Genomic DNA, 52,840 nt, shown 5'->3' with positions numbered 1-52,840 from the left:
CTGGAAGACTGGTCCAAAACCAAACGCGCACCCAAACACGCCGATTGGCTGCACGCAAAAGAACTCAAAAAATAAATCCCCGCTCCGGCAATACCCAGCCGGAGCAACCCAAATCCTAACCCAAATTATACGCGGCGGGGGCACCGAGGTCTCCCTCGCGGACTGGGCCTTGGAGTAACATAAAATCAAACAGGTGGCGCGACATTTGGGTCGCGCCATGTGCTGTTTCAGAACCCTATGAACACACCAATTTACCAACCATGTGCTAAAGTGTTCCAAGGCAAGAAACCGTACCCAAACCCGACCTGGTAACCCAATTCGCCAACATGCGGCGCATGAGGACAAATGCAGCAGTTTCTCAAGACCATCGGAATGCAACTCTCACCGATACGTCCATGGTTCGGATCAGTAACCAAAAGCACGGTGCGCGACGATGCGATGGCGGGGCTGACCAACGCCGCGATCGTGCTGCCACAGGGCGTTGCCTTTGCCATCATTGCTGGCTTGCCACCCGAATACGGATTGTTCACCGCAATGGTCGTGACGGTTGTTGCCGGGTTCTGGGGTTCGTCGATGATCATGGTGTCCGGCCCCACAACGGCGATTTCGGCTGTTCTGTTCGCAACTGTGTCCGAATTCGCTTCGCCGGGGACGGCGTTGTTTACCAGTTTGGCGGTCACACTCACATTCATGGTCGGGGTTCTGCAATTTGCAGCTGGCGCTTTGCGACTGGGTGGGCTGATTTCGTTCATCTCGCATTCGGTTCTGACCGGGTTCACCGCTGCTGCAGCATTGCTGATCTGTGCATCGCAACTGGGGGGCGCATTGGGGGTGGAAACCGAGCGCGGTGGCGGTGTCCTGGAACGCGTGCATCGCGTATGGGAGGTGCTGGACACGACCAACGGAACGGCAGTTCTGATTGCGGTCGTGACATTGGTCACCTTGCTCGTCACGGTGTGCGTCAACAAACGCCTGCCAGCCTATATCATCGCGCTGATCGCCGGCGCATTGGCCGGTTTGATCCTGAACGCACCGGAACAGGGCGTCGCCATGTTCAAACCGCTGACTTCGGTTTTGCCAACATTCGAAGCTCCGCAACTGGATTTTTCTGCTCTGCGAGACTTGCTGCCAGGGGCGGCTGCGGTGGCTTTTGTCGGACTGCTCGAGGCGATTTCCATCGGCAAAGGCTTCGCCATGCGCCGGGATGAGGAATACAATTCGAACCAGGAAATCATTGGCCAAGGGCTGGGTAATTTTATCGGCAGCTTCTTTTATTCCTATGCGGGTTCCGGGTCGTTTACGCGATCAGGGTTGAACGCCGACAGCGGGGCGAAAACGCCAATGTCGAGTCTGTTTGCAGCGGGTTTTCTGTTGATACTGCTGTTTATTGTGGCGCTGTTCGTGCATCTGGTTCCAGTGCCTGCGATGGCGGCGCTGATCATCTATGTCGCCTGGCGGCTTATCGACTTTTCCGAAATCCGCCATATCATCCGGGACAGCCGAAGCGAGACCCTGATCCTGGTCGCAACCTTTGCCACCGGCGTCCTGACCGAACTGGATTTTGCCATCCTTGTCGGCGTTCTGGTTTCACTTTCAGTTTTCCTGCACAAAAGCGCCAATCCTATCGTCTCGGTTGGCGCGCCGACGATGGTTGGGGGGCGGCGGGTGTTCAAGAACGCGATTGCCTATGACCTTGAACAATGTCCGCAGATTGCGTTCATTCGGCTTGACGGACCATTGTTCTTTGCCTCGGTCGAACATGTTTCGGCAGAAATCCAAAATCTCGAACAGTTGAATGGGCGCCATCGCACCAGGCTGATCAACCTGCGCGGCGTTGGTAAGATCGACTTGTCCGGCGCAGACTTTCTGATGAAGGAAATCCGAAAGTCGCGAGCGCAGGGGCAAGACACCTATTTGTTGGTGGCAAATCCAAAAATCATACGCCTGCTTGATCGGTATCACGTGCTTGAGGAATTGGGTGGCGACAATTCCCACCCCCACAAAGCCGAGGCGTTGGGCGCTGCCGTTGCTCAGGCCGATGATGATGTCTGTGCAGCATGCCAACTGCGGTTGTTCAACGAATGTGCGCTAAAGCCGGGGCAGGGCGGAAAAACAGACTGACACGCATGAAAACAGATCGAGATGCGAGGTGAAAATGAACTATTTATTGGCCATTTTGTTGCCACCGTTATCAATTTTGATCGCAGGTCGGCCCGTTGTGGCGGTCCTGACGTTCCTAATCTGGGTTCCGGCATTGGTTTTTTCGGGCGGTTTAACCCACCCGATGTTCATTTTGCTGGCGTGGTTTGTGATTTTCTCTGCGCGTGAAGACCGACGAGAGCGTCGCTATCGCAAGGATTGAAACGACAGTGCGCGAGAGGCGGAGATCCGAGACAGCCTGTCGTGGCAATCCATTCATTCGTCAGTTTCAAAAAAGTACTTCTCCCAGGAATTCCCTGGGAGAAGGAGGAGCGATGTAAACAAAATCATGTACATGAACACAACTTGAAAGAGAACAAATACTCTGATTTGTTTTCGCCCATGAATTTCGATCGGATTACTCGACAGGGCGAATGCTGTCGGCAACGCCTCGGTAATCAAAGAAATCCAGATGGCGGACGATCTGCCCGTCTTTGACATGTAGAACGGTCACACCATGACCGTTGAGTTCAATCTTGTCGCCCTCCAGACCGAAAAGGGCGGCAGCGCCTGTTCCGTGCACCCGAACGTGCAGAGTGACGTAATCGGCTGACTCGTAACTATCCGTAATTTCGTAGTTTTTGTGCAATTGAGCGGCGCTACCTTCCCAAAACTCCAGATAGTCGTCTTTGCCAGACAGGTATTGAGGCACGCCAAAGCCTTCCGGAGCGGTTGGATCTTCGAACACAATGTCAGGTGAAAGCATCTTGCGCACCGTATCAAAGTCGCTTTGATAAAGAGCATTGAAATAGGTTTCACCGAGCTCCTTTGGATCGGTCATGTTTGTCTCCTCGGCGAACGCCGCAGTCGTGGATAGCGAGAGTATGAGTAAGAGTCTCTTGAGCATGATATGATCTCCTCAAGATTGTATTGACAATTGATTGGCTCCGGTGTGCTGAAACTGTTTTTTCCGGCGCGCAATACGCGCAGGCCTAGCTTTTACCCCGGTCACCGTCAAGACAAACAAAGGCAGATCTGCGGATTGCCGCAGGGTGAATTCCCGCCGCCATAGGGCATCGTGATCAACGTGATGTTGGTTTGTTTTTGGTGATCGCTGCCGGTTTTGCGCGCGTCAGATCAAAGACTGCAATTTTCTGCGACATCCGGGAATCGAATCGTTAAGATTGAAACAAGAATCAGGGGATGCCGTTGAAGAGAGAACGAATTGAATCTGTAAGCCGTGCGCTGACCGTCATTCAGGTCCTGGCAGAAGAGGGGCGATCAAGCCTCAAGGACCTGAATGCCGGGACCGGTCTGTCCAACGCTGCGCTGATCCGTATCCTCAATACGCTCGAGGAACACGGGTGGGTTCGCCGTCTGTTGGCCGAGAGTAAATTCGAACTGACTTTTTGCTTTTCCAGCGTTGTGGGGGCAAAACCGCATGGGCACCCGCTGGCCGAGTTGGTGGCACCCTATTTGAAAGAGCTCGCAGAGCAGGTGCCGTGGCCCTCGGATATCGCGACCTGTACGAAGTTCGGTAAGATCAAAATCCTTGAATCGACCCGAACCCGGGTTCTGATGCCAATGAATGAACTCTACGGGCTTCAACCGTCGATGGCGCGATCGGCGATGGGGCTTGCCTATCTTGCCAGTTGTTCAGGGGACGAATGCGCAGCGCATGTCGAGAAAATCCTCAAGAACAATGACAAGCGTGATCGGTACTGGATCGAATCCGGACGCCTTGAAACCGAACTGCAGAAGACACGGGAACGAGGTTACGCCATGCGCGACTCGGATTACTGGGTCGGTTCGGATGGGCATGGCCCTGAAGCCATGGCAATCGGGATACCTATCGTCGATGGCGACAGGGTGTTTGCCAGCATGAACTTGGTCTGGTTGGCCAAAGTCTCGTCCGTTGAAGAGATCGCGGAAAAATATCTTCCAATGTTGAACGAAACAGCTCGCCAAATCGGTGCCGACATTGCCGCAGACAAACCGCTTGCCGACACATTCGATTTTTCGCGGCGATTGTCTGATGACAGCTTGATCTGACCCAATGAATTCATCGCAAAAGCACAGTCCAGTTCGGAGGGCGAACCACGTAGTTTATGAACAACGCAAGCAATGCAACACTGAAACAAGACGTTTTCTCACCGCTTTCTGCTTGCGGCGGGCTGGGGGAAACAAATGACGAGCGAACTGCCAATGTGCCGGATCAGAGAGTCTGAACTACCGGAGGTGACCATCGTGGCGAGCCACCGGACCGGCAATCGCGGAGGAACGATATGACGACGTTGAATGAAACCCATGACCCCAAGCGCCAGAGCTGGGTCGAAAGCGCCAATGATGCGAGCACGGATTTTCCCATCCAGAACCTGCCTTACGGTGTTTTTTCTGTTGGCGACGGTCCAAAACGGGTCGGGGTGGCTATCGGAGACCAGATCCTTGACCTGACCGCGCTGGAAGCGGCGGGACGGCTGACCCCGGGCGGGTCGGACAAGGTATTTGCCGATGGGGTTGTGAACCCTCTGATGGCGCTGCCGCAATCGGTTTGGTCGCAGACGCGGGCGGCAATTGGCGACTTGCTGGATGCCGAGGGCGGTGACCGGTCGTTGCCGCTGGTGGCACAGGCAGAGGCCGACATGCACCTGCCGGTCTTTGTGCGGTCCTACACCGACTTTTACGCCTCGAAAGAGCACGCAACCAATGTCGGAACCATGTTCCGTGACCCGAACAACGCACTGATGCCGAACTGGCTGCACATCCCGATCGGCTATAATGGCCGGGCCTCGACCGTCGTCGCTTCGGGTACCCCGATCCACCGACCCAACGGTCAGCTCAAGGGCCCGCAAGACGAGGTTCCACGCTTTGGCGCGTGCGAGAAGCTGGATATCGAGCTTGAGCTGGGTGCCATCGTGGGCACACCGAACCCGATGGGAACGCCCGTCAGCGCCGCCGAAGCCTACGACAATATCTTTGGCTACGTATTGATGAACGACTGGTCGGCCCGCGACATTCAGGTCTGGGAATACCAACCGCTGGGTCCGTTCCAGTCCAAGGCTTTCGGCACCTCGATCAGCCCCTGGCTGGTGACCCGCGAGGCGCTTGAACCGTTCCGGGTTTCCGCCCCCGAGCGGGTTCAGCCTCTGTTGCCTTATCTGGAAGAGAAGACGCCCAACAACTTCGATATCGAGATGGTCGTCGAACTGACGCCAGATGGGGGCAAGCCAGCGGTGATTAGCAAAACGAATTACAAGTACATGTATTATTCGTCAGCACTGCAGCTGGTGCATCACGCCTCGTCGGGATGCGCGATGTGCACCGGGGATTTGCTGGGATCGGGGACGATTTCGGGCCCGACGCAGGACAGCTTCGGCTCGATGCTTGAATTGACCTGGAATGGCCGCGACGCGCTGCCCGTCGATGGCGGCACCCGCACCTTCCTCGAGGATGGCGACAGCATCAACATCACCGGCTGGTGCGAAGGCGACTATCGGATCGGCTTTGGCAATTGCGAAGGCAAAATCCTGCCGGCGCCGGATTTCGGGGGCTGAAACGCGCCATTGCGGAGCGGCCAATCCACGGGGCCCGGCGTTTCGACCCGGGTCCTAATTCGAAGGAGAAGCGGCCGATTGCAATATCGGAGAGGACCTTAAGGAGCTTGCGACATGACGGCACCGCAGAAGGCGAAAACTTCAACAAAAACAACTTCATCCTCGGTCATAGGAGCGGCGCAATGACCATTATCTGTCAATGTGCCGTAATCCGTGAAGAGGAGATGGAGAAAGCCATCCGCACGCTTCTGGAAAAGAACCCCAAGGCACAGATCACGCAAAGCCGCCTGTTCAAGGAGATGGGCGTAAAGCCCGACTGCACGGATTGTGCGCCGCTTCTGAACCACAAAATCACCCATATCACGGCAGAGATCACGCTCAGCGGCATGCTGCGCGGCGATGAAATACCCAGGAGATTGAAGAAATGAAGGGCAATGAAAAGGTCATCGGTTATCTGAATCAGGCGCTCAAGCACGAGCTTACAGCGGTCAGCCAGTTCTGGCTGCACTACCGGTTGCTGGACGACTGGGGTTTCCAGAAAATGGGTGACAAGTGGAAGAAAGAGTCCATCGAAGAGATGGTCCATGCGGACGATCTGATTGAGCGGATCATATTCCTGGAAGGTCACCCCAACCTGCAGCACCTCAATCCGCTGCGCATCGGGGAAACTGTGCGTGAGGTTCTCGAGGCTGATCTCAAGATCGAATACGAGGCACGCGCGCTGTACAAAGAGGCCCGTGAGGTCTGCCGCGAAGAAGGCGATTTTGTCACCATGTCCCTGTTTGAAAAGCTGATGAGTGACGAAGAGGGGCACATCGACTTCATCGAAACACAGATGGATCTTTATGATCGTATTGGTGAGCAGAATTACGGCGCGCTGAACGCGCAGCCTGTCGATCAACTCGACTGAGAAGGGCCCTCCGGTGAGTGACGTAATATTATATGACTATTGGCGGTCATCGGCGAGCTATCGGGTTCGCATCGCCTTGAATCTTTTGGGCGTTTCCTACGAGGCGCAGCAGGTAAACCTTCTTGCTGGTGCACATCGCTCGGCGGCGTATCTGGCGCTCAATCCACAGGGGATTCTGCCGTCGTTGCAAATCGATGGCCAGGTGCTGACGCAGTCTTTGGCGATCATCGAGTATCTGCATGCTACGGTGCCGGGCTCGACCCTGCTGCCTGAGGACCCGTTGGAGCAGGCGCGGGTGCGGCAGTTGGCCTATGCCGTCGCGATGGAGATCCACCCGGTCTGCAACCTCCATGTTGCCAAACATGTGGTTGAGCTGACCCAGGGTGGTGACGCGGCGCGTGTGGAATGGATGCGCCATTTCATTCGCAAGGGTCTGGTGCCCCTGGATGCCTTGCTGGCGCAGAACCCGTCATCGTCCTTTTGTTATGGCAACGTGCCGACCATGGCCGATTGTTGCCTGATCCCGCAGCTTTATAACGCCGATCGCTGGGGCGTGGACTATTCCGACCTCGCCCATGTCAGCCGCGTCGCCGCGCTGGCCGAAGACATGCCGGCCTTCATCGCCGCACATCCCGATCAGATCGGACCGCCAGAGGACTAGAGGGGCCACAGGCACAACGACAACTATTCGCGTGATTAGCCCTTGGGAGAATGGCTAGGTCGAGAGTTTCAACGCTCGGTTCAGAGGCGAGCTTCTAAATCGGGAAATCTTCTACTCATTGAAAGAAGCACAAATCATCATTGAAAACTGGAGGAAGCACTACAACACCAAGAGACCACACAGCGCATTGGGTTACAATCTGCCCGTACCAGAGAACATTGTCCCGAGGGACCAGAGGCCAGTCATGCACTAACAACCAAACTGGACCAGTCAAATCGTGCCAACCAGTCTTTTTGAAAGCTTGCCCCGCAACCTGAGCGCCGTTCCGCCTGTCAACAGGATCGGCTAGTCTTCCGTGCTGCCCGCGAGTTCTGAGTAATATGCCGCCAGCACTTCAAAAGCTGGTTTCATGGTCGTTTTGTCGGCGGCGATCAGGCCTTTCCTATTGAATCCGCGCTGGTAGATGCCCTGACGCCGTTCGGTTCGGAAATCGTAAAGAATCCAAGGGGTCATGCCCTTTACATAGTCCAGTCCACGCAAGATCTCGATCTGTCGGCGATAGACTTCGGCCTGATAAGCGACGCTGAAAAGCCCCGTATTGGGTCCCGCGGTGTGATCGCCGTCGGCACCGGTTTCCGAGACGACCACGGGGCGGTCGGGATTGGAGTTCTTGCCGATTGTCTGCAGATCGCGAAAGTCCTGTTCGTACCAGCCGTAATACTCGTTGATCCCGATCACATCGATATGGGCCGCAAGCCGGTCTTCGATGGCCAGAGAGTGGTGGTTAATCAGACACGCGGCGGCGGTCAGGCGGCTTGGGTCTTCGGTTTTGGCGAGGTCGGCCAGACCTTTCATAAAGTCGAGCCGGGCGTCTGTATCCGGGTTTTCGTTGCCGACCGACCAGATAACGACGCTGGCCCTGTTCCTGTCGCGCTGGATAAGCTCCCGCAGTTGGTTTTCCGCATCACGCCGGGTCGCTGGGTTGGCAAAGTCTATGGCCCAGTAGACCGGTATCTCTTCCCAAAGCATAAGCCCGACCTCGTCCGCGATCCGGGCGGCGAGTTCGTGATGGGGATAGTGCGCCAGCCGCAGAAAGTTGCAGCCCAGTTCGCGTGCATGGCTAAATCGGCGACGGATGTCCGCTTCGTTGGTGACTTTGCCCGCGCGCTCGTCATCCTCGTGAACAGAGATACCACGCAGAAAGACGGGCTGACCGTTGAGAAAGATCTCTGCGCCGCGCCGTTCAATCCGGCGAAAGCCTACACGATCGCTGACGCGGTCTTCTCCGGCGGTCAGCGTGATGTCGTAAAGAACCGGCGTCTCGGGCGACCAGAGATCTGGTTGCGCTGGGATCGTTGCCTGGGCGGCACCGTCTGACACTTGCAGCGTTGCGTCGACCCCGAGGGCCGGGACCTTAAACGTGGCTTCTGTCGCAGGTCCATCAATTCTGGCGCTGACACAGATATTACTGCCTGAAAGACGGACAAATAGGTCCCGTATGACCGTTTGCGATGTCTCGAACAGCTCAACGTCACGATAGACCCCGCCATAGTTGAACCAGTCGGTATTCTTCATCGGCACACGGTCTGAGGTCCGAGTGTTGTTCACGCAAAGCATGACCCAGTTTGTGCCCGCCTCTAACGCAGCGGTCAGTTCGACGCAAAAAGGGGTCGAGCCGCCAGCGTGGTTGCCCAGAAACTTGCCGTTTAGAAAAACCTTGCAATCGTACTGAGCCGCGCCGATGCGCAAGAATAGCCGTCGACCGGGGGGCAGATGATAGTCAAAGGCGCGCGTGTACCAGGCCGAGCCTTCAAAAAAATACCAGCGGTCGCGCAGCATTTGCCAGCACGACGGCACAGGGACCGTTTCACCGTCGTAAGGGTCATAGTCCCAGGGTTCGGTGCGTTCTCCGGCGGACAACGGTGACAGGGCGAACCATTTCTGGCGCAACCCGGTATCGAGCAGATCGACACAAAAGTACCAGTCCCCATTCAGCGACTGCCCCTCACGCCCGCCGGTAAAGATCATGGTCTGGGCATTGAGGTTTTGGGGATCGAACGCCTTGCCGTAGCCTTCGTAGTGAAGCGACGCCAGCGCGTTTTCAGCAAGCTCTGACCTTTCAAGCATCGTGGGCCTCGATATATTTCCTCAGGCCGTCGGCAAGAGCCGCACCTTCCTTACCGTCGAGCACCTCATGTGCTGCAAGAACTGCAGTGATGAGATCGGGCGTCAGGTTGTTAAGCGGGGCCTTTGCGTCGCTAAGGGTCTTAAGCGCGGCTTCGGGCGGCATCGGTGCAAGCTTGGCGAGCCAGTCTGCCAAGGGATCGTGCAATGCGCGCTCGGCGCGGGTTTCGCGGCGGATGCGTTCCAGCCAGGCGGCAATCGCCATTACCAGCCCTGGAGCATTCCGTCCTGACCGGCGCGCGTCAAGAAGCGGTGCCACCAGTCGCTGTGGGATTTTCTGCGACGTGTCGCTGGCAATCTGAGACAGCGCATGATTGAGAGCCGGATTGTCGAACCGTTCGAGCAGAGCCTGCCAGTACGCCGCGAGAACAGCCGCCCCGAGAGACAGATGCGGGATCACCTCGTAGCGCGCGGTTCCATCGATCAAGCGCCGCAAAACCGGGTTAGCCACAGCATCGGCCACGTAACGATGACCCAGCATCGGTCCAAGCATCGCCAAGGTCGTGTGGGCGCCGTTGAGCAACCTGAGTTTCGCCTCTTCATATGGGGCAACATCGGCGACCCAATCGACCCCCGGTAGTGGCGGGCGTTCATCGGCGAAATTGTCCTCGATCACCCATTGAGAGAAGGGTTCGGTCACGACGGGCCATGCATCCTCCAGGCCGGTCAGGGCCGAAACTTCGACGCGGTCCTGTGCGGTCGTGGCGGGCGTGATCCGGTCCACCATGCAGCTTGGAAAGCGGACCGACTGGTCGAGGTATTGCCCGACCGCCCGACCTTTGGTCGCGGATCGCACAAGCATTTCGGTGACGCGACCATTATCGCTGAGATTGTCGCATGACAGGATCGTCAGCGGCCCTGCGCCCATCTCTGCCCGCCGCGCCAGCCCGGCAGAAATCGTGGCTGCAAGCGCGGGCGTATAGCCCTTTTCAGTCACGGTCAGCGTCAGCAAGCGGATACTCGGGTCGGCCAAGGCCGCAACCGCCGCGTCCGGGCCGACCTCGATCGACATTACCGCGCCGATCACCCGCGCTGAAATCCCCGCAGCGCCGCGTTCGGCCAATGTGTAGAGGAAATCTTGCGGGCCCAATCGATCAAGCGTGTCGGGGCTGCGCATGGATATCGCGCGAATGCCCCAGCTTGGATCCTTTGCCAAAGCCGTATCCACATAGGCGGCCTGATGCGCCCGGTGAAACGCGCCGATCCCAATATGCACGATCCCGGCTCTGATCCCTGCGCGGTCATAGCCCGGCGGGAGCCCGGGCCCAGCGTATCCAGAAAGTGCCGCGTCGGTCAGTCTCATGGCCGCAACGATGCTGCAATTGGCAACATCCTATCAACCGGAAGCGTTACCTGTTCCCCGGACCGATCCGATTGATAGATCGCTGCCACCAATTCGATCGAGGCAAGCCCCTCTGCAAGCGTCACTTCGCGCCCCTCACGCCCCTCCAACGTGTCTGCGATGGCCTCAAAAAGTCCCGCAAACCCTTCAGGGGCAGTCGGCGCATTGTTGACCACCTCGTCCACCCTTGATTGCACCGACGTGTCACGCGCGATGAACTGCCATTGATCCTGACCCGGCGTGTACGGCGCACAGCCGCTTTCCGCGGTAAGGTGGTCAAAGACAAGCCGCAGTCGCGTTGTGTCAGTAGCGGCGCCCAGCGTAATCGACGACGTGGCCACCGCGCCGTTCACCATTCGCAGCGAGATGGCGGCGCAATCTTCGGTTTCGATGGGATTGGCGCGGGTGGTCAGCATTGCGGAAACATCGGCCACCGGTCCGAAATGTTGGGTCAAAAGGTCATGGGCATGAATGGCATGACTGAGCACCGCACCGCCAAGTTCGCGTTCCCACGTGCCGCGCCACGGGTTGGCGTAGTAGTCACTGTCGCGGCTCCAGTGCGTTTCAATTGACGCCGCCAGAGGGCGCCCCAGCAACCCAGCCGCGCGCAGAGCGCGCAATTGATCGAACGCCCGACCGTACCTGTACTGAAACACCGGGAACACGCGTTGTTGCGATCTGTTTTCGGCCTCAACAAGACGATCAGCGTCGCTCAACGATCCGGCCAAGGGTTTTTCGACGATCACGTGCTTGCCTGCGTCGAGGGCGCGTATGGCTACGGGAACATGCATCGATGGCGGCAGGCAGATATCGACGATATCCACACCCGGATCGGCGAGAACGTCGTCAATGCCCGTCGTTGCGCGTGCACCAGTGGTCGCTGCGTATTTTTGGGCAAGCTGTTGATTGGTATCGCAAATCACCGCGATCCTGTACCGGTCGGTCAGCTGGGCATACCCACCGATATGCTCACCACCGATCCCGCAGCCAAGTATCGCGACGTTAAGCATTCGCAAGACCTCGAAGCCGCGTTGCTCTGGCCTGCGCCCTAAGCGCCAGCTCCATCACAGTGAAACAGTGGCTCTGCGGCATCGCGGTTTGCGTCCGGTTCCGTACGTCCTGGATCAGTCGGTCAAAATACGGCAAAGCCGCGCCGGATGCGTCGATATGTTCGCAGCGATCCCCATTGACGAGGATGACATGGTCCGTGCCTTCGCGCCCGGTGACGTCGACGTATTTTCTCAGTTCGATATACCCTTCGGTGCCTAGAATGGTCAGGCGTCCATCCCCCCAGGTTGGCAGCGCGTCTGGGGTGTACCAATCCACGCGGATATAGCCGCTGCCTTTGTCTGAACGCAGCAGGATCTCTCCGAAATCCTGCAGACCGGGATGGTCGGGATTTGCAAAGTTGCCGACGGCCGAAGCCACGACTTCGGCGTTGTCCGACCCGGTCAGATAAAGAAACTGATCGATCTGATGAGATCCGATATCGGTCAGAATCCCGCCATAGGCCGCGTCATCGAAAAACCAGTCCGGACGGGTCGGAAGGTTGAGGCGGTGCGGGCCAAGCCCGACCGTTTGCACGACGGTCCCGATTGCCCCTTCGGCGATCAATTCGGCCGCGCGCGTGACGGCCGGAACTTCGAAACGTTCGGAAAAGTCGACCGACCAGATGCGACCCGTTTCGGCCACACAGGCTCGCAATGCCGCCAGCTGGTCAAGGGTGGTACAGCCGGGTTTGTCGGTCATCACGTCTTTGCCGGCCTGCATGGACTTGATGGCCAGGTCGGCCCTTCGGGACGGGATATCCGCGATCAGGATCAGGTCGATTTCGGGATCATCCAGAAGCGTCCTGGTATCGGTAACGCGTGGGATGTCAGGAAACCGCTGCAAAAATCCGGCCAAGGGCTGAGGGTCACCTTCGGTATACCACCCCTTGCAGCTACATCCGCGGGCCTGCATTTGTCCCAGTTGCCCATATATGTGCCGGTGATCGATCCCGATCACGCCAAGCGTCAAACTCATGAGATTGTCTCCAGCTCAATGCGCTGCTGTGTGCGCGACGACTGTTCCAGGGCGGCGATCAACCGGTGAACCTCCAGCGCCATCGCGCCGGTAACACGCGGATCGCGACCCTGATCAATGGCATCAGAAAAATCCGCGATCAGCGATTGATGCCAGCTGAACGGGAACGCCATCGGATCGGTTCCGCCGCCAGTTCCCTCTGCTTCGTCGCCATAGGTCGTGACGCGACCATCGCGCCACTGAACTGTCAGAACACCCGATTTCAGCGTCGCCGAGGCGTGATCAAAATCGAACCGCAGGCTTTCGGCCTCACCGGGGAAGCTTGCGGTGCTGGCAAAGAGCTGGCCAACCGCCCCGCTGGCAAACTGCAAAAGGCCAACGGCAACGTCCTCGGCTTCCATTTCATGAAACGATGTGGTTGTGCAGATCGCATTAACCGCGGCGACAGGACCGGTCAAAGACAGCATCAGATCCAGTGTATGAATCGCCTGACTGATCAGGACGCCGCCACCGTCGCGGGCATAGCTGCCCCGGCCCGGCTCGTCGTAATACGCCTGATCACGCCACCAGGGCACCTCGGCCCGCACCACCCGAACCGCACCCAGGTCACCCGACCGGATCAGTCGATCAAGCGCCTCGGACGCAGCGCGAAATCTATGTTGGAAAACCACGCCAAGGCGCACGCCAGCGTCTTCGCAGGTTTGAACGATCGCCTGCGCCCGCTTCAGATCACGCTCCAGCGGTTTTTCGGACAAGACATGTTTTCCCGCGCGCGCGAATTGGGTGACGATATCCTGGCGCGCGTTGGGCGGCGTGATCAGAAGCAGCGCATCGACATCCGGGTCTTCGGCCAGTGACCCAAGATCAGAGACCGACCTAAACCCGTAGGTGTCGGAAAAGGATTGCCGGGCTGCGGGGCTGCGAGCATAGGCACCGATCACATCAATTCGATCGGACAGCGCCTGCAGCGCGAGGGCATGAGGTTTGGACGCCATACCAAGCCCAACGACCGCAAATCGGATCTTGTCGCTCATCCCGCGAACCCGTTTGCGAGCGTCTGACCGTTCCGGTCAAAGACATGCAGGTTGGTCCGGTCGATGCGGAGCGCGACCTCCTGACCTTCGGCAACGGACAACTGGCCTGGACGGTGCGCGGTGATCTGCGGCAGTCCTTCGGCATCGCAATACAGATAGGTTTCACCGCCCAGCTGTTCGGCCAGAGAGCAACTTGCCACCAAATCGGCCTCGTGGTTTTCGGTGACATCCAGATGTTCGGGCCGAATTCCAAAGGAACACGCGTCACCCGGCGCCAGCCCTTTGATCGGCGGCACCGCCATGGTGCATGGCCCGGACCGAAGGATCAAACCGCTCTCGTCCGCTACTGCGGTGGCGTCAAAGATATTCATCCGGGGCGAGCCGATGAACCCTGCCACAAAAACGTTCTGGGGTTTGTTGTAGAGATCAAGGGGTGTTCCGACCTGTTCGATCCGACCCGCCTGAAGCACCACGATTTTGTCCGCCAGCGTCATCGCTTCAACCTGGTCATGGGTGACGTAGATCATCGTGCCGCCGATGTCGGCATGAAGAGCCGCCAGTTCCTTGCGCATCGTTACGCGCAATTCGGCATCGAGATTTGAAAGCGGTTCGTCAAAGAGAAAAGCTTTGGGATCGCGCACAATGGCCCGTCCGATGGCCACCCGCTGACGCTGGCCGCCTGACAATGCCTTCGGTTTGCGATGCAGGTAATCCTGAAGCTGCAGCATCCGGGCGGCAGAATTCACACGTTCGTCGATTTCGGCACGTGGCAGTTTCGAATTCTCCAGCCCGAAGGCCATGTTCTTGTAGATCGACATGTGGGGATAGAGAGCGTAAGACTGAAACACCATGGCCAACCCCCGCTCCGACGCCGGGATCGAGTTGACTGTATCGCCATCGATGACCACCTCGCCGCTGGTGATGTCTTCCAGCCCCGCGATGATCCGAAGCAAGGTGGATTTGCCGCAGCCAGACGGCCCGACAAAGACGCAAAACTCGCCGGAATCAACCACCAGATCGATCCCGTGGATGACGTCGACCGAACCATAGGCCTTTTTCACCTCTGACAATCGTATTTCAGTCATCGTTTCCCTTTCAGTCCTATCGGCTGCGCATCGCCGCTGCATGTTTTGGATTGGCCCGCTGCATTCGAAGCGGCGGGTGGTCCTTGAGAATCTGACCGATATCGTCAAGCATCGCCTCTCGAATACGGGCGTATGACGCCTTTAGCCCGCCAGCCAGATGGGCCGAGTAAAGCGTGCCGTCGTTTGATCGCCACGGGCTGTTTTTCGGAACAGGTTCATGGGGAAAGACATCCACTACCGCGCGAAACGCACCGGACGCGGCAAGCTCAAGGAAGGCGTCGAACTCGACGATCTCGGCGCGCGAGGCCAGAACAACCGTTGCATCCTGGCGGATTGATGCCAGGCGCGATCGGGTCAGAAAACCTTCGTTCTCGGTCGTGACACCAGCCAGCAGGAACAGCACGTCCGATTGCGAAATTGCCTCTTCAAGGCCAACGGGTTCGACCCCTTCGGCCCGAAGATACCCGTCCGACAGCCAAGGATCGTAAACACTGAGCTGCACACCGAACGGACGCAGCAGAGGAACAAGCGCACGTCCGAGATTGCCATATCCTACCAGCGCGACTTCCGCACCAAAAAGCGATCTGGCACTCTGGTTGCCAGCGATGCCATATGCCTCTTGCCCGGACCGGAACAGCGCGTCGGCGTTTCCCAGACCCCGCAGCGAGACGATTGCCTGCGCCAGACAGTATTCGGCAACTGCGGGCGCCATTGCCGGAGCAGCAGACAGGACGTGAATGCCACGGGCCTGACAGGCCTCGTAATCGATATTGGGTTCCCAGTTGGCTTTGACGTTCAGGATCGCACGCAGGTTTGGGGCCCTGTCCAACCGGTCACGGTCTATCGCCGTCTGACCGATCAGGATCGTCATCCGGTCGAGGTTAGCCTCGACCAGATCGTCGGGCGCGCGCGATCCCCAATGGGTTACAACATCGCCCATCTGATCGAGCGCCGCAGCGCAATCGGGCGTATAAACCATCTCCTGAGTACGGGGGTACGGATCCATGAAGATCAGGGGGCGGCTCATTTCATCCCCGATGACGCGATGCCGGTCGTTATGAATTTCTGAAGGAACGCAAACACAAGCGTCACCGGGATCAGAGTGACCACGGTCATCGCGAGGATGTAATGCCACTGGACATCCAGCTCTCCCTGGAAGGCATTCAGACCAACCTGAAGCGTATAGACTTCAGACCGGTTCAGAACGATCAGCGGCCAGAGGAAATCGTTCCACCGCCACATGATCGAAAAGATGGCCAGTACCGCCATCGCGGGCATGGCAAGTGGCAGGACGACTTTCCAATAGATCGCCCATTCGCTGGCCTTATCCATTCGCGCCGCCTCAATCAGATCTCGGGGAATGGTCAGCATGTACTGACGCAACAGGAACACGCCGGTCGGGGTCGCAGCCCCGGGCAGGATAACGGCCCAAAGCGAGTTGATCATACCCATGGACGTGACGACCAGATAGACCGGCACCAGAATGACCGTGATCGGGATCATCAACGTGCCAATCACCAAGAGCATGATGGCGGCGCGTCCCCGGAATTCGTAGATGGCCAGCCCGTAGGCTGCCATCGAGTTGATCAAGAGTGTCACAAGCGTCGCCACGACCGTTACAACGACGGAATTATACAGGTACCGGGTGAAATCGAACCGCTCTAACGGATCGCGGTAGTTTTCCAGAGCCATGCGGAATTCGCGGACTTCGGTGCGCCGGTTGATTGGTACCTGGATCGTCTCGCCGGGGTTTTCAGGATCGACCATCTGGCTCATGATCCCGATCCTGCGTACCTGAGCCAGTTGCTTGACCGAGCCGTCCTCGAGCGTTGCTTCAAAAAGCGGTAACGGATCGTCATATCCTTCGACCTGAATTTCGATTTGCCCGAGGGGCAGGAAGGTCGGTGGAAACTCCAAGAGCGCGGAGGATGTTTTGAACGAAGACAAGACTAACCAGATAACCGGCCCAAACATCAACAGAACGCCAAATCCCAGGTACATGTAGGTGAAAACATCGGTCCAGTGCAGGCGCCCGTTGGTGCCGCGCGTAGCACCAAGCAGGCCCCTGATCGTACGCGAAGATGTGGCGGCGGCGTCAGACATCGTCTTTCCTCCGGGTCGCGGCCAACTGGGCCATGGTCAGAACAAAAAGCGCCACGCCAAGCACCACCGAGGCGGCAGAAGCGAGACCGAAGTTCTGCACCTGATTGGTGAAGCCGGTGTTGTAGATGTACTGGACGATGAACTGCGTGGCCGTGCCCGGCCCGCCACCGGTCAGCACGAAGACCTCGTCGAAAATCTGCACGCCCTTGATCAGCGCGAGCACGATCACGACCAGCATGTTGGGCCACAATAGCGGCAGGGTTATGCGCCAGAACACGCGCTCCTTGCTGGTTCCGTCCATCTCGGCGGCCTCATAGAGGTCAGGCGGGATTGCCTGCAGCCCGGCTAGAAGGATCAGCGTGTAAAACCCCATATGCGCCCAGATCGACACGAAGATCGCCCAGAACATCGACCACTCCGGACTGACAAAGAACAGGATCTTGTCGAGCCCGATCGAGACGAGAAAGGCGTTCAGAATTCCATCGCGCAACAGGATCCACTTCCAGATCAACGCCACGACCACCGGTGACAGAAGGACGGGGAAGAAGAAAACCGCGCGAAAGAACCCGCGCGCACGGATTTCGCGATTCAGGATCAGCGCGGTGATGAGTGAGAATAGGACCATGAAGGTCACCTGAAAGAAGATAAACACCAGCGTGTTGTAAATGCCCTTCCAGAACCGATCCTCGCGACAGGTCTGAGGATCGGTAAAGGCCTCGCAATCCAGCAGATAACCGTATTGTTCAGTGCCGATAAAGGGCCGGTCCGTCAGGTAGAGCTGCGTGCCCCCGGTCAGAGAATAGAAGAAGTTGATAAAAAGCGGCAAAATGACGAAGAGGCCAAAGAACACCAGGTTCGGCAACAGAAAGATCCAGGGCATCCGCTTGGTGCCGATACCCCGTTGGATCGCTGTAAATAGCGGGTCCAGCGCCCGGAACAACAATCGCACAGGTGCCCCCGCAAGACTGGCAATCCGGTCACCCGTGGTCTGATCGCTTTGTTGCGCCATCGAGGCTTCCCCCTTCGCGTGGTGCCCTGGCCCGCGCAGGCGGGCCGGGGCAGGTCCGGTGATTACTGGCGTTCTTTCTCGGCCAGTTCCTTGGTGACGTCGTCGGTCATCCGTTCGTACGCCTCGTCAAGCGTCAGTTCGCCGACGATCGCTTCGTTCAGACGGCTGATCAGCGCGTTGAACATGACACGGTTGTTGGCGTAGCCTTGCAGGTCAAAGGCCACAGGCGAAATCGCCGGAACGGCACCTGCAAAGGTTTCAAGAGCGTGCTGAGCGCGCGGGTCCTGGGTGTCAAACGACACGCCACCCTCGGCCAACCCGAGGTGTCCGGGGATGAACAAGGTCTTACCGTAGAATTCGGCAAGTTGTTCTTCCTGAGCGAGCCAATCCATCAGCTTGGCCACTTCCTCGGGGTGTTCGGTACCGGCCAGACCGACAAGTGCCGCTCCACCCGGCATGCCTGTGCAGGCTGCGGGTCCGCAAGGCGCGGGTACTGCCCACCAGTCGAACGCATCGCCGATGGTTTCGGCGAATTGCGGGATCTGCCACGAACCGGACATGTACATCACGACCTGTGCGTTGGCGAAATCTTCGTTCGCGCCAAGATAGGTGGAACCCGACACCGAGCCCCACAGCTCTTTGGACATGGTGCCATCCTGATGCCAGTCATAAAGCCGCTGGGCCATCGCCTTGAGCCCGTCATCAACGAGCGCGGGATTGCCTTCGGCGTCAAACATCTTGGCGCCCATCGCAATCGCCGGACCTGAAACGCGGTGGCCGGATCTGTCCCATGCCATGGGGATCGGAATTTCAAGCTTTTCGGCGACTTCGTTCACGGCGGTGGCATAGTCGTCCCACGTCGCACCATCGCCGGGCATCTCGACCCCGGCCTGCTCGAATAGCGTTTTGTTGACATAAGGACCGGTCACGGTGAGCTGGGTCATGAACCCGTTGATGGCGTCCCCGTCAGGGTCGAGCCACTTCAGGAACGGTCCGAAACTTGTCTGCCAATACTCGGTGTCACTGATGTAGGGCGTCATATCGAGATAGTATTGCGACAGACCGCCAAGGTCGGTGACACGCGCAAGATCCGGCCCCTCGCCAGCGGCAAGCTGTACCGGCAGGCTTTCGATGATCGCCTTATAGGGGACGACATCAAGAACCACCGAGATGTCGGGGTTTGCTTCCTCAAAGCGATCGAGAAGCCCTTGCATGACTTCGCCTTCGATGCCGTCGTTGTACCACGTCATGCGCAGTTCCGTCTGCGCAAACGCGGAACCCGCCGAAAATGCAAGCGCAAGTGCGCTTGTTCCCACAAGTCTCTTAAATGTGCCGGTCATAGTTTCCTCCCTTGAAAAGTTCGCTGTTTAAGCGCCCGGCAGGGCTGTCTTTCTCATTGTTCGAGCTCGAGAACCGAGGCCACATGGATAGCCATCGCTTTTGAGGCTCCGGCGACGTCACCCGCCCGAATGCAGTTGATGATGTCCAGATGCTCCTGAAACGCGCGTTGTGAGCGCATCGGTATGCCTGCCATCAGGGTATAGCGCTGACGGTCAACATGCCCTTTTACCGATTGCACCAGCTTCCACGATGTCGGCGTCCCCGCCAGTTCGGCAAGCTTTGCATGGAACGCTTCGTCATGCTGAAAAAAGGTAGCATAGTCATCCACATCGGCCGCAACCGCCTGAAGCGAGAGCAGACGCTCAATCGCGCTCAGATCAACGCTTTCTCTGGCCAGTTTTTCGACAACGGCACATTCAAGGGCCGAGCGGATGAAGACAGCCTCATTCAATTGCGCCACGTCGAGCTTGGCCACAAGCGTGCCGACCTGAGGGCGTACTGTCACCAACCCTTCGGTTGCCAGTTGCTGCAGCGCCGCCCGCAGAGGCGTGCGGCTGACATCGAATTCCTGCGCAAGTGCGGCTTCCGAGATGCGCTCGCCAGGCTGCAGAGTGTTGGCCACGATGCGGCGCCTGAGGATCTCGTAGAGCTGCTTCGGGATGGGTTGGGTCCGGTCCAGACCGTGATCGACAAGGCTCATGTTCATGCGACCTCCACCCCGAGACCGGCAATCACGCCACGCAGTTCGGCCAGCCCCTTAAGGCGTCCGACCGCCGGATACCCGGGTTGAGCGCCTGCGGTCAGATCACTTAGGATTTCTTGCCCATGATCGGGGCGCATTGGGATTTCCCAATCGCTGCGCCCCTCGCTCTGGCGACGGGCCTCTTCCTCGAGCAACACGCGAACGACGCCGACCATGTCTGTCTGTCCCGAAAGATGTTCGTCTTCAAAAAACGAACACGGGATGGTGTCGGTGTCGCGAGTGACGTTGCGCAGGTGCGCAAAGTGGATGCGCGGCGCAAACTGCCTGGCAATCTGGACGCAGTCGTTGTCGGGGCGCGCGCCAAGCGAACCCGTACAAAGCGTCATTCCGAACGCGGAATCCGGAACGGCGTTAAGCACGTGTGCATAGTCGTCGGCAGTAGACATTTCACGCGGCAAACCGAGCAGGCGAAATGGCGGGTCGTCTGGATGACAGCACAGGCGCACACCCAGCCGTTCTGCCGTCGGCACGACCTCGCTAAGAAAGTCGATATGATGTTGACGCAACCGATCTGCGCTCAGCCCGTCATATCGCCGCAGTGCGTCACGCAATTCATCGAGAGACCAGTGATCGGCCGAGCCGGGCAGACCGGCCCCTATGGTTTGTGTCAACTGCGCCTGTTCCGTGTCACTCATACAGGAAAAGCGCGCGCGCGCCGCGTCCAAAGTGGCATCGTCGTACTCGTCCTCAGCCCCCTTACGTTCAAGCACATAGAGATCGAAAGCAGCGAATGTCGACAGATCGAAGCGCATGGCGGTTCCGCCGTGGGACATCGGAGCCCGCAAATCGGTCCGCGTCCAATCGAGCACGGGCATGAAATTGTAGCAGATGACCTTGATACCCGCCTCCGCCAAAGCCTCAAGCGACGAACGATAGGCAGTGATGTGTTCGCGCATGTTGCCGGACTGGGATTTGATGTCTTCTGATACGGGCAGGCTTTCGACGACACTCCATTCCAGCGTGCCACCAGTTGCGACAGCAATCTCGTTTTGTCGCTGTCGGATGTCGTTGCTCTGCCAGGGTTGGCCGGTTGCGATATGGTGCAGGGCGGTAACAACATGTGTCGCGCCGGCCTGACGAATATCGCTCAGCCGCACTGTGTCCTTGGGTCCGAACCAACGCCAAGCCTGTTGCACATCTCCCCCCGACTCGTATACTTGTATACTAGTGTACCAATTTTGAGCCCTCGCGCAAATGCAATCTCTTTCCCGACCCGATTTGCAGCGACTTCTACGCTTGAGAACGCCAGAACCGCAAAGCTGGCGCATCGTGGACGAAAGCATGGACGACGGGCTTTGTCGGCGGGCCTACCGCCTGGGAGACACGCAGATCCCGGCGATCTCATTGTCACCCGTCGATATCGAGCCCGGTGCGCCCGGTTTGCTCTATTGCCACGCCCACGGAAACGCATATGCCATCGGCAAATCAGAAATTACCGATGGCCGGCCCGCGCTGCTTGAACCGCCACTCTCCAGAGATATCGCAGCTGCGGGCTGGACGGTTTTTTGTGCCGATATGCCCGGTTTCGGGGATCGTCAGGCCGAGGGCTCGGAAACGGCGCTTGCCAAAGCGGCATCCTGGCGTGGCAAGACCCTCATTGGGGAAATGGTGGCCGATCAGATGTTGGCGTTGGATGCGCTCTGGGATATCGCCCGACCTTCGTGTGTCGCGACGCTGGGACTCTCGATGGGGGGCACGCTGGCCTATCTGGTTGCGGCGCTTCGTGCCGATGTATTCGCCGCCCTGCACTTATGTGTCTTTTCCGATATCGCGCCCCTAATCGAAACGGGCGCACATGATCTGCACGGGCCGTATTTGACGATCCCAGGACTTCTTGACCACCACGACATGAGCGATATTGCGGCCCTCGTCGCGCCGCGACCCCAGTTCGTGGCCACCGGTGGGCAAGATCCGTTGACCCCGGACGAAGCCTATGATCCGGCGATCAAACGGCTTCGCGCCGCTTATGATGCGGTCCCCGAACGGCTTACGGTCCTTCGCGATCCGGCAGCGGGACATTACGAGACCCCGCAAGTTCGAAAGGCCGTTCTGGACTTTCTTGCAACGCAACGAGCCATGTCGATATGAGTTTTTTTGCCGAACCCGTTTTGACGACACGCGCCCGCGATCTCTTTGAAGCCGTGCGGGATTTGCCCATCGTCTCGCCTCACGGACATTGCGATCCGCGCTGGTGGGCCGAAGACGCCGCCTTTCCCGATCCGGCAGAGCTTTTGATCATTCCTGACCACTATGTCTTTCGGATGCTATATTCCCAAGGCGTACCACTGTCCGATCTTGGTATCGGGGTGCCGCCAGAAGACCGGAACGCGCGGGAGATCTTTCGCTGTTTTGCCCGGCATTGGCATTGCTTTCTGGGCACACCATCGCGGGAATGGATGGAATTTACGCTTTACCGGACACTGGGCGTAGATCGGGCGCTTTCACCTGACTCCGCAGACATCGTATTTGATCAGATTGCCGAGAGACTCGCGCAGCCGGAATTCAGGCCACGAGCACTGTTTGATCGCTTTGACATCGAAGTGCTTGCAACGACCGATCCCGCCAATGACCCGTTGTCGCATCACAAGGCGATCGCAGCCTCGGGGTGGAGTGGGCGAATTGTCCCGACCTTCCGACCGGACAGCTTACTGAACCCCGCGCGTCCCGAATTTCGGTCTGAAGTAGACAGGCTCGGAGAGCTGGCCGATCAAGACACAACGACCTATTCCGGCTATCTCGAAGCGATCCGCCTGCGTCGCGCCGCCTTTCGTGAACTTGGCGCGACGGCGACGGACCATGATGTGCCAGTGCTGGCAACCACTTGGCTCGCGCCAGATGAGATCGAGGCCCTGCATGCAAGGGCATCGAAAGAGGCACTGAACCCGGATGAGGCACTGGCATATTACGGGCACCTTCTTGTCGAAATGGCGCAGATGTCTGCCGAAGACGGAATGGTAATGCAACTGCATGTGGGTTCGCGCCGCAGCACGAACCGTCGCATTCTGGCAGAACATGGACCCGATATGGGGTCTGACATTCCGGTCGCGGTGAATTGGGTCGAAGGCATGGATGCCTTGCTGAACCGGGTCGGATACGATCCGGCATTGCGCGTCATCCTGTTCACTCTCGACGAAACCACCTATTCGCGCGAATTGGCCCCGATGGCGGGTCATTGGCCAAGCCTGCGGATCGGTCCACCATGGTGGTTCCACGACAGCGCGAAAGGCATCCAGCGCTTCTTTGACCAGGTCATTGAAACGGCCGGGTACTTCAATCTCGCCGGCTTCAACGACGACACTCGTGCCTTTTTGTCGATCCCGGCCCGGCACAACACTTGGCGGAGAGGCGTTTGTCTGCACTTGGCAGACCAGATTGAACGCGGCCGCCTGTCGAAACAGGACGCAGATAGGCTCGCGCCCTACCTTTGCCGCGATCAAGCGCTTGAGGCCTACCGGTTGGGATAAGCAATTCCGACGCACGGCTTTGTCGCGAATTTGTTGAGATGTTGAAACGATCCACCCGACAGGCATAGTCTACCACGACTTCAGAAAATAGCCGCTTGCTCTGAGAATCCGAGGACAGGACTCACATTGACCAAATCCGTTGCCGGGTCTCAACGAACGATATCCCATCGGGTGAATAGCAGCGTTCTGGCTGGCCGAACTGCTGACCTGATATAGAGTTGACCACGAAAATGAGAATAGAAAGTGAGCAAGATACTGGGGGTGCGATGTCGTCGATCCGGATTGTACATCGATGAAGCCGCGAAGCATTAAGTCCAGCAGGCAATGATCGGTGTCAGCAACCGCTGCACTCCCGCTGAAACAGCACGCGATACCGCAGGTATCGACAGTTGAGGAATTCGGACGCTCCAGAGTCCTGAGCGCCTTTTGGGTGGTGGCAAAGTGATACCCGGTATCGTCTTGACCGGTCTGGCTTCACTTTCTCAAGTGCGGGTATTCCGGATCGGTTCCCTTTCAATCCTCGTAGGTCAGCGGGCCGTCAAATTCGAAAACTATTATCCTGCGTCAAAACTTCGAGTCGCGCTAGCATTCGGCTCGTGATCATTATTTTTTTGAGGACTCAGATTTGCACTGAGGGCCGAGGTTGCCAGAATCGTAGACTTGGGTGATCCTTCAGAAGATTGATGGAGTGCAATATGTTTAGATATCTAGTATTAGCACTTGTTATTTGTTCAACTGCGGCCCTCTACGCTCAAGAGGCCTCCGATGTTTCTGCATCACAAGGCAACTCAGAGTCTTCGTTAGAATTATTTACTGACGCGGAATTGCAGACTCTCGTTGCACCGGTAGCTCTCTACCCTGACACATTGCTTATTCAGATTTTGGTGGCTGCCACCCAGCCTTTGGAAATTGTAAAGGCCGAGCGTTATCTACTCGACAATTCCGAACGCCAGCCGTCGGAGCTTGAACCCGAAATCGAGGCGATGGGCTGGGACCCCTCCGTCAGCGTGTTGGCAACGGCTTTCCCGGAAGTTGTCGGTCAGATGGCCACGCATATAGATTGGACTGAAACCGTCGGCACCGCGATGCTGGCGCAGTCGGATGACGTGATGGATGCGGTTCAGGTCATGCGCAATCACGCGATCGACACGGGGGCTCTTGTATCGGGGCCCGAGCAGACCGTTGAGGTCTCGGACGACGACACGATTGTTGTCGCGCCCACTGAAGCCGAAACCGTGTACGTCCCGCAATATAACCCAGCGACAGTTTACACCGGACCATCTACGGGAGACGTTGTCGGCGCGGCCTTACTGGCTTTCGGGACGGTGGCCTTGATCGATGAGATCTTTGACGACGACGATGATTGGTACGACTACTGGGGATGCAGAAATTGCGGTGGCTGGGGCGGTGGTCCGATTTATCGAAACCCGGATATCGACATTGACGTCGACGGCAACGTCAATATTGGCAATGAAATCGACCGGGGTGATCGTGCGGAAATTGAGTGGTCGCCCGATCCAGTCCGCCAGCAAGAAGCACGTGACAAAATCGCCGAGCATAAGAGCCATGAAGGTGGTCGCGGCGATTTGCCAGTCAATCGTCCCGAAGGGCGCACGGATCAACTGCGCGACAAGTTGAGCCGCGATAGCGGAGCCGCGGATATTAGCCGGGACCGTGCAGCGGCGGTGGCAGCGACCAGTGCCGGAGCAGGCGCACTGGCTGGCGGTGTATTGGCAAACCGTGGCAACGGGGACAAGTCTCTGCCGCAAGTAAACAGGGGCGATATCGACCGAGACAAAGCCGCAGCCAAGCAGAAGGCAGTTGATCGCACGAAACGTCCGGACGCGGCGAAACAGCCAGTGAAGAAGAAACCCCAGTCGGTCAAGAAACCTCAGGCAAAGAAGTCGGTCGCACAGCGGAAACCCTCTGCTTCCAAAGGCCAGGCGATGAAGAAAAAAGCCTCAGGTAACCGAGCTCAAAAGGCGTCCAAACGTGGACATGCCGCCAAAGGTAAGCGGAGACGATAAAATGCGTGAATCGATTTCTTCTGTTTTACTTTTGTCTTTGACGGCTGGTTCGGCGCTTGCGGATGGTGAACGTTTTGACACTCCGCAAGCGGCATTGGATGCTTTTGTCGAAGCGCTAAGGGCGGATGATCAAAAAAGGCTGATCGAGATTTTCGGACCTGAGGCCGAAGAGTTGATTGGTACCGGTGATCCAGACGAGGATCAGGAAAGACGGCGCGAAGTACTTGGTATGTATGCCGAAGGATATCGGTTTCAGCCCAATGATGACGGGGTTGTTTTGCTTCTGGGCGAAGATGGCTGGCCATTCCCGATCCCAATTCTGCGCGGCGATGAAGCGTGGCAATTTGATCTCGAAGCAGGGGTCAAAGAACTGTCTGCACGCGAGATTGGTCTAAATGAGTTGGAAGTAATCGACTTGCTTGAAGCATATGTCGACCTTCAGGCCGCGTTTCGCCTTGTAGATCACGATGGTGATGGGGTGATGGAGTTCGCACCGTCAATTATTGCCGACCCCGGCGCGCGCAATGGTTTGTTCTGGCCCGAGGGAAACAGCTTTGTCGGGGCCGCGCTGGCACGGGCGGCGGCGTCAGGCTGGAGCGATGGCGCAGACGATTACGAAGCCGAGCCGTTTCTTGGCTACTACTACACGATCTTGCAGGAACAGGGCCCGAACGCCCCAGGTGGAGCGTATTCGTACTTTATCGGCAATAACTTCGTGGGCGGACACGCGTTGCTGGCGGTCCCGTCGCGCTATGGCGAGACCGGGATCCATTCTTTCATTGTTGGCGAAAATGGTATCGTTTTTGAGGCAGACTTCGGCCCAGAGACGCTTGAGGTAACGGCCAATATAACCGCCTACGATCCGGGATCGGATTGGATACCGGTCCAGTAGCAAACCCAGGGTAAGCTGCTTTCCGCTGAGTTGCATTGATGAGTGGTCAACACTCCTTCAGCGGAGTCCAGAATTTTCCCGTGACTTGGAAAGAATTCTCCTAAATTCAGCGAAATTTTGTTCTTCTCCTCCGTCATTTGTGCAGCAAGGCTTCAGTTCGTTTGACGAATGGTTTCACTGGTCGTGCCGACCTCTGCATAGAATTGAAGCAAATTTGTTCGCGATCCCTGAAGCGGCAACAGTTGAGATTTCGCGAACGCCGTGAAAATCTTAAATGCGGATTGCAAATTCGGCATCTCAGAACCTAATTGAACGGAGTGAATAGGCCGATTACGAACCCACAGCTAAGAAACTGCAGTTCCGCTGAATGAAGCCATTCAAAAACCTGGACTTGATAGTTTGTTTTTGGAGGACGACCGAACCACATCGGGAAATTGTCCGCTACCTAGCCAAAAGACCGCAACTGTTCCGGCGCAGTTGGATCCTCCGAAATATCAATCAGCAAGAACAGTTACCAAGCGATCAACCAACGCCCGCTGCACAATCGCAAATCTCGGCGTGTTTGCGATTTCGTCCAGCGTCGCCACCCACAGCGGAACTTCTAATCTTGGGACGACGTCGCACGATCTTTGAAGTCGAGTATCCGCGTCTCCTAAAAATGATGGCAGGAATGTTTTTCCGATTCCCGAAGCGGCCATCTGCAGCAGCACCAAAAAGCTGTCTGCGCCGTTGGTCATGTCGTCATCGGCCACATTCTCTGCCAGCCATTTGGCAGGGAGCGAACTGTTTAGCGCCCCATCCAGTCGCATCCATTTGCGATCAGGGGAACCGTCGTCAAAGACGCCGAATGACAACGTGCCCGCCCGCTGTCCAATTAGCCCTTCGCCAAGCTTGATCGACGGGCGCACCGCAATATCCGCAGTTAGCCGGGACAAATCGTGGTGACTGTTGCCGCTCAGCAATGTCAATTTCAGGCCGGGGTACCGGTGCGAGATCTCGCTCAAAATAGGGGGGAGGACATTCTGACAAAGACTATCGGTGGATGTTATCCGGACCTGGCCCACAGGAGACCGATTTGCGCCCACAATCGCCCGCTCAACTGCAAGAACCGCATCTTCAACACTTTCCATAGCCGAAAAGATCGAACTCGCTTCGGGGAGAACAGAATATCCGGACGGGCTTTTCTGAAAGACCAGGCAGCCACTGCGCTTTTCGAATGCGGCAACCCTGCGCAGAACCGTCGCATGGGTGACCCCCAAAGCAGCAGCAGCCGCGTTTAGTGAACCGTATTTGCTTACGGCAAGCACGTATCTGATATCGTCCCAGTTATCCCTGTTCATAAATTAACAACAGAGGACCAATAACAAACAATTACAAGAAAATTCGTTCAAGCTAACATCCGATTATTGAACAGGGAGACACATCATGAAGAAGAAGTTCTCGATCTTCGCGGCAGGCCTATTGTCGATTGCCGCTATTGGCACAGCCATCGCACATGAAAGTGAAAACCCGGCTGTGAAAGCGCGCACCTCAATCATGCAACTCTATGCATTCAATCTTGGCACGCTTGGCGGCATGGCAAAAGGAGAGGTTGATTATGATGCGGAAGCAGCGACTCGGGCCGCAAATAATCTGGTCGTTCTGACGCAGATTGATCAATCAGCAATGTGGCCGGCTGGATCAGACAATGTGTCCGACCCGTCCTCTCGAGCGTTGCCCGCGATCTGGGAAAACTTCCCCGATGTAGGCGCCAAGGGACAGGCGATGGCGGATGCTGCCGTCGCGATGCAAGCAGCGGCGGGGCAAGATGTTGATGCCCTAAAGGCGGCGATGGGCGATCTGGGTGGAAGCTGCTCGGCATGTCACAAAGCGTACAGGGCACCGAAAGACTGATTAGGAGATAGCCGTGCGGCGGGTTTTCCTTCTCACGGCCGTGGCCGTATTTTTGGTCGGGTTGGTCGGATTGTTTCTGACCCGGCCGCAACGGTTTGATCAAGCGGAACTGGACGGGATCTCTCCTGATCTCGTTAGGGGTGAAACTGTTTTCTTTACAGCGGGATGTGCGTCTTGCCATTCGGCGCCGGACGCCGTTGATGAGGGTAAGCTCACCCTTGCAGGTGGTCGTCGGTTCGAAACAGACTTTGGCACATTCATCGCGCCCAATATTTCCAGCGATCCGGCTGTTGGTATCGGTTCCTGGTCCGCTTTGGACTTGGCCAATGCAATGATCCATGGGACCGGACCCAAAGGGCAGCACTATTACCCAGCGTTTCCGTATTCGTCCTACACCAACATGACGGCAGAGGACATTGTATCGCTTCACGCATATCTCGGCACACTTCCTGCGGCTGAGAACAAAAGCCAAGCGCATGAGGTCAGCTTCCCCTTCAGCATCAGACGAGCACTTGGGGGGTGGAAGCAATTGTTCTTTCAGCCAGGTTGGGTTGTCGAAGGTGACCTGAACGACCAACAAATCCAGGGCCGGTATTTGGTGGAGGCGCTGGGTCACTGTGCCGAATGCCACACGCCGCGAAATGCCTTGGGTGGCCTGCAACGCGAACTCTGGTTGACAGGCGCGCCAAACCCAAGCGGCAAAGGTCGCATTCCCGGGCTAACGCCAGACCAGCTTGACTGGTCCGAGGCTGACATTGCGGAGTATCTGAAATCAGGTTTCACACCGGATTATGACAGCGCCGGAGGTGAGATGGTCGAGGTTATCGAGAACACATCGCGGCTTACAGATGACGAGCGTTTGGCAATTGCGGCCTATTTGAAATCCGTCCCGGTTCCTTGAACCGATCGCCCCTGTGATTGTCTGGTGCCGTGCTGCGGACGGCACCAGACAAACACACGTAAGGCAGAGACGGCGGTTTTTGGTGCTAACGCATCAGTCTGTTTGATCCGGTATCGGCACGCCTAGCCCGACCTTGTGAGGGCGCATTACAACCGAAGTTCTAAATCGCCGAACGTTGGAATTGTCAAAGAACAAACGTTTGGTGAGGTCCTCGAAATCATCCATGTCCCGCGCGGTGCAGATCAAGCAGAAATCGGCGTCGCCCGTTATGTAGTAACACTGCTGAACCTTGGGTTCGGCCCGCACTTGTCTGGCGAAAGCATCGATTTGATCCTGGCGCTCGCGCTCCAGTTCAACCATGACGACAAAGCTCATCGCGACTCCAACCTTTTTGGGATCAACGATGGCAACCTCGCTCGCAATCGTCCCAGAGGATTTCAGCGCCTTGAGCCGCCTTTGAACGGACGCGACAGAGATACCTGTTTCAGCGGCCAGAGCCTCCAGCCCCATGCGCGCATCAACTTGTACGAGTTGCAGAAGTTTCTGATCAGCTGAATCGAGTTTATTGGTCAAAATAACGTCCTTAGTGAGAATTTTTCCCGAAAGATGGCAGAATTAGACCGATATGCATAGTCAGGGCCGGTTAAAGTCAATCCCATGGAAAAGATTGCAAATCTCGACGTTACCAAGCCACTGGCTCTGCTCAAAGACTGCCCGGCCTATCGGGCATCTCCGCTGCTAACCTGCCAGATCGCGGGCCGCCCGATCTTGGTCAAGGATGAAACTGACCGCATGGGCCTTGGCGCTTTCAAGGCGCTTGGCGGCGTCTACGCGGTTGCCAAGCTTATAGAAGCGCACACGGATGTTCGTTTGGACCAGACCAGCTTTCAGGATGTTGCTGTTCAGAAAATCGCGCAGTCCATCGTGTTTGTCTGCGCCAGTGCGGGCAATCATGGTCTGGCTGTCGCCGCAGGGGCAAGGATTTTCGGGGCCAAAGCCCGCATCCATCTGTCTGAAACCGTTCCGGAAGACTTTGCCCGACGTTTGCGTGACAAAGGCGCAGCGGTTGTCCGCTCAGGCGCGGACTATGAAGCCAGTGTCGCGGCTGCCATTGCCGATGCGGAACGCACGGGGGCAGTTCATCTCGCCGATGGGTCATGGCCCGGCTATACAGAACCACCACGATTGGTGATGGAAGGTTATACCGTGATCGCCGAAGAGATGCGGCTTTCTTTTCAGGCTTCGGGACGCTGGCCCAGCCATGTCTATTTGCAGGCGGGCGTGGGCGGATTGGCATCGGCGATTGCCTACATGATCCGCAAAACATGGGCCAAACAACCGCAAATCGTCGTGGTTGAACCCGACGCCGCACCCTGCCTGCGAGACAGCGCCAGAGCAGGTCAGATTGTAACCGTTGAAGGCCCGGTATCCAATATGGGACGGCTTGATTGCAAAACGCCTTCTATGCTGGCGCTGGATATCCTGAGCGCCTGCGCGGACAACTGGGTCACCATCAGCGACGCGCAAGCTGAAGAGGCCGTTGTGCAAGCCCGCGAGATGGGCTTCTCGACCACGCCATCCGGCGCAGCAGGCCTTGCCGTTGCCATGCGCGAAGGCGCTGAGCTACCTTTGGTTATTCTATCCGAACGAGGCCTGCCTGATGCTTGATCTAGTCGCTTTCCGTCGCGATCTTCATGCCCATCCTGAGACCGGATTTGATCTGGAGCGTACACCGCGTTTGATTGCTGAGCAGTTGGAACGGGCCGGGCTTGAAGTATCACTTGGCATTGGCCGTTCGGGCCTTGTCGCAACCCTGAAGCGGGGGCCTGAAGACACAGCCATCGGTTTGCGGGCGGATATGGACGCTTTGCCGATCGAAGAAGCAAATGAATTTGAATACCGTTCAAAGTATCCGGGGAAGTTTCACGGCTGCGGGCATGACGGGCACAGCACAATGTTGCTTGGCGCTGCCCTGCGCCTCGCGGCGGATCAGTCCCTGGACCGGACGGTCCACTTCATCTTCCAGCCCGACGAAGAGAATGGCAACGGTGCGGCTGCCATGATCGCCGACAGTCTGTTTGAGCGATTCCCGATGTCGGCGATCTATGGGCTGCACAACATGCCGGGCATGGCGCTTGGTCACTATGCTACCCAGGCCGGACCGTTCTGCGCCTTCGAGGACAATTTCGAGATCAGGATCAAAGGTCGCGGTGGTCACGCCTCGATGCCGGAAAAGGGCGTTGACCCGATCGTGACCGGGTCTGCAATTGTGATGCAACTTCAATCCATCGTCTCTCGGTCGCTTCCCGCGCAGGATCATGCAGTCGTTTCGGTTACCGAATTCCTGACTGATGGTGCCCGCAACATCCTGCCAAGCAACGTCACTCTGAAAGGAGACTGTCGCGGTTTTTCAGATGAGGTTTCGACAAAGATCGAAACCCGGATGCGGGCGATTGTTGATGGCATAAGCGCGGCGCAAGGTGCTGAAGCGGACCTGAACTATGCGACCTCGTTTCGGCCCTTGATAAATGACGCCGCTGCAACCCGCGAGGTCGCTGAGGCCGCGAAGGCCGTCGGTTATGTTGATGCAAACTATGGTCGCGTCGGATTTTCAGAGGACTTTGCGGAGTTTCTGGCACACCGGCCGGGCGCGTTTGTCCTCATGGGGAATGGTGACAATGGCAGCGCCGCGATGCCGCTACACAACCCCGACTATGATTTCAATGATAGCGCCATAGATCACGGGATCGCATTTTGGGTCCGCCTGGCGAAGAATGGAGGACACTGAGCAGCGGGGCCAGCTGCGCTAAGCGTTCCTCGAATATTGGCTTTTTGCCCGTGATATCGACCGCGCGCCGTTGTGGAATTTTGGGTAACGTGTCCAACGTGGCACAAGCAACTCTTACAGGCACCTTTCGTCCAACCGGCTTGACCGGCAAGAAGTTGGGGCAATGGGCGACGCGCTTCGCTGGTTCCAAAAAATAGCAGTTACCTCCCCCGAGCTAGACCGTCACGCATTGCAATTTCGGGGTCAGTTGGTGCCAGTTTCAATTGTTCAAATGCGATCCATGATCTCTTCGACATGTTCTGGGTTGATGACAATATTGTTCAGTATCATTTCTACATCAGTATTCGGCCAAGACTGTTTGGGTCCGGCGTGTTTCCGGGCTGCATCTTTGGATTGACCCCGAGCGTACAGCGCCGCTGCTTGTTAAGCGAAGGACAATGCGCTGATCGGGTCGCTCAAAATTAATCATCGACCGGATGGAGATCTGGCGCGGGGAATCGCGCTTCTGCATCTCCGCCAAATCCGCCTATCGGCAAGGCCCCGAGCTACATTGCCAACAGTTGGGACGGCCTGACCGTTTTCCGCGACGACGGTCGTGGGAACTAGAATCCAACAGCGTCGACCGCACATTCCGCACGATCGCTTTGAACCACAGGAATGCCCTCTTTTCTGACTATGACGCCGGAGCTCAAAACTAAGCAATCCTCTTCTCGCGGATCGAAACACGTAAATCGAATTGCGTCGATCCGTACGCCCGGCTCACTCAAACCCCGACCGCCATCGCAAACAACGAAAAAAATCTAACATCGGCAGCATGATACCCTGGAATTACATCGTTTTCGGGCGAACATCGCATCGCCTACAGCACAGTTGCCAACTTACCGCGTCAATTCAAAGCCAACGCGTACTATCGGAAAGCAAATCCTGTCATTTACCCCGGCTATCTGTTCAATCTCACAAAGCTCTCGCGCATGCAAACCGCGCCTTTGCAGTCGGCAATACAGATCGCCAGGACTGCAGCGGAACATTCAAGGCCGCAAAATACTCGACTCGAAATCTCCTATCTTCAAAGTTCTCCTGTGATCCTATCGGGAGCTCGACCTCCAATCAGGGACAGCGCAATTGCGCATGCCAAGGGTCGGAAACAAATCGGCTAAACTATTTCGGTGGCCATTGATTTGAGGTGACGCATGTCCGTGCCGCAGCAACCTCCAAATATCTGTATTGACGGGTTTTTTCGTACAATCTCGGCCATCTGCCTACCAAGCTGACCGGGATCTCCTTCGTCCAGTTCTTTTGCTTCATCAAGTTCCGTATGCGAGCAGCTCGATGCGTTCGCCACTATGCCTCTCAGCCGCGGGTGGTTCCTGAGCGCTCCGGAAAAGTGGGTTGGATGAGCGCAATTAACCATAAAAAACAGCGCAACCGAATTGGTTGCTCCGTCAATCATCTCAATTGCGTCAATCAGTTTAGTACCGTCTGCTAGGCATCCGTCTGTCTCGACAACAAGAGACATGATAATTGGGATATCAGCGTCTTCGGCTGCGAGGATACATCCGGCCGCTTCGCTATGACGATTGAAAGTATAAGCGGTGACAAGATCTACGCTTGTTTCCTTCAGACTGTTGATTTGAGCACTGTGGTATTGCCGTGCATCTTCGACAGAAACAGGCGGAATGTCTGCATAAGGGTCGTAACGCGGGCCAATACAGGCAGAAACCAATACATCGTCTCGACGAGCAACCTGGCGCACATCCTCCATTAGCCGTACCGCATCTTTGTTTACCTCGACGAGGCGCTCCGCATCATAATCCAATGGAGCCGCGCGCTCCGCGTTAGCCATCCAAGTTGGAGCATCGAGAATGCATCCGAGGTTCATTTCTTCGGCAAGTTCGACAAGAGCTTGCATCTGATTGGCCATTATGGTGCGAGTGTCAGGCCTTTCCAGCAATGGAAAGGATGCGAATCCTGGCAACTCAACTCCGTGATTGAAAATGAGGTCGGTGCCCGTACCGGCATAAACAATGTACTTCTTGTTTGCTTCGTGTGGGAGTTGTCGCGCCACTTTGATCCCCCTTTCTCTATTTGAAAGTTGCGTGAGAAACTATCTAGTCTGTTGCGTTATGTGAACCTTGGACAGCAATATGGCATGTTTTTGCGAGCCTGTTATGATCTAGCTATACGTCTCGCCATCGCAGAGACGCTTCGGATAGCGGGCGCTAAAGTTGTAATTTCAGTTGATACCCGAGGTCGGCTTTGGGCCGACCGATGATTTCAAGAGCTCGGAGCTCACCTCGCGCGACATCAAAGCGAAAAGACTTATGTCCGCCGCGCCATTACGTGGTCCATGACCAAATTTAGCACCTCGATATCATCCTGGTTAAAGGTTCGATAACGGAAGCGCACAGTTCCCCGATCGGGCTTGGAGCGTGAAGGAGTGAGTATCTCGACAGCTACCCGAGCGCGGAGCGTGTCGCCAGGAAACACTGGAGCGAGCCACCGCACTTCGTCCATGCCATGGCCGCCTAAGTTGGTGTCGGTGAGCACACCGGTGTCACGAAATAGTCGGAAGGTGAGTGCTATAGTTTGAAAGCCGCTGGCAATGATCCCGCCGAAAATCGACTCTGCTGCTGCTACTTTGTTTACGTGAAAGGGCTGAGGATCATGCATAAGTGCAAAGTCAACAATCGCGCCCTCGGTGAGAGTAATCCCGCCGGTTTCGAAGGTATCTCCAACTGTCAGATCGTCAAAAAACTTGCCGCTGGTCATTCCAAAAGAATAGTCAGCAGTGGAGCTGTCCGTCAACGAGGACCCCTTTCCGCAATCTACCAAACACGTTTGGCGATCGCTGCAGTCTATTTGTGGCGAATTTCCTAAGCTGACCTCAGTCGAGGTGAATTCCACCGTCAATCACCACCGTTTGCCCCGTGACCGATGGGCTTTTACAAAAAGTCAAAACCTGTTGGGCGACGTCGTCGATGGATGTCGTCGTGCCTAAAATCGATCTATCACGCCAAAGTGCAACGAACTCTTCCGGAGCGCCCGAAGACATTTGTGTGTCTTCCATTAAACCTGGGGAAATGCAGTTCACAGTGACCTCCGGAGCCAAAGCCGCAGCCAAAAAACGGGTAAGTGGCACCACGGCTGCTTTGCTGGGAGCGTATGCCGCAGCGGCGCCCCAAACCCCGTGACCAATAGTGGAAGAAAGATTGATTACCCGACCCCATTTGGATGCGCGAAGAAATGGTGCGGCTGCTCTGGTCAAATAGTAGGGCCCGCTTAGGTTCACGTTCAGCATTTCGGTCCAGATTTCTGGCGTGAAAGCTTCGAGATCGCCCTTGGGAAGGCTAAACCCGCCTGACGCCATTCCGGCATTGTTGACCAGAATATCCAGACAGCCAAATGTGCCGACAACGTCATCAATACACTCGGAAACAGATGCAGGGTCGCAATGATCAATCTTGACGGCCTTCGCCACTTGGCCCTGGTCGATAATGCTCTGGCAGACGGCTTGTGCTCGGTCCGCGCCACTCTGGTATCCGACGATCACCTTGACGCCATTGCCAGCAAGCAAGTGGCAAACCTGAGCTCCAAGTCCACCACTGCCACCGCTCACCAAGGCGACACTGCCTGCAATATCCATTTCTCACCTATGAAAATATCCTACCTCACTCATGTATCGTACCAGATTAGAGACAATTCATCGGAAAGTCATAAGCAGCAGGATTCCTCAATCCAGCACCCTCGTCATATTACGTTCGCGAGGAATCTCGGTAATGCGGGTTGCTAGCTCAGGGTTTAGACAATTCCGACGGCACAAATGGGCTTAAACTCGAAGATCAAATGGGTGCTGGGATTGGTAAGACCTTTTACCAGGTGGACGGGCCCGTCGCTCTGGCGGCTTGGAGTTTTGACAATTTCAACATCGATCTCCGACCAAACGACTATGAAGCCTCTTGTTGGGCGCAGAAAGCAGGCACGACTGTATTCGTGCCATTCGATATGGTAGCAGAAAATTTCGGAAACCGAGAAATGCCGTTCACGCTGAAACTTCGTGTTCGCGAGAAAAAGTGATCGCACAGTTCTAGCATAAGGGTGTTGACGTCCGTTGCAATCTAGGCTCGCTTCATCCGAATGGCAGGTTGGCGTGGCTCAAGGATCCAGAACGATATCCAGTTGAGTTTTGGAAACCCGCTTGGCTTGCGTTTGGATGCCCGTGGGTAATCTCTTGGTGTTCTAAATTATTGTCTTGTGACTTTGCACCAAGGGTGGCTGTCGGATTTGCATGTCTTTGCGCGTCCTTGCACCATGAGGCTTATGCAAGGAGGCGAGGATGATATACGCAATCACTATCTATGGGGAACCCGGCGTGTTTGAAGCGCTGCCCAAAGATCGTCAGGACGACGTGATGTCGGGCCACGGAGCGCTGCAATCGGCGTTGACGAACCGGGGGGCGTTCGTTTCGATGAAGCTGATGCCGCCAACCTCTGCCGTCATGGTTGAACCAGCCCCGGCCGATGGCGCGGCACCGCTGATCACCGACGGTCCGTTTGCAGAGACGAAGGAGAATTTCCTTGGGTTTTATGCCGCCGATTTCAAAGACCTCGATGAAGCTCTGGAATACGCAAAGATGATCTCGTCTCCTGTCGCAAGGCTCGAGGTGCGGCCGGTCGCTTGGGCCGGTGGCGTGATCTCGTCGGAATAAACCGTGTCGGACTGGCTTGAGGCGACATTTTCCCTGCACCGACCGCGCGCGCTTGCGGCCCTGACCCGATTGTTTCGGGATATCGACATGGCCGAAGAGGCGTTTGCAGACGCTTGCCTCAAGGCTCTGACGATTTGGCCCAAAGACGGTGCGCCGCGTGATCCGTTGGCGTGGCTGCTGACGACGGCACGTAATTCGGGCCTTGATCATCTGCGTAAATCCCAGCGCCGCGCCGCGATCCTGTCGCGCCATAGCGAGGAGTTTCAGCCGATGCCAGCCGAAACACCGGACCCTGATGAGATGCGGGATGACGTTTTGAGGTTGCTGTTCATCTGCTGCCATCCGGAACTTGACCGGCGGGATCAGATTGCGATCGCGCTGAAGGTGGTTCTGGGCTTGAGCGTCGATGAGATTGCCCGGGGGTTTCTCGTCAAGCCAAAAACGATGGAGCAGCGGATCACCCGTGCCAAGAAGAAAATTTCGCTTAGCCCTGTCGCTTTTGAAACCCCAACTCCGGCAGAAAGGGGCGCGCGGTTGGGGGAGGTGTCCCTGATGGTCTATTTGATGTTCAGTGAGGGGTGGTCGACCTCGACAGGTCCGAAGCAAATCAAGCTGACTTTGTGCGAGGAAGCGATCCGCCTCGCCCGTCTGCTTGCAGCACTGTTTCCGGCAATGGGAGAACAGGCCGCATTGCTGTCGCTTTTGCTGTTTCAACACGCCCGGCGGGATGCGCGTATTGACCCCGGGGGCAAGCTTGTGGCGCTGGACGATCAGGATCGAAGCCTATGGAATCGCGCGGACATCGCCGAGGCGACGGCCCTTTTGCAAAAGGCCCAACGAACCGGTCATCATGGCGTCTATATCATTCAGGCTGCAATCGCGGCGACACATGCCCATGCAGACTCGGTCGGTGACACGGATTGGGCCTCGATCGAAAGCCACTACGCCGCCCTCTACGCATTACAGCCGACGCCTGTCGTCCGACTTAATCAGATTGCGGCTCAGGCCAAACTGCACGGCCCGGACTATGCGTTGAAAGCGATGCAGCCTCTGGCACAGAAATTGTCCAGTTACCGCTGGTTTCACGCGATGCGCGGGGGGCTTTTGCAGGAAACAGGTGATCACAGTGCAGCGATTGCAGCCTTTGAAACGGTGATGACGCTCGGCCCGACCGCCCTGGAACGTCGCGCGATCACAGAAAAAATTATGGTTAGCCAAGAAATTTTGCGCCGCGTGTAGGGAACATCGTGCTTCGCGCGTCCTTGGTTCAGACCCGTATGTGGCGGGTGCAACCAAGGGAGATGCACATGAGTATTCTTGAGATGACCACGGTCGGAAACTCCGGTTGGATCGGGCATTCCGGCCCCGATCAGGGCAAGGCCAAAGCGTTCTACCAAGATGTGCTGGGCTGGACGATTAACGACATGCCCATGCAGGACGGGTCGAGCTATTCCGCGGCCGTTGTGGGCGAAACCGCTATTGGTGGCTTTTCCCCGATGCCAGAGGATCAGGGAAGCTGGACGATCTTTTTCACGGTGGCCGATGTGGACGCCAGCGTTGCCAGCGCAAAAGCCAAAGGTGCAACGGTCGTTCAGCCTGCTATGGATATGCCTGGGGTCGGCCGCATGGCCACGCTGAATGACCCGCAAGGCGCGCGCTTTGCGCTGATTACCTATGAAAGCATGGCGTCCTGAACGTGGTCAGAAGGGAGGGTTCAGATGGAACAGTTTCCGCAAATCGCGCTGGTTGTCACAGCCATTTTTGTGTTGATGAGCATTCCGATGGCGATCGCCGTCGGTGTGCGTCGTACCAGGACCGGGATTTCCTTGCTTCACGGCGAGGATGAGAGCCTGCTGCGGCTGATGCGGGCGCACGGGAACTTTATCGAGTACGTGCCGCTTGCCTTGTTGGCCCTTGCAGGGGCAGAGATCGCCGGAACCCCACCCTGGCTGGTCGCCGCCTGTGGTGGCGTTCTTCTGCTCGCACGCCTCATCCACTATTTCAGCCTGAGTGCGACTGTGAACGGCAAAGGGCGTGCGGTTGGAGCGGCGCTCACGACTTTGACCATGCTGGTGCTTGCGCTGGCGATCCTCTGGCAACTTTGGACAGCCAACTGATGCCCGTCGATGACGTGCTCAATGCCCGCATGCGAGACAATTTGGCTGCGCATGCGGGCATTTCCGAAAGGCGGATGATGGGTGGCTTGTGCTTCTTTTTGAATGGCAACATGATCTGCGGTGCGCGCCGTCACAAAGATGGTGCGGGCCGGTTCATGTTTCGGGTCGGCAAGGTGAACGAGAGTATCGCTCTGCGAGATCCCACAGCCCATGCAGTAATTCACGGAACCCGCAAACTGGGTGGTTTTGTTCGTGTGGACGAAACAGAGTGCGATAACGCCGCTTTGGCGCGTTGGCTGCGACTTTGCCTTGAGCACGCTGCATCGCTGCCGAAGAAAAACTGAACGGAGTTTTCCGTGGCCCGATTTGACTGTTTTTCTCAAGAGGCGGTTGGTTTTTTGAAGGACCTGAAAGCCAACAATTCGAAGGATTGGTTTGCGGCGCACAAGCTTGTCTATGAGACGCACCTGAAAGCGCCTAGCAAATTGTTTGCCGAATACATGGTTTCAGCTCTACGTGATCTGACGGGGCAGGACCACGACAGCAAGATCTTTCGCATCCATCGAGATGTCCGCTTTTCCAAGGACAAAACACCCTACAACGCGCATCTGCATCTTGCGTTCATGCCGACAGGGCAGGGTGGTCAGCCGCCGATGTGGTTCTTTGGACTTTCACCCGAAAAACTGTCACTTGGTTGCGGGGTCTTCCAGTACCATAAGGGCTCGTTGGAGGGATTCCGAAATGCGATGGCGGGACCCCTGGGGGCGAAGTTGCTTATGATCACCTTAGAGATGCGAGAACGGGGTTTTCGGATTGGTGACCCGGAGTTGAAGCGCATCCCGCCCGGTTTCAACAAACAACATCCGCATGGAGAAGCATTGCGGCGCAAGGGCTTTGTGGTCTGGATGGACACCGAGACGCCTACATTTGTTTTAGAGCCAAACCTGACGGGCCGAACAACCACCGTATTCGAGGAGTTTTTGCCAGTGTTTCGACTTCTTCTTCAGATCAAATGACTCAAATTGTCGAACGAAGCGAGTGGCTGCTTTGCCTGGTTTCGCTGCGGCCTAGGTTCACATCAACAAAAATCGGCAACCGGCCGCGGGCGATGTTAGAATTGGTGATCCAGCTAATTTATTTTTCTCGCTCCCTCGCTTCCACCGGCTGCAAAGCGTTTCAAGCGCTTTCGGCACCCCGCCGGTGCGACGGCCAACTTCCGTTGTGCGATCCGAATTCATTTAGGGCGTCTCGCCAATGAAACAGATTACAATTGATGAATATAAATTCACTCGGCACCTTTCTATCATCGACGCGTGGCTTGCCATGCGCCGCAGATAGAGAGGGGACAGCTTGGCCGTCTGCTCGTCTGTCAGAAAAAAAGGGTCGCTCATGTTTCCGCTCCGTTTTCCGAGCTGTGAAAATCAATGCATCCTGACCCTGGCTGATCTTGGTTTGTTTCTCATACAGATAGCCGGTGAGTGAATTAAAAGAATCCAGAAAAATTTGAAATTGAAATATTGTTTTTTTGGCCTCGACAACCGGTCTCCACCTTTGGTTTTGAGTGCTGACTATTTGGTGTCTTCGTCTTGTGAACTAATTGAGCTCTGAAATCACCAGTCCCGCCCGCTTCACCAAGAGTTCAACAATTGCATCGACCCCATTTCTGTGACGAAGTGACGAAAACAAAAATGGTCGCCCTTTGCGCATTTTTTTTGCATCACGTTCCATAACCTGCAACGAAGCGCCAACATGCGGCGCCAGGTCGGTTTTGTTGATTATAAGGATGTCTGATTTCGTAATTGCAGGCCCGCCTTTCCTGGGGATTTCCTCGCCTGCCGCGACATCGATCACGTAGATCGTCATATCCGCCAATTCCGGGCTGAATGTGGCCGATAGATTGTCGCCACCGCTTTCAATCAACACCAGGTCGAGATCAGGATGGCGTTGCTGCATTTCGGCGACGGCCGCTAAATTGATCGAGGCGTCCTCGCGAATTGCTGTGTGTGGGCAACCGCCGGTTTCGACACCGATGATCCTGTCGCGCGGTAGGACCTGCATACGCATCAGTGCTTCGGCATCTTCTTGCGTATAAATGTCATTGGTGATGACGCCCAGCGAACAAACGTCGCGCAAGGCTTCGGACAAGGCGGCGGTTAGCGTGGTCTTGCCAGCTCCGACCGGGCCACCAATGCCCACGCGAAGGGGGCCGTTCATACTCGTCATGTGCGGAATATCCTCGAATATTGTGTTTCGTGTTTCATGGACGCGATGTCGGTTAAGAACGTGGTCGAGCTCAACTCGTCCAGGCTTGCTTTTTGTGCTCGTTCGGCGATCTGAGCACAGAGCGGCGTCAACTGGCGGATCAATTTCTGAGCATCCGTCTGCCCAAGCGGCACAAGGCGCGTTGCACATGCGACAAGGTTGCTTGCAAATGCTTGTAGAAACAATTTGGTTGTCAGCAGCACAGGAAGATTTTGCAGTCTTGCGGCCCGGCCCACAGCGACCGGGTAGGTGAATTGAGCTAGGTCCAACTCCCAGACGTTTCGGGTAACTGATCCAAATGCCTGCCCCAGCAACTCGGTCTCCATGAGCCGTTCGGATGATGCGCAAAAGGCCCGAGCGATGGCATCGATATCGAACAATTCATCTTTGTCTTGCGCATGGAAGCCCGCCACAACGAACAATGCATCATTCCACCCGGAACCATGCGCCAGCACATCTGAAATCCAGGCTTTTGTGTCTGGTGAACTGTTGACGGTTCCATCTTCGATTGCAGCCTCCAGCCCGTGGGAATAGGCAAAGCCGCCAACGGGATAGGCAGGAGACAACCATTGGGTCAGCGTCAGGATATCGGCGTCAGTGGGCGTGGCCATGGGTCCTGCCGTGGCCATAGGCTCCGCCTTCCGGGGTGAACGGTTCCTGCACCTCTCGTACCGTGGCCCCGATTTTCAGAAGCATGTCCCGGATAACGTGATCGACCTGGATCAACAGGCGATCCTCTTCGATCTGACATGGCGTGTGGCGATTGCCGATATGCCACGCGATGCGCGTCAGGTCCGGTGCCGTTACCTGCAGCAGAGCTTCGGGCGCGGCCTGTATTTCCACTTCGCGACCGTCGTCCAGAACCAACGCGCCGCCGTGGTTCAACGAGGTGGTTTGTGCGAGATCGATGAGAATCTGTTCGCCACTCTCGCATGTCAGAACCTTGCGCCGCAAAAAGCGGTCATCATAGGTCAGTGAGAGGCAGTCTGCCGGATCGCTGTGGGTGTGATCCGAATACTGGCGCGCAGTACAGAGCAGGGCGGTCATGCCATCACCTCCTTGTTAGCGGGAATGGTCAGGGCCAGATTGTGTCCGAAAACACCAGATGAACGACCCGTTCGCACGTCAGGCCATGGTTCTTCGACTCTTCGTTGCTGAGCGATTTTAGGAATGAGATGTGCCGGACGCGAGATTGAGCATCGGCCACTCTGATCAGAGCCGAGTAAATTGACGACCCGATGTATGTGATCATTCCGGGCAGCGTAAAGCCTGCGTTTAGATGGGTTGCTGCGTGTGCCATTTGGACCCTCGCGACCGTTGGTCCTCCCGTGGGATTTGATATTTGTCATATTGGCCTCGCTAATGAGTGTGTCTGGTCAATTCTGCGTTGAACGTGCCGCGGTGCGGCGCATTTTTTGATCAGAACAAAAAGTATCGTTGTGCCATCGGCAGCGTTTCGGCGGGTTGGCAAGTTAGCAGTTCGCCATCTGCCCGGACCTCATAGGTTTCCGGGTCGACTTCGACATGTGGGGTTGCGTTGTTCAGCAGAAGATCCTGCTTGCCGATCTTACGTGTGTTATTGACAGCAACCGTCTGTTTCGCCAATCCGAGCGTATCCCCGATCCCATCCGCCTGTGCGGCCTGAGAAACAAAAGTGATCGCTGAGTTTTCGACCGACCGCCCATAAGCGCCAAACATCGGGCGGCTATAGACCGGCTGCGGTGTGGGGATCGACGCGTTGGGATCACCCATCTGCGCGCAGGCGATAGTGCCACCCAGCAAAACCATCTCGGGCTTCACCCCAAAAAAGGCCGGGTTCCACAACACGAGGTCAGCACGTTTACCTTCTTCGATACTTCCGATTTCATGGCTCAGACCATGGGCAATAGCCGGGTTGATAGTGTATTTCGCGATGTAGCGGCGAACGCGGAAATTGTCGTTCTCACCGGTTTCCTCGGGCAGGCGACCACGCTGTTTCTTCATCTTGTCAGCGGTTTGCCACGTGCGGATCAAGACCTCTCCGACCCGGCCCATGGCCTGGCTGTCGGAGGCGATGATCGAGAAAGCCCCCATGTCATGCAGGATATCCTCGGCCGCAATCGTCTCGCGCCGAATGCGGCTTTCGGCAAAGGCCACGTCCTCGGGGATGGATTTGTCGAGGTGATGGCAGACCATCAGCATATCCAGATGCTCTTCGACCGTGTTCACGGTGAAGGGCCGTGTGGGGTTCGTCGAGGACGGCAGAACATGGTTCTCGCCGCAGATCTTGATGATGTCCGGGGCATGGCCACCGCCTGCGCCCTCGGTGTGGAAAGCGTGGATGGTGCGGCCTTTCATGGCAGCCACGGTGTTTTCCACAAATCCGGATTCGTTCAGCGTGTCGGTGTGGATCATCACCTGCACGTCCATCGCGTCGGCGACCGACAGGCAGCAGTCAATGGTCGCAGGGGTCGTGCCCCAGTCTTCGTGCAGCTTCAGGGCACAGGCCCCGGCCTTGATCTGTTCCTCCAGCCCAGCAGGAAGCGAGGCATTTCCCTTGCCCGCAAAGGCAAGGTTCATCGGGAAAGCATCCGCCGCCTGCAACATACGCCCGATATGCCAGGGTCCGGGTGTGCAAGTGGTTGCCAGCGTGCCATGCGCGGGGCCAGTGCCGCCACCCAACATAGTTGTCAGGCCGGAATGCAGCGCGTCTTCGATCTGCTGTGGGCAGATGAAATGGATGTGGCTATCGAACCCGCCTGCGGTCAGGATGCGACCTTCGCCCGCAATGATCTCGGTGCCTGGACCGATGATGATGTCCACACCCGGCTGGGTATCCGGGTTTCCAGCCTTGCCGATCTTGGCGATGCGCCCGTCTTTCAGCCCGACATCCGCTTTGAAGATACCGGAGTGATCGACGATCAGCGCATTGGTGATTACCGTATCCACCGCCCCTTCGGCTCGCGTGACCTGAGATTGCCCCATCCCATCGCGAATGACCTTGCCACCGCCGAACTTGACCTCTTCGCCATAGACGTCTTGGCGGTGCCCGGTCTCGCTGAAACGCGCTGCCGTTGCCCGTTCGACGATCAGGTCTCTTTCGACCTCGATAAATAGATCGGTATCTGCCAATCGTACTTTGTCGCCGACCGTTGGGCCGAACATCGAGGCATAGTCACTCCGGCTGATCTTGCCCGGCATATTTCAAAGCCCCCATGATGTGCATATTGAACCCATAGATGTGCCGGCGCCCGTCATAAGGGACCAGCATAACCTCGCGAGCCTGGCCCGGCTCAAATCGCACAGCTGTGCCTGCCGGGATGTCCAATCGCATCCCCAAGGCCGCGTAACGATCAAAATCCAAGGCGGAGTTTGCTTCGGCAAAATGGTAATGGCTGCCGACCTGCACTGGCCGGTCACCGGTATTGGCGACGATTACCAAACGACTGCTGCGTCCTGCGTTGAGCGTCAGTGAACCTTCGGCAGGTATGATCTCACCCGGGATCATTTCGGCCGCTTCATTATCACTGTAATGGTAATGACCGTGATCAATGCCAGCCCAGATGCGAGCATCACGTAATCACTGCCATGGGCATGAATATGGGTATCCGTATGGGCCATGGCTGGGCCGGCCAGAACAAGAGCGGGAAACAGCATGCGGTACATTGGGAACTCCTTGGAAAATTAGCGGATCGGGTTGTGGACAGTCACCAGCTTGGTACCATCCGGAAAAGTGGCTTCGACCTGCACCTCGTGGATCATCTCGGGCACGCCTTCCATGCACTGATCTCGGGTGATCACTTCGGCCCCGGCTTGCATCATGTCGGCGACCGAGCGGCCATCGCGCGCGCCCTCGACCACGGCATCGGTGATCAGGGCGATGGCCTCGGGGTGGTTCAGTTTGACGCCGCGAGCCAGCCGTTTGCGGGCGACCTCGGCGGACATGGCGATCAGCAGTTTGTCTTTTTCACGAGGTGTCAGGTTCATGTCAGAGCATCCAGCATCGGGGCAGCGTGTCGTTGTTCAACCGGCGCAAGACTGGCATCAGCGTTTGGCGCAGGGTAAAGCTGTTTTCGGCGAGAACACGAATGACCAGCAGATCATTGCGGATCAGGGTCGCGCCTGCAGTGTCGGGCAACATTTGACGGATGGGCTCCAGATGAGCTTCGGCGGACTCGGACGCCAAGACGATCAGCGCCATGGCCTTTGCGCCACTGGCAATATGCGGCTTGGACAGGTGCGCGTGCCAATCACCTGAAAACCGCAGCGAATCCAGAAACACCGGAATTCCGTCGCGCCTAATTTCGACCTGATCACGCAGACGGATGCCGGTCAGCAATTCGCCCATGGCCGAGCGCCCGAACACCAAGGGTTCAACAATCAGCGCCTCGGAATTCGGGGCCAGATCGATCCTGAGGCGTCGGTCCAGGGCACTGCCATTGAACAGTATCGTCTCTTGCGGCAACCAGTTCAGACGCGCTTCTGACTCGACTGTCACGTGACTGGCTATTCGTCCAAACTCGTCAGGTCGTGCCTTGTAGACGCGCTCGCAGGCTTGTGTTGTTAGCGTCAGTGCGGTGCCCTCGGCGGCTGTCCCGGAAAACCGGAATGAATCGCCTCCGGTCACACCACCGGCCGTATTCAGAAGAACCGCATCCAGATCAGGTGTCGTGGCTCTGGGAAACAGGCACCTGAATGAGCCGGACTGGTGAAACCTGTCTATCACGCTCCGATTGGCCAGCGGCTTGGTGCGTAAGCTAACAGAACCTATGGCACGCGGTGGCGTTGTGTCCTGGAAAGGCAATATGGCTGCTGCTTGGGAAATAGGGCACCTTTTGACTGTCGTTTGGCGCTCTCTGTTTCTCTGCTGACGCGTCGGAAGACTAATTTACAGTGCCGTAAACGGTCCTATTCCACGTCATCCGCTCAAATTTTGGACGGCGTCGGGCCCGGTAGCCAAAAAATTAGGCACTGACTGCCAAATTCCAAATATACCCCGCAGGCATATTGCTAACTTCGCTGCGATGCAGAAACCGTATGGGTGCCCAAAGCGGAGAGAGTTCGCAGGGTGTGTGACGGCTGCGCGAATTGGACCTCGAACACAACCGCCACACGTAAACGCAACAACAGTTGCGGGGATCAGGTAGAAGAAGAGTGTGCCTTTGTGCAAGCCCTCTCTCCCGGCCCCGCCAGGAGGATTACATGAAATCGCTCAAATCCACGCTCGCCGGATCGGCTGTATTTGCTGTCATGGCCACCGCAGCCTTGTCGGACGAAGACACAATCAAGGTTGGCGTGCTGCATTCGCTTTCAGGCACGATGGCAATCTCGGAGACGACGCTAAAAGACACCATGCTGATGCTGATCGACCAGCAAAACGCCAAGGGCGGGCTGTTGGGTAAACAGCTTGAGGCGGTTGTGGTTGATCCGGCTTCGGACTGGCCCCTGTTTGCCGAAAAAGCGCGCGAGCTGCTGACGGTACACGAGGTGGATGTGATCTTTGGCAACTGGACATCGGTAAGCCGCAAATCGGTTCTGCCGGTAATCGAAGAACTGAACGGTCTGCTGTTCTATCCTGTTCAGTATGAGGGCGAAGAAAGCTCGAAAAACGTCTTCTATACCGGTGCTGCCCCGAACCAGCAGGCGATTCCTGCAACCGATTACTTCCTTGAGGAACTCGGGGTCGAGAAATTTGCGCTGCTTGGAACAGACTACGTCTATCCCAGGACCACCAACAATATCCTTGAAAGTTATCTGAAGCAGAAGGGCGTCGCGGATGACGACATCTTCGTCAATTACACACCCTTTGGCCATTCCGACTGGTCCAAGATTGTGGCTGATGTGGTTGCGCTGGGCGCAGATGGTAAGAAGGTCGGTGTGATCTCGACCATCAATGGTGACGCCAATATCGGCTTCTATAAGGAATTGGCGGCGGCTGGCGTGTCGGCAGATGACATTCCGGTCGTGGCGTTCTCGGTCGGGGAAGAGGAACTGTCGGGCTTGGATACCACCAACCTTGTGGGTCATCTGGCCGCGTGGAACTACTTTCAGTCGGCTGACACGGACGCCAACGCCAAGTTCGTTGAGACCTGGAAAGCCACCATGGGCAAAGACCGCGTGACCAACGACCCGATGGAGGCGCATTACATCGGTTTCAACATGTGGCTGAACGCCGCGACCGAAGCCGACTCGACACAAGTCGACGCAGTACGCGCCGCAATGTACGGGCAGGAGTTCCCGAACCTGACCGGTGGCACCGCTGTGATGCTGCCGAACCACCACCTGGCCAAGCCGGTTCTGATTGGTGAGATCCAGGACGATGGGCAGTTCGACATCATCAGCGAGACCGACGTTGTGCCGGGTGACGCGTGGACCGATTTCCTTCCGGAATCGGCAGTTCTGGTGTCGGATTGGAAAGAACTGGGCTGCGGTATGTACAACACCGAGACCAAGACCTGCGTTCAGACCCTGTCGAACTACTAAGCCTCCTGAAAGGCGGGTGTCACCACCCGCCTTGTTTCAAGACAACCAGGTTTCCCTACATGTTAAGACTTTACCTCGCGGGCCTCGCATTCCTTTGCACCTGCCTGACCGCCAACGCGCAAGACACCGGACTGCAACCGATCCTTCAGGAACATCGTGAGATCATCGCCAAAAGCTCGCGTAAAACCATCAAGCCGGCGATCGATGCGATTGCATCCAGCGGATTGCCCCAAGCGCAGGCGATGCTTGAGACATGGGCCACCAAGGACATGTGGATACGCAAGTCTGACGGTCTGTTCTTTTCTGGCCAGAAAGGTGAGGGGCGGTCGTATGAACTGACCGACTTCGATACAGGTGACGTCGTCGGCACGTTCGAGAAATCCGAGTTGAAGCAGCTGAAACCCAACAGTGGTATCCGCGCTATGATCAGGACAGCCCTGGTCCAGTTCCAGCTGACGGACCCGGATCGCGCGAAGCGTCTGGCCGCATTGCAGTCGATCCAGCGTGATCCCCAAGGAGCCTTACTGGAGCCCCTACGTGCGTCGATTTCCAATGAACCTGATGCAGATCTGAAGGCTCAGAAACAGCGGCTTGAACGATTGCTGACGATTGGATTTGACGACGATACCGCAACTCGCGTGGCCGCGATCGAAGAAATGTCCGGCGATCTGAGCGTTGATGTGCGTGCGGCTCTGAACCCTTTGGTCGTCACCTCCCGGCACGCGGCAGCCGAATTGCCCACGGACCTGAACGTCGCCGCTATTCTTGAACCGGGCTCACACGGTCTAACGTCTGACCAAGCGTATGACTTGCTCGTCGCAAGAAACCTTGCCGCACCGCGTGTTTCAGCGGACGGCATCAGAGCGGCACTGGCAGCCAACGTCGATGGGGGCCGCGTAGGTGGTATTCCCGTCGCACGGCTATATTCTGATGAAATGCGAGCGCGTGCATATGCCTCTCTGGCTGATGCGGGGCTTGTTCCCGTCTTAGTAACCAGCGCAGATGTCGCCACCGCAGTGAACACGCATGTTTTCTACGAAACCTACAGCGAGCCGTCTGCAGAAGTCACCGAAGCAGCCGAGAGGGCTCTGGAACAGATCGAGCTGAAAGTTGGCGTGAACCAATCGCTCGATCTGACACTGGACGCGATCTCGTTGGCGTCGATCTATTTCCTCGCGGCAATCGGTTTGGCCATTACTTTCGGCGTGATGGGCGTGATCAACATGGCCCATGGTGAGTTCATCATGATGGGTGCCTATACCGGCTATGTGGTGCAGCAGTTCATCCCCGACCATACGCTGTCGATCATCGTCGCCATCCCGATGGCCTTTGCCGTCACCTTTGCAATGGGCGTCGCGATGGAGCGGCTGGTGATCCGCTGGCTTTATGCCCGCCCGCTGGAGACACTTCTGGCGACGTTTGGTATCTCGATTGCCCTGCAGCAACTGGCCAAGAACATCTTTGGCACACAGGCCCGGCCGCTGACCGCGCCCGGCTGGCTGGACGGGGCATGGGTGCTGAACGACGTGGTCTCGATCAGCTACATCCGCATTGCGATCTTTGTGTTGGCGATGATCTTTCTGGGGCTGTTCCTCTACATCATGAAACGGACAAGGCTGGGGCTTGAGATGCGCGCGGTGACGCAGAACCCGCGCATGGCGGCGTCAATGGGGATCAATCCCGGGCGCGTGAATATGCTGACCTTTGGGCTTGGCTCGGGCATCGCCGGGATCGCCGGGGTTGCGATTGGCCTATTCGCCAAAGTCACGTCCGATCTGGGCAGCGACTATATCGTGCAAAGCTTCATGACCGTGGTAGTCGGCGGCGTCGGCAACATCTGGGGTGCGCTGGCGGGGGCCGGGATGATCGGTTTCTTGCAAAAAGGGATCGAGTGGACGAACCCATCGAATACCCTTGCAGCGCAAACCTACATGATCGTCTTCATCATCATTTTCATCCAGTTCAGGCCAAGGGGCATCATCGCCCTCAAAGGCCGCGCGGCGGGGGACTGATCCATGGAACGCAGCTTTGTCGCCAAGAACCCATCCGTTCTGGTCTTTCTCGCCATCCTGTCATTGTTCACCCTCGGGGTGACTGTCCTTTCCGAAGGGTTTGGGATCGGCGTGATCTCGACCAGCTTCGTCAAGACGCTGGGCAAGACACTGTGCCTGTGCCTGATCGCTGTGGCGATGGATCTGGTCTGGGGGTTCACCGGCATCCTCTCGCTTGGCCATTTCGCCTTTTTCGGGCTGGGCGGCTACATGATCGGCATGTGGCTGATGTACGAACGTACGCGTTTGATCGTGGTCGAGTCGCTCTCACAATCCGAAATCCCGCCGACACCTACCGAGGTCGTTGACGCCATCGGCACACAAATCTTTGGCGTGGTCGGATCGTCAGAATTTCCGTTGATCTGGGCCTTTTCGGGCAGTCTGGCATTGCAATTGGCGATGGTCGTTCTGGTGCCCGGGCTGTTGGCGTTGATCTTCGGTTGGCTCGCCTTCCGCAGCCGCGTTACTGGCGTGTATCTGTCGATCCTGACCCAAGCGATGACCTTAGCACTGGCCCTGTATCTGTTTCAGAACGACAGCGGCTTGCGTGGCAACAATGGCCTGTCCGGTCTGCAGAACCTGCCGAATGTCACCGCTTCGCAAGACGTGGTGTCCATCTGGTTCCTCTGGGCCTCCTCTCTGGCCTTGGGGCTGGGCTACATCTTGGCGGCTTGGATCGTCTCGGGCAAGTTTGGCTCAGTCATCCGGGGCATCCGCGACAACGAGGCACGCGTGCGGTTCCTTGGCTATTCCGTCGAAGTCTACAAACTGACCGTGTTCACCCTGACCGCTTGCATCGCGGCCATCGCGGGCGCGCTCTATTACCCGCAGGCAGGCATCATCAATCCCGAGGAAATGGCCCCGATCGCGTCTATCTATCTGGCCGTATGGGTCGCCATCGGCGGGCGGGGTCGCCTGTATGGTGCGGTCATCGGCGCGGCGTTCGTCAGCCTGCTCAGCACATGGTTCACGGGCGGGCAGGCCCCGGATATACCGCTGGGTTTCTACACGATCAAATGGGTCGACTGGTGGCAGGTGCTGCTGGGCGTATCCTTCGTTCTGGTTACCCTGTTTGCCCCCCAGGGAATAGGCGGCTTATTCGATATCTGGAGCAACCGGCGACACCCTGATCGCCACGGTGCCAACTTAGGCCCTGATGACGGCGCGCTGCGTGAAAAGGAGGCAATCGAATGAATACTCTGCTTGAGGTTAGCGGTGTTTCGGTCACTTTCGACGGTTTCCGAGCCATCAACAACTTGTCGTTCCGGATCGGCGAGACCGAGCTTCGAGCCGTGATCGGTCCAAACGGGGCGGGAAAGACCACGTTCATGGACATCATCACAGGCAAGACCCGGCCCGATGAAGGACGCGTCATCTGGGGAAAGAAATCCGTACCTTTGTTGGGAATGTCGGAAGCAAAGATTGCGCAGGCCGGGATCGGACGGAAATTTCAAAAACCAACGGTTTTTGAAGACCAAACTGTGCACGACAACCTGCTGATGGCGCTTAAGAACAAACGTGGCTGGCTGCACGTGCTTTTTTATCGAACTTCCGCAGGCGATTTGCAGAAAGTTGAAGATCTGGCCGCCGAAATCGGCCTGCAACAGGACTTAAACCGCAAAGCTGGCGAACTGAGCCACGGTCAAAAGCAGTGGCTGGAAATCGGCATGCTGCTGGCCCAGGAGCCACGTCTCTTGTTGGTGGACGAACCTGCCGCCGGCATGACCCCGCTCGAGCGCGAACACACAACCGACTTGCTGGTTCAGGCTGCCGGAACCCGCGCCGTGGTCGTGGTGGAACATGATATGGAGTTTGTCCGGCGTTTGAATTGCAAAGTCACGGTGCTGCACGAAGGGTCTGTCCTGGCCGAGGGCAGTCTTGATCACGTGACATCTAATCAGGACGTTATTGACGTATATCTGGGGCGTTAAACAATGCTGAAGCTGACCGATCTGACTCTACATTATGGGCATTCGCAAATCCTCAACGGGATTTCCATGGAAGCCAGACAAGGTGAAGTAACCTGCGTGATGGGGACCAACGGTGTCGGGAAAACCAGCCTGATGAAAGCAATATCAGGTTCGCATCCTCGTTCGGGTGGCAATATGGAACTCGGCGGCAAGAAACTGGGTGTTTTGCCTGCTCATCTGATGGCCTGGAAAGGCGTGGCCTATGTCCCTCAGGGCCGCGAGATTTTCCCTTTGCTCTCGGTTCGCGAAAATCTTGAAACAGGTTTCTCCTGCTTGCCCGCCAGCGAACGTTTCGTGCCAGATGAAATTTTTGATATGTTCCCAGTTCTTAAACAAATGCAACACCGGCGCGGAGGCGACCTTTCTGGTGGTCAGCAACAGCAGCTGGCGATCGCGCGGGCATTGATCACGCGGCCACGCCTGCTGCTGTTGGACGAGCCGACCGAAGGCATTCAGCCCAACATCATCCAACAAATAGGCGAAGTCATCCGACACCTCAGAACGACCAGCGGAATGGCAATCATCCTGGTCGAGCAATACTTCGATTTCGCTTATGATCTTGCGGACAGATTTATCGCACTGCGACGCGGGGAAGTCTTGATCAATGGCACTAGGGAAGACGTGTCGCGTGACCAGCTAATGCAGGCCGTAACAGTCTAGCGCTGATACCTGGAATTGGCTGTTGGTGGAATCGTGAAACTCAAATTTGTCCTGCATTGAAGCTTGGGACAAGGTTTGATGCTCTAAAACACGTTCAAATTAGAGATGCATGTTTCTTGAACACTGTCGTTCAGAGCTTCTCGTCTTGATAGATGATTACTTTCGGAAAGACCGACTGGTTGCGTATCCGATCAAGGTTAGGCATCGGCGTGCGTTGTCAGCAATGTTGTGCTGCACGATGGTCATTTCTAACTACCGCGAAGTGGCGTCTTTGGATATTAAGGCATTGTTACTCGTCCGAACGTTCGCAAACGGAGAAACTGCTGCGTTGTCAAATATCCGCCGCTGCGGCCGCAAACACCTTCTGCGTCACCAGCGTTTGAATATCCAGAAGTCCGGAGTGTCCGGAGGCTGTGTGGAAACGCACCGGATCTAGTCTTTTTCTGAGCTTGTGAGTTTTGTTGCGGTTGTTTCGCTGGATTTTTCATTTTCGTGTCT

General features: G+C 56.7%; 55 protein-coding genes and 3 pseudogenes. 30 read left to right on the top strand and 28 right to left on the bottom strand.

Annotation, left to right across the window (positions count from 1 at the left end):
• From ACR0LX_RS21630 to ACR0LX_RS21620, 3 genes and pseudogenes are all read left to right on the top strand, one after another.
• A pseudogene (locus ACR0LX_RS21630) lies at window positions 1-75 on the top strand (VOC family protein); the annotation flags it as partial.
• Window positions 76-345: 270 nt separating this feature from the next.
• Window positions 346-2,121 carry a SulP family inorganic anion transporter gene (locus ACR0LX_RS21625; RefSeq protein ID WP_480785420.1) on the top strand — a complete coding sequence of 592 codons (1,776 nt, stop codon included), beginning with the start codon at window positions 346-348 and terminating at the stop codon, window positions 2,119-2,121.
• A gap of 34 nt (window positions 2,122-2,155) precedes the next feature.
• Complete coding sequence (locus ACR0LX_RS21620; RefSeq protein WP_480785423.1) at window positions 2,156-2,362, top strand: hypothetical protein; 207 nt, start codon at window positions 2,156-2,158, stop codon at window positions 2,360-2,362.
• A 195-nt stretch (window positions 2,363-2,557) separates the two neighbouring features.
• On the opposite strand, the gene ACR0LX_RS21615 is transcribed toward ACR0LX_RS21620, so the two are convergent.
• Complete coding sequence (locus ACR0LX_RS21615; RefSeq protein ID WP_480785419.1) at window positions 2,558-2,980, bottom strand: nuclear transport factor 2 family protein; 423 nt, start codon at window positions 2,978-2,980, stop codon at window positions 2,558-2,560.
• Between the two features lie 368 nt (window positions 2,981-3,348).
• Between ACR0LX_RS21615 and ACR0LX_RS21610 the strand changes: the two genes are divergently transcribed.
• From ACR0LX_RS21610 to ACR0LX_RS21585, 6 genes and pseudogenes are all read left to right on the top strand, one after another.
• A complete protein-coding gene (locus tag ACR0LX_RS21610; protein WP_480785418.1) occupies window positions 3,349-4,191 on the top strand; it encodes a helix-turn-helix domain-containing protein in 843 nt (280 codons plus the stop codon).
• 233 nt (window positions 4,192-4,424) lie between these two features.
• Window positions 4,425-5,693: a fumarylacetoacetase gene (gene fahA / locus ACR0LX_RS21605; RefSeq protein ID WP_480785417.1), complete on the top strand. Its 1,269-nt coding sequence runs from the start codon at window positions 4,425-4,427 to the stop codon at window positions 5,691-5,693.
• Between the two features lie 182 nt (window positions 5,694-5,875).
• Entirely contained in the window at window positions 5,876-6,121 is a 246-nt protein-coding gene (locus ACR0LX_RS21600) for a hypothetical protein (RefSeq protein WP_480785416.1), read from the top strand.
• On the top strand, window positions 6,118-6,603 hold the full coding sequence (bfr, locus tag ACR0LX_RS21595) for a bacterioferritin (protein ID WP_480785415.1): 486 nt from the start codon (window positions 6,118-6,120) through the stop codon (window positions 6,601-6,603). Before ACR0LX_RS21600 ends, bfr begins: the two co-directional genes overlap by 4 nt.
• Window positions 6,604-6,616: 13 nt before the next feature.
• The gene (gene maiA / locus ACR0LX_RS21590) at window positions 6,617-7,264 is read left to right on the top strand and encodes a maleylacetoacetate isomerase (protein ID WP_480785414.1); all 648 of its coding nucleotides are present in this window, start codon (window positions 6,617-6,619) and stop codon (window positions 7,262-7,264) included.
• A gap of 31 nt (window positions 7,265-7,295) precedes the next feature.
• Window positions 7,296-7,517: pseudogene (locus ACR0LX_RS21585) on the top strand (integrase core domain-containing protein); the annotation flags it as partial.
• 92 nt (window positions 7,518-7,609) lie between these two features.
• Here ACR0LX_RS21585 and ACR0LX_RS21580 read toward each other — a convergent pair.
• The 12 genes from ACR0LX_RS21580 to uxuA form a co-directional block, all read right to left on the bottom strand.
• The gene (locus ACR0LX_RS21580) at window positions 7,610-9,391 is read right to left on the bottom strand and encodes a glycoside hydrolase family 2 protein (RefSeq protein ID WP_480785413.1); all 1,782 of its coding nucleotides are present in this window, start codon (window positions 9,389-9,391) and stop codon (window positions 7,610-7,612) included.
• Entirely contained in the window at window positions 9,384-10,751 is a 1,368-nt protein-coding gene (locus ACR0LX_RS21575) for a mannitol dehydrogenase family protein (RefSeq protein WP_480785412.1), read from the bottom strand. Before ACR0LX_RS21575 ends, ACR0LX_RS21580 begins: the two co-directional genes overlap by 8 nt.
• Window positions 10,748-11,800 carry a Gfo/Idh/MocA family protein gene (locus ACR0LX_RS21570; protein WP_480785411.1) on the bottom strand — a complete coding sequence of 351 codons (1,053 nt, stop codon included), beginning with the start codon at window positions 11,798-11,800 and terminating at the stop codon, window positions 10,748-10,750. The genes ACR0LX_RS21575 and ACR0LX_RS21570 overlap by 4 nt, the downstream gene beginning before the upstream one ends.
• A complete protein-coding gene (locus ACR0LX_RS21565) occupies window positions 11,793-12,815 on the bottom strand; it encodes a Gfo/Idh/MocA family protein (RefSeq protein ID WP_480785410.1) in 1,023 nt (340 codons plus the stop codon). The genes ACR0LX_RS21570 and ACR0LX_RS21565 overlap by 8 nt, the downstream gene beginning before the upstream one ends.
• Window positions 12,812-13,849 carry a Gfo/Idh/MocA family protein gene (locus ACR0LX_RS21560; protein ID WP_480785409.1) on the bottom strand — a complete coding sequence of 346 codons (1,038 nt, stop codon included), beginning with the start codon at window positions 13,847-13,849 and terminating at the stop codon, window positions 12,812-12,814. Before ACR0LX_RS21560 ends, ACR0LX_RS21565 begins: the two co-directional genes overlap by 4 nt.
• Window positions 13,846-14,934, bottom strand: a complete 1,089-nt coding sequence (locus tag ACR0LX_RS21555; RefSeq protein WP_480785408.1) for an ABC transporter ATP-binding protein — start codon at window positions 14,932-14,934, stop codon at window positions 13,846-13,848. Before ACR0LX_RS21555 ends, ACR0LX_RS21560 begins: the two co-directional genes overlap by 4 nt.
• A gap of 16 nt (window positions 14,935-14,950) precedes the next feature.
• Window positions 14,951-15,961, bottom strand: a complete 1,011-nt coding sequence (locus tag ACR0LX_RS21550) for an NAD(P)-dependent oxidoreductase (protein WP_480785407.1) — start codon at window positions 15,959-15,961, stop codon at window positions 14,951-14,953.
• Complete coding sequence (locus ACR0LX_RS21545; RefSeq protein WP_171181441.1) at window positions 15,958-17,037, bottom strand: carbohydrate ABC transporter permease; 1,080 nt, start codon at window positions 17,035-17,037, stop codon at window positions 15,958-15,960. The genes ACR0LX_RS21550 and ACR0LX_RS21545 overlap by 4 nt, the downstream gene beginning before the upstream one ends.
• On the bottom strand, window positions 17,030-18,046 hold the full coding sequence (locus tag ACR0LX_RS21540) for a carbohydrate ABC transporter permease (RefSeq protein ID WP_480785406.1): 1,017 nt from the start codon (window positions 18,044-18,046) through the stop codon (window positions 17,030-17,032). The genes ACR0LX_RS21545 and ACR0LX_RS21540 overlap by 8 nt, the downstream gene beginning before the upstream one ends.
• A gap of 62 nt (window positions 18,047-18,108) precedes the next feature.
• Window positions 18,109-19,296 carry an ABC transporter substrate-binding protein gene (locus ACR0LX_RS21535; RefSeq protein ID WP_480785405.1) on the bottom strand — a complete coding sequence of 396 codons (1,188 nt, stop codon included), beginning with the start codon at window positions 19,294-19,296 and terminating at the stop codon, window positions 18,109-18,111.
• A 143-nt stretch (window positions 19,297-19,439) separates the two neighbouring features.
• The gene (locus ACR0LX_RS21530) at window positions 19,440-20,093 is read right to left on the bottom strand and encodes a GntR family transcriptional regulator (protein WP_480785404.1); all 654 of its coding nucleotides are present in this window, start codon (window positions 20,091-20,093) and stop codon (window positions 19,440-19,442) included.
• Window positions 20,090-21,286: a mannonate dehydratase gene (uxuA, locus tag ACR0LX_RS21525; RefSeq protein ID WP_480785403.1), complete on the bottom strand. Its 1,197-nt coding sequence runs from the start codon at window positions 21,284-21,286 to the stop codon at window positions 20,090-20,092. Before uxuA ends, ACR0LX_RS21530 begins: the two co-directional genes overlap by 4 nt.
• Window positions 21,287-21,386: 100 nt before the next feature.
• Here uxuA and ACR0LX_RS21520 point away from each other — a divergent pair, with 100 nt between their 5' ends.
• The 4 genes from ACR0LX_RS21520 to ACR0LX_RS21505 all read left to right on the top strand — a co-directional run bounded on the left by ACR0LX_RS21520 (window position 21,387) and on the right by ACR0LX_RS21505 (window position 26,533).
• Window positions 21,387-22,238 carry an alpha/beta hydrolase family protein gene (locus tag ACR0LX_RS21520; protein WP_480785402.1) on the top strand — a complete coding sequence of 284 codons (852 nt, stop codon included), beginning with the start codon at window positions 21,387-21,389 and terminating at the stop codon, window positions 22,236-22,238.
• On the top strand, window positions 22,235-23,614 hold the full coding sequence (uxaC, locus tag ACR0LX_RS21515; RefSeq protein ID WP_480785401.1) for a glucuronate isomerase: 1,380 nt from the start codon (window positions 22,235-22,237) through the stop codon (window positions 23,612-23,614). Before ACR0LX_RS21520 ends, uxaC begins: the two co-directional genes overlap by 4 nt.
• Before the next feature lie 695 nt (window positions 23,615-24,309).
• Window positions 24,310-25,641, top strand: a complete 1,332-nt coding sequence (locus ACR0LX_RS21510) for a DUF3300 domain-containing protein (RefSeq protein WP_480785400.1) — start codon at window positions 24,310-24,312, stop codon at window positions 25,639-25,641.
• A 1-nt stretch (window position 25,642) separates the two neighbouring features.
• On the top strand, window positions 25,643-26,533 hold the full coding sequence (locus tag ACR0LX_RS21505; protein WP_480785399.1) for a DUF2950 family protein: 891 nt from the start codon (window positions 25,643-25,645) through the stop codon (window positions 26,531-26,533).
• A gap of 494 nt (window positions 26,534-27,027) precedes the next feature.
• Here ACR0LX_RS21505 and ACR0LX_RS21500 read toward each other — a convergent pair whose 3' ends face one another.
• On the bottom strand, window positions 27,028-27,663 hold the full coding sequence (locus ACR0LX_RS21500) for a LysR substrate-binding domain-containing protein (RefSeq protein WP_480785422.1): 636 nt from the start codon (window positions 27,661-27,663) through the stop codon (window positions 27,028-27,030).
• Window positions 27,664-27,705: 42 nt separating this feature from the next.
• Window positions 27,706-27,873, bottom strand: a pseudogene (locus ACR0LX_RS21495) (helix-turn-helix domain-containing protein); the annotation flags it as partial.
• Window positions 27,874-27,958: 85 nt separating this feature from the next.
• Between ACR0LX_RS21495 and ACR0LX_RS21490 the strand changes: the two are divergent.
• Together ACR0LX_RS21490 and ACR0LX_RS21485 are read left to right on the top strand one after the other, a co-directional pair.
• Window positions 27,959-28,426 (top strand): c-type cytochrome, encoded by a 468-nt coding sequence (locus ACR0LX_RS21490; RefSeq protein WP_480785398.1) that lies wholly within the window; start codon window positions 27,959-27,961, stop codon window positions 28,424-28,426.
• A 13-nt stretch (window positions 28,427-28,439) separates the two neighbouring features.
• Window positions 28,440-29,327, top strand: a complete 888-nt coding sequence (locus ACR0LX_RS21485) for a c-type cytochrome (RefSeq protein ID WP_480785397.1) — start codon at window positions 28,440-28,442, stop codon at window positions 29,325-29,327.
• 93 nt (window positions 29,328-29,420) lie between these two features.
• Here the strand turns inward: ACR0LX_RS21485 and ACR0LX_RS21480 are convergent, their stop codons facing one another.
• Window positions 29,421-29,900: an Lrp/AsnC family transcriptional regulator gene (locus ACR0LX_RS21480; protein WP_480785396.1), complete on the bottom strand. Its 480-nt coding sequence runs from the start codon at window positions 29,898-29,900 to the stop codon at window positions 29,421-29,423.
• Window positions 29,901-29,984: 84 nt separating this feature from the next.
• Between ACR0LX_RS21480 and ACR0LX_RS21475 the strand changes: the two genes are divergently transcribed.
• From ACR0LX_RS21475 to ACR0LX_RS21465, 3 genes are all read left to right on the top strand, one after another.
• On the top strand, window positions 29,985-30,995 hold the full coding sequence (locus tag ACR0LX_RS21475; RefSeq protein ID WP_480785395.1) for a pyridoxal-phosphate dependent enzyme: 1,011 nt from the start codon (window positions 29,985-29,987) through the stop codon (window positions 30,993-30,995).
• Complete coding sequence (locus ACR0LX_RS21470) at window positions 30,988-32,115, top strand: amidohydrolase (protein ID WP_480785394.1); 1,128 nt, start codon at window positions 30,988-30,990, stop codon at window positions 32,113-32,115. The genes ACR0LX_RS21475 and ACR0LX_RS21470 overlap by 8 nt, the downstream gene beginning before the upstream one ends.
• A 464-nt stretch (window positions 32,116-32,579) precedes the next feature.
• On the top strand, window positions 32,580-32,813 hold the full coding sequence (locus ACR0LX_RS21465) for a hypothetical protein (RefSeq protein WP_480785421.1): 234 nt from the start codon (window positions 32,580-32,582) through the stop codon (window positions 32,811-32,813).
• Between the two features lie 455 nt (window positions 32,814-33,268).
• Here the strand turns inward: ACR0LX_RS21465 and ACR0LX_RS21460 are convergent, their stop codons facing one another.
• From ACR0LX_RS21460 to ACR0LX_RS21450, 3 genes are all read right to left on the bottom strand, one after another.
• Window positions 33,269-34,180 carry a homocysteine S-methyltransferase family protein gene (locus ACR0LX_RS21460; protein ID WP_480785393.1) on the bottom strand — a complete coding sequence of 304 codons (912 nt, stop codon included), beginning with the start codon at window positions 34,178-34,180 and terminating at the stop codon, window positions 33,269-33,271.
• 254 nt (window positions 34,181-34,434) lie between these two features.
• The gene (locus ACR0LX_RS21455) at window positions 34,435-34,920 is read right to left on the bottom strand and encodes a MaoC family dehydratase (protein WP_480785392.1); all 486 of its coding nucleotides are present in this window, start codon (window positions 34,918-34,920) and stop codon (window positions 34,435-34,437) included.
• Window positions 34,921-34,999: 79 nt separating this feature from the next.
• Window positions 35,000-35,758 carry an SDR family NAD(P)-dependent oxidoreductase gene (locus ACR0LX_RS21450; protein ID WP_480785391.1) on the bottom strand — a complete coding sequence of 253 codons (759 nt, stop codon included), beginning with the start codon at window positions 35,756-35,758 and terminating at the stop codon, window positions 35,000-35,002.
• Between the two features lie 200 nt (window positions 35,759-35,958).
• Here ACR0LX_RS21450 and ACR0LX_RS21445 point away from each other — a divergent pair, with 200 nt between their 5' ends.
• The 7 genes from ACR0LX_RS21445 (at window position 35,959) to ACR0LX_RS21415 (ending at window position 39,953) form a co-directional block, all read left to right on the top strand.
• Entirely contained in the window at window positions 35,959-36,189 is a 231-nt protein-coding gene (locus ACR0LX_RS21445; RefSeq protein WP_480785390.1) for a hypothetical protein, read from the top strand.
• Window positions 36,190-36,448: 259 nt separating this feature from the next.
• Window positions 36,449-36,820, top strand: coding sequence for a YciI family protein (locus ACR0LX_RS21440; RefSeq protein WP_480785389.1), 372 nt, complete (start codon window positions 36,449-36,451; stop codon window positions 36,818-36,820).
• Window positions 36,821-36,823: 3 nt separating this feature from the next.
• Window positions 36,824-38,059, top strand: a complete 1,236-nt coding sequence (locus tag ACR0LX_RS21435; RefSeq protein WP_480785388.1) for an RNA polymerase sigma factor — start codon at window positions 36,824-36,826, stop codon at window positions 38,057-38,059.
• Between the two features lie 68 nt (window positions 38,060-38,127).
• Window positions 38,128-38,514, top strand: coding sequence for a VOC family protein (locus ACR0LX_RS21430; RefSeq protein ID WP_480577692.1), 387 nt, complete (start codon window positions 38,128-38,130; stop codon window positions 38,512-38,514).
• A gap of 24 nt (window positions 38,515-38,538) precedes the next feature.
• Entirely contained in the window at window positions 38,539-38,937 is a 399-nt protein-coding gene (locus ACR0LX_RS21425) for an MAPEG family protein (protein WP_480785387.1), read from the top strand.
• Window positions 38,937-39,281: a TfoX/Sxy family protein gene (locus ACR0LX_RS21420; protein ID WP_480785386.1), complete on the top strand. Its 345-nt coding sequence runs from the start codon at window positions 38,937-38,939 to the stop codon at window positions 39,279-39,281. Before ACR0LX_RS21425 ends, ACR0LX_RS21420 begins: the two co-directional genes overlap by 1 nt.
• Before the next feature lie 12 nt (window positions 39,282-39,293).
• Complete coding sequence (locus ACR0LX_RS21415) at window positions 39,294-39,953, top strand: DUF2461 domain-containing protein (RefSeq protein WP_480785385.1); 660 nt, start codon at window positions 39,294-39,296, stop codon at window positions 39,951-39,953.
• 577 nt (window positions 39,954-40,530) lie between these two features.
• Here ACR0LX_RS21415 and ureG read toward each other — a convergent pair.
• From ureG to ACR0LX_RS21370, 9 genes are all read right to left on the bottom strand, one after another.
• Window positions 40,531-41,160, bottom strand: a complete 630-nt coding sequence (ureG, locus tag ACR0LX_RS21410) for an urease accessory protein UreG (protein ID WP_480785384.1) — start codon at window positions 41,158-41,160, stop codon at window positions 40,531-40,533.
• Window positions 41,157-41,810 (bottom strand): urease accessory protein UreF, encoded by a 654-nt coding sequence (locus tag ACR0LX_RS21405; RefSeq protein WP_480785383.1) that lies wholly within the window; start codon window positions 41,808-41,810, stop codon window positions 41,157-41,159. Before ACR0LX_RS21405 ends, ureG begins: the two co-directional genes overlap by 4 nt.
• On the bottom strand, window positions 41,794-42,246 hold the full coding sequence (gene ureE / locus ACR0LX_RS21400; protein ID WP_480578832.1) for an urease accessory protein UreE: 453 nt from the start codon (window positions 42,244-42,246) through the stop codon (window positions 41,794-41,796). Before ureE ends, ACR0LX_RS21405 begins: the two co-directional genes overlap by 17 nt.
• 28 nt (window positions 42,247-42,274) lie before the next feature.
• Complete coding sequence (locus ACR0LX_RS21395; RefSeq protein WP_480785382.1) at window positions 42,275-42,499, bottom strand: hypothetical protein; 225 nt, start codon at window positions 42,497-42,499, stop codon at window positions 42,275-42,277.
• Between the two features lie 119 nt (window positions 42,500-42,618).
• On the bottom strand, window positions 42,619-44,379 hold the full coding sequence (ureC, locus tag ACR0LX_RS21390) for an urease subunit alpha (protein WP_480785381.1): 1,761 nt from the start codon (window positions 44,377-44,379) through the stop codon (window positions 42,619-42,621).
• Window positions 44,354-44,686 (bottom strand): urease subunit beta, encoded by a 333-nt coding sequence (locus ACR0LX_RS21385; protein ID WP_480785380.1) that lies wholly within the window; start codon window positions 44,684-44,686, stop codon window positions 44,354-44,356. The genes ureC and ACR0LX_RS21385 overlap by 26 nt, the downstream gene beginning before the upstream one ends.
• Window positions 44,683-44,844, bottom strand: coding sequence for a hypothetical protein (locus tag ACR0LX_RS21380; protein WP_480785379.1), 162 nt, complete (start codon window positions 44,842-44,844; stop codon window positions 44,683-44,685). Before ACR0LX_RS21380 ends, ACR0LX_RS21385 begins: the two co-directional genes overlap by 4 nt.
• An 18-nt stretch (window positions 44,845-44,862) precedes the next feature.
• Window positions 44,863-45,165: an urease subunit gamma gene (locus ACR0LX_RS21375; protein WP_480785378.1), complete on the bottom strand. Its 303-nt coding sequence runs from the start codon at window positions 45,163-45,165 to the stop codon at window positions 44,863-44,865.
• Window position 45,166: 1 nt separating this feature from the next.
• On the bottom strand, window positions 45,167-45,904 hold the full coding sequence (locus tag ACR0LX_RS21370; RefSeq protein ID WP_480785377.1) for an urease accessory protein UreD: 738 nt from the start codon (window positions 45,902-45,904) through the stop codon (window positions 45,167-45,169).
• A 476-nt stretch (window positions 45,905-46,380) separates the two neighbouring features.
• Between ACR0LX_RS21370 and urtA the strand changes: the two genes are divergently transcribed.
• Genes urtA through urtE form a run of 5 tightly spaced genes read left to right on the top strand, consistent with a single transcriptional unit; the run spans window position 46,381 to window position 52,342 of the window.
• A complete protein-coding gene (gene urtA / locus ACR0LX_RS21365) occupies window positions 46,381-47,661 on the top strand; it encodes an urea ABC transporter substrate-binding protein (protein WP_480785376.1) in 1,281 nt (426 codons plus the stop codon).
• A gap of 59 nt (window positions 47,662-47,720) precedes the next feature.
• Entirely contained in the window at window positions 47,721-49,673 is a 1,953-nt protein-coding gene (urtB, locus tag ACR0LX_RS21360) for an urea ABC transporter permease subunit UrtB (RefSeq protein ID WP_480785375.1), read from the top strand.
• Between the two features lie 3 nt (window positions 49,674-49,676).
• Window positions 49,677-50,906, top strand: coding sequence for an urea ABC transporter permease subunit UrtC (gene urtC / locus ACR0LX_RS21355; protein ID WP_480785374.1), 1,230 nt, complete (start codon window positions 49,677-49,679; stop codon window positions 50,904-50,906).
• Window positions 50,903-51,643: an urea ABC transporter ATP-binding protein UrtD gene (urtD, locus tag ACR0LX_RS21350; protein ID WP_480785373.1), complete on the top strand. Its 741-nt coding sequence runs from the start codon at window positions 50,903-50,905 to the stop codon at window positions 51,641-51,643. Before urtC ends, urtD begins: the two co-directional genes overlap by 4 nt.
• Window positions 51,644-51,646: 3 nt before the next feature.
• The gene (gene urtE / locus ACR0LX_RS21345) at window positions 51,647-52,342 is read left to right on the top strand and encodes an urea ABC transporter ATP-binding subunit UrtE (RefSeq protein WP_480785372.1); all 696 of its coding nucleotides are present in this window, start codon (window positions 51,647-51,649) and stop codon (window positions 52,340-52,342) included.
• Window positions 52,343-52,840: the final 498 nt, after the last annotated feature.

Source organism: Ruegeria sp. CH11, from assembly GCF_056537105.1.
Note: the sequence above shows the minus strand (reverse complement) of the source record. Positions and strands in the feature narration are given on the sequence as shown.

Bases quoted from the DNA above. Each gene is read 5' to 3' on its own strand.
- ACR0LX_RS21625 (WP_480785420.1), top strand. From the start codon at position 346: ATGCAGCAGTTTCTCAAGACCATCGGAATGCAACTCTCACCGATACGT.
- ACR0LX_RS21620 (WP_480785423.1), top strand. From the start codon at position 2,156: ATGAACTATTTATTGGCCATTTTGTTGCCACCGTTATCAATTTTGATC.
- ACR0LX_RS21615 (WP_480785419.1), bottom strand. From the start codon at position 2,980: ATGACCGATCCAAAGGAGCTCGGTGAAACCTATTTCAATGCTCTTTAT.
- fahA (WP_480785417.1), top strand. From the start codon at position 4,425: ATGACGACGTTGAATGAAACCCATGACCCCAAGCGCCAGAGCTGGGTC.
- ACR0LX_RS21600 (WP_480785416.1), top strand. From the start codon at position 5,876: ATGACCATTATCTGTCAATGTGCCGTAATCCGTGAAGAGGAGATGGAG.
- bfr (WP_480785415.1), top strand. From the start codon at position 6,118: ATGAAGGGCAATGAAAAGGTCATCGGTTATCTGAATCAGGCGCTCAAG.
- ACR0LX_RS21580 (WP_480785413.1), bottom strand. From the start codon at position 9,391: ATGCTTGAAAGGTCAGAGCTTGCTGAAAACGCGCTGGCGTCGCTTCAC.
- ACR0LX_RS21575 (WP_480785412.1), bottom strand. From the start codon at position 10,751: ATGAGACTGACCGACGCGGCACTTTCTGGATACGCTGGGCCCGGGCTC.
- ACR0LX_RS21570 (WP_480785411.1), bottom strand. From the start codon at position 11,800: ATGCTTAACGTCGCGATACTTGGCTGCGGGATCGGTGGTGAGCATATC.
- ACR0LX_RS21565 (WP_480785410.1), bottom strand. From the start codon at position 12,815: ATGAGTTTGACGCTTGGCGTGATCGGGATCGATCACCGGCACATATAT.
- ACR0LX_RS21560 (WP_480785409.1), bottom strand. From the start codon at position 13,849: ATGAGCGACAAGATCCGATTTGCGGTCGTTGGGCTTGGTATGGCGTCC.
- ACR0LX_RS21555 (WP_480785408.1), bottom strand. From the start codon at position 14,934: ATGACTGAAATACGATTGTCAGAGGTGAAAAAGGCCTATGGTTCGGTC.
- ACR0LX_RS21550 (WP_480785407.1), bottom strand. From the start codon at position 15,961: ATGAGCCGCCCCCTGATCTTCATGGATCCGTACCCCCGTACTCAGGAG.
- ACR0LX_RS21545 (WP_171181441.1), bottom strand. From the start codon at position 17,037: ATGTCTGACGCCGCCGCCACATCTTCGCGTACGATCAGGGGCCTGCTT.
- ACR0LX_RS21540 (WP_480785406.1), bottom strand. From the start codon at position 18,046: ATGGCGCAACAAAGCGATCAGACCACGGGTGACCGGATTGCCAGTCTT.
- ACR0LX_RS21535 (WP_480785405.1), bottom strand. From the start codon at position 19,296: ATGACGTGGTACAACGACGGCATCGAAGGCGAAGTCATGCAAGGGCTT.
- ACR0LX_RS21530 (WP_480785404.1), bottom strand. From the start codon at position 20,093: ATGAACATGAGCCTTGTCGATCACGGTCTGGACCGGACCCAACCCATC.
- uxaC (WP_480785401.1), top strand. From the start codon at position 22,235: ATGAGTTTTTTTGCCGAACCCGTTTTGACGACACGCGCCCGCGATCTC.
- ACR0LX_RS21510 (WP_480785400.1), top strand. From the start codon at position 24,310: ATGTTTAGATATCTAGTATTAGCACTTGTTATTTGTTCAACTGCGGCC.
- ACR0LX_RS21505 (WP_480785399.1), top strand. From the start codon at position 25,643: ATGCGTGAATCGATTTCTTCTGTTTTACTTTTGTCTTTGACGGCTGGT.
- ACR0LX_RS21500 (WP_480785422.1), bottom strand. From the start codon at position 27,663: ATGGAAAGTGTTGAAGATGCGGTTCTTGCAGTTGAGCGGGCGATTGTG.
- ACR0LX_RS21490 (WP_480785398.1), top strand. From the start codon at position 27,959: ATGAAGAAGAAGTTCTCGATCTTCGCGGCAGGCCTATTGTCGATTGCC.
- ACR0LX_RS21475 (WP_480785395.1), top strand. From the start codon at position 29,985: ATGGAAAAGATTGCAAATCTCGACGTTACCAAGCCACTGGCTCTGCTC.
- ACR0LX_RS21470 (WP_480785394.1), top strand. From the start codon at position 30,988: ATGCTTGATCTAGTCGCTTTCCGTCGCGATCTTCATGCCCATCCTGAG.
- ACR0LX_RS21450 (WP_480785391.1), bottom strand. From the start codon at position 35,758: ATGGATATTGCAGGCAGTGTCGCCTTGGTGAGCGGTGGCAGTGGTGGA.
- ACR0LX_RS21445 (WP_480785390.1), top strand. From the start codon at position 35,959: ATGGGTGCTGGGATTGGTAAGACCTTTTACCAGGTGGACGGGCCCGTC.
- ACR0LX_RS21440 (WP_480785389.1), top strand. From the start codon at position 36,449: ATGATATACGCAATCACTATCTATGGGGAACCCGGCGTGTTTGAAGCG.
- ACR0LX_RS21430 (WP_480577692.1), top strand. From the start codon at position 38,128: ATGAGTATTCTTGAGATGACCACGGTCGGAAACTCCGGTTGGATCGGG.
- ACR0LX_RS21425 (WP_480785387.1), top strand. From the start codon at position 38,539: ATGGAACAGTTTCCGCAAATCGCGCTGGTTGTCACAGCCATTTTTGTG.
- ACR0LX_RS21420 (WP_480785386.1), top strand. From the start codon at position 38,937: ATGCCCGTCGATGACGTGCTCAATGCCCGCATGCGAGACAATTTGGCT.
- ureG (WP_480785384.1), bottom strand. From the start codon at position 41,160: ATGACGAGTATGAACGGCCCCCTTCGCGTGGGCATTGGTGGCCCGGTC.
- ACR0LX_RS21405 (WP_480785383.1), bottom strand. From the start codon at position 41,810: ATGGCCACGCCCACTGACGCCGATATCCTGACGCTGACCCAATGGTTG.
- ureE (WP_480578832.1), bottom strand. From the start codon at position 42,246: ATGACCGCCCTGCTCTGTACTGCGCGCCAGTATTCGGATCACACCCAC.
- ACR0LX_RS21395 (WP_480785382.1), bottom strand. From the start codon at position 42,499: ATGGCACACGCAGCAACCCATCTAAACGCAGGCTTTACGCTGCCCGGA.
- ureC (WP_480785381.1), bottom strand. From the start codon at position 44,379: ATGCCGGGCAAGATCAGCCGGAGTGACTATGCCTCGATGTTCGGCCCA.
- ACR0LX_RS21385 (WP_480785380.1), bottom strand. From the start codon at position 44,686: ATGATCCCGGGTGAGATCATACCTGCCGAAGGTTCACTGACGCTCAAC.
- ACR0LX_RS21380 (WP_480785379.1), bottom strand. From the start codon at position 44,844: ATGTACCGCATGCTGTTTCCCGCTCTTGTTCTGGCCGGCCCAGCCATG.
- ACR0LX_RS21375 (WP_480785378.1), bottom strand. From the start codon at position 45,165: ATGAACCTGACACCTCGTGAAAAAGACAAACTGCTGATCGCCATGTCC.
- urtA (WP_480785376.1), top strand. From the start codon at position 46,381: ATGAAATCGCTCAAATCCACGCTCGCCGGATCGGCTGTATTTGCTGTC.
- urtB (WP_480785375.1), top strand. From the start codon at position 47,721: ATGTTAAGACTTTACCTCGCGGGCCTCGCATTCCTTTGCACCTGCCTG.
- urtC (WP_480785374.1), top strand. From the start codon at position 49,677: ATGGAACGCAGCTTTGTCGCCAAGAACCCATCCGTTCTGGTCTTTCTC.
- urtD (WP_480785373.1), top strand. From the start codon at position 50,903: ATGAATACTCTGCTTGAGGTTAGCGGTGTTTCGGTCACTTTCGACGGT.
- urtE (WP_480785372.1), top strand. From the start codon at position 51,647: ATGCTGAAGCTGACCGATCTGACTCTACATTATGGGCATTCGCAAATC.